The organism is Shewanella carassii (genome assembly GCF_002777975.1).
Classification (GTDB): domain Bacteria; phylum Pseudomonadota; class Gammaproteobacteria; order Enterobacterales; family Shewanellaceae; genus Shewanella; species Shewanella carassii.
On sequence record NZ_NGVS01000025.1, the window covers coordinates 57,672 to 114,305 of the forward strand.

Genomic DNA, 56,634 nt, shown 5'->3' on the forward strand with positions numbered 1-56,634 from the left:
TTCTGTAACTGCCAAGCTAATCGCTTGTAAATAGGCAGTTTCATCTGCATTCCCATGGCTCTTGACAACTATTCCGCGCAATCCTATCAGACTTGCACCATTATAGTGGTCGGGGTTCATTTGTTTGAGCACGCTTTGAATACTGGGAGCCAAAAATTTGGCCAGCAAGCGTACAAAAAAGCCTCGGGTCAGCCCTTCCTTAAGCTGATGTATCAAGAGTCTGGCAATGCCTTCTGAAGTTTTCAGGGTAATATTACCGACAAAACCATCGCAAACGATCACGTCCACAGTTCCGCGGTAAATGTCATTGCCCTCAATAAAACCTTGATAATTGATTTGGGGGGTATGTTGCAGCAACTGGGCAGCCTGCTGCACCTGATCGTTGCCTTTGATCTCTTCACTGCCGACATTGAGCAGCGCAACCTTGGGTCTGGGTTGTTTGGTCACCGCCTCACAGAGGACTGAACCCATGACAGAAAACTGAAACAAGGTATCGGAATCACAGGACACATTGGCCCCGAGGTCCAGCAGATAGACTGGCTTATGGTTGATCGTCGGCAGACAACTGACCAAAGCGGGTCTGTCTATGCCCGGCAGTGTCTTAAGCACTACCTTGGCCATGGCCATCAAGGCGCCGGTGTTACCTGCGCTGACACACGCCTGAGCCTCACCTTTATGCACAGCATCCAGCGCCCGACGCATGGAGCTGTCACGCCGACAACGCAAAGCATGCACCGGTCTGTCGGACATACTAACCACTTCTGTGGTATGCCTGAGTTCAATTCTATCGGTAATGTCTTGCCCGGATTGGGCTAAGTACGGCTGTATCTGGTCTTGATCACCAACCAGAATAAACCTGAGATCTGGATATAATTTAAGTGCCTGCAGGGCTGCAGGCACCGTCACGTGGGGGCCATGGTCGCCACCCATCGCATCTAACGCAAGCGTCAGACTCGTCATAAGACAATCAACAACTTACTTGTTGATTACCTTTTTGCCACGGTAGAAACCGTCAGCAGTCACGTTGTGACGACGATGCAGTTCACCGCTGGTAGCGTCTACAGACAGCTGAGCAGTGCTCAGTGCATCGTGTGAACGGCGCATACCGCGCTTTGAACGAGATTTTTTATTCTGTTGTACAGCCATTGATCTGTCTCCTGGATTACTTGCTCTTCAGTTTTTCTAACACTGCAAACGGATTTGGACGCTCCTCTTGAGCGGCTTCAATCTCGCCTATGGCCACATCCTTGGAACCTGTATGACATTCATCTATGTCATGGGTAGGTATCAAGGGCATAGCCAGTATCAATTCATCTTCAATCAATTGATGCAGACGAACTTCGCCAATTTCATTGCACTCAATAGGGTCATACGCATCCGGGAGCTCATCGATTTCAGCTTCATTCCGACAAGGACTGAAACTAAACTCGACCGTAACCTCTGTGGTAAATAGTGTCATGCAGCGTTGACATAGCAGAGTGAGCTCCGTCACAGCCTTCCCTTTCAGGTAGACTATCCCCTGTAAATCCACACCACACTCAATTGACACTGTCACATCGGAACAGTCGCCGGCACATAATTCATTCAATCGCTTCAGTTGCGTACCAGGAACAACACCTCGATAGTTAAGGCGGCTGGTCGCAGCACGAATAGGATCAATTGAAACCGGTATCTTTACTGTTTGCATAAGGCGCGCATATTATAGTTTGAAACCGCCGGAGTCAAAGGAAAAATGATGATGCGGCTCGCAAAGGAAATAAAACCTTTGCTCTCCCCGTCATCATAGATCTGTTCCAACGGGTTCGAAATTGACGGACGCAGAATTCTACCCAAGCACAGGACTCTTCACAAGCCGTTGCCGCGCAAAATAAAGCCATTCATCTCATCCCCAAGCCACTCTTGCCAGGCATTAGCAAATTTGGCGACAATATCCCCCTCTCACATCGCTTTGGAACCCAAGACATGACGCAACCAGATGGCCAAATACAGGCTGCCGTCTCACCTAATCAACTTCAACTGATTTTAGCCTCAACCTCCAGCTATCGAAAGGCACTATTGGCAAAATTAGGTTTGGCGTTTGAGTGTGTGGCTCCCGATGTGGATGAAACGCCCCGGCCAGAAGAAACCGCCTTTGATTTGGTCAAGCGTCTGGCGACAGCCAAAGCGCAGGCCGGGGCAAAGCAGTTAAGCAACGCACTGGTGATAGGTTCAGATCAGGTCGCTGTGGTTGACGGTCAAATCGTCGGCAAGCCTCTGACTGAAGAGAAAGCCTGCCAGCAGTTGCTGGCCGCCTCGGGGAAAAGCATTACCTTTTATACCGGGCTAGCGCTCTATAACAGCTGCAGCGGCCAAACTCAGGTGGAAGTCGAACCTTTCATTGTGCATTTCAGAAACCTGAGCCAAGATGAAATCATCGACTATGTTCGCCGCGAGCAACCACTCTGGTGTGCTGGCAGCTTTAAGTGTGAAGGCTTGGGCATCGCCCTGTTTCGGGCCCTCGAAGGACGCGATCCCAATACATTAATAGGTTTACCCTTAATCCTGCTCATCGAAATGCTCTCCCGTCAGGGTATCAAAGTATTGGGAAATTCCGCTTCGCCCGTAAGCTAACGCGTTAAGTCGTTGAGCCATAAGAACTCCTTTTTTAATCGGTTAGCCCGCGGCATGTTAATAAAACATGCCGGTTAATCAAGCGCGCCTAAACCTTACCCCAATTAAGAAAATCGACTGTGCGTTACGACCGCTTTCGCCCTACACTAATAACAATTAATCAACATACCTCTTTTGATGATAACGAGTAGAGTGAAAGATGACAGATATCGAAGAAGCCTTGGCTCTACTGGCAGCCCCCTGCACTGATAAACGTTTTTTTCAGCGGGCACTACGCGCTCTCGCCTTAGTGACCCAATGTCGCTGGGCCGGTTTTGGCCGAATCAAAAACGATTCCCGAGGCGAGGTCATCGCCTTTTGTGACAACAAACAGTCTCTGCCTACTTTTGAATTTGAATGGTTTGGCTCTCCCTGTGAATCCCTCTATCAACAGCAGGCCTCCAGCACTCATATTCTTCACGCCCGTGATCTGCAGAAACGCTTTCCCCATTTTGCCCTGATCCGTGAGATAGGCGCCCAGAGTTATCAGGCCGAGTTGATCCTCGGCAGAGATGGCAAACCGATCGGGCATATTTTTGTACTCGATACCCTCCCCCAAGCTGAGAATGCCAAATCAAAGGAGTTTTTCAGGATCTTGGCTCAGCGTATCGGCCTCGAATATCACAGAATGTTGGTCAATCGCGAGCTCGCCATGCACAAGCAGATGGTAGCCACTACTGATCATCTACTGGCATTTATCGGTACCGACTATTGCTACCGTATGGTTTCAAAAGGGTATGAACAGCTTTTCAATCGCCCTAAAGAGGAGATAATAGGTAAGCATATTACCAAGCTGCATGGTGTGGAGGCATTCGAGAAGAAGATCCGGCCGCTGCTTGAGCGAGCCTTGAACGGTGAAACGCTAGAAGCCAATCGCTGGTTGCACCCACCACATCTGACCATACCGTTGCTGATGAGTGTACGCCATTCCCCCTGTATCAACGATGCCGGTGAAATTTGTGGTGTCATAGTCTCATCGCACGACATCACACGTCTGTCGGCACTGGCATTGTCCAGCCTGGGCACTGAAGCTTTTAACTTGGGTACAGAGCCCCCAAACACAAAAAAACTGAGCACAGAACTGGGCCAAGAGTTAAAAACCGCTAACACTTGAAATGACGCTCTACCTTTTCCATAGAATAGAGCAAGCAAAAGGCCCGCAGATGCAGGCCTTTTAAGAATGTGCTTAGATAAAGATGCCAATGAAGATCACAAATGGTGCAATAGCCCCAATGGACTATCGATAATGGCCTTTGGCGCCGCCTCATGTAAGCGTTCTCGACTATGAGCACCATAACTGACCCCAATGGCATCCATACCGGCATTGGCCGCCATATTGAGATCGTGTACCGAGTCCCCCACCATCAAAGCTTTTTCTGGCGCTATTTTTAATTCAGCCAATAGCTGTTGCAGCATATCTGGGTGGGGTTTACTTCTCGCCTCATCGGCACTGCGACTGGCATGAAAAAACTCTCCAAGTCCAGTTTCCAGCAGTACGCGTTCAAGGCCGGCTCTAGCCTTACCTGTCGCCACCGCCAGTAGATACTTCTCACTGCGAAGCTGTGATAGCAAAGTCGGCGTTTCACTGAATAGTGGACTCGGCGTAGTATCTAGTTGCAAGAACTGCTGCTTGTACTGATCTTTGAGCGCCTGATATTCGCCGACACTTCCCGCTGGATAGAGGCATTGTAGGGCCTCTGTCATCGACAGACCAATAATGTCGCGCACAGCCTGCTCCGAAGGGATAGGCAAGGACATTGCCCTTGCCGTATTTTCCATACAGCGGACAATCTTGCCAATCGAGTCCATCAGGGTGCCGTCCCAATCGAATATCAGCAGCTCATATGCCTTCATGGCCTGTTTCCCTATTTCTTTCTATACCCGAGTGAGTTTGTCCAACAACTCAAGCAGTACAGGATCCAGGGGAGCCTGCACTGTCATTTCAGTCTCTGTGTCAGGGTGAGTGAACTTAAGTTGCGCCGCATGCAGAAAAAGGCGATTTAACCCGAGTGCCCGCATGCTATCATCAAACTTCTGCTCACTGTACTTTTCGTCACAGGCAATGGGATGACCGGCATACTGGCAGTGTACCCGGATCTGATGAGTGCGACCGGTTACCGGACTCGCCTGCACCAGTGTCGCACCGTCATAACGCTGCAAAATTTTGAAGCGGGTTTCAGAGGCTTTGCCTTCGGTATTTACCCGCACAATACGTTCACCCGATTTGAGCGTCAGCTTCAGCAGTGGCGCCTTAACCACCTTGTCGTGCTTTTGCCACTCACCGCGGACCAGCGCCTGATAGTCTTTTTGCATCTGCTTATGTCTGAGCTGGTCATGCAGGTGCTTTAACGCGCTACGCTTCTTGGCGACCAAAAGCACCCCGGAGGTGTCTTTATCAAGACGGTGTACCAACTCAAGAAACTTTTGTTGCGGCCGCAGCGACCTCAGCGCTTCTATCACGCCGTAATCCACACCACTGCCACCGTGCACAGCGATGCCGGCCGGTTTATTCAGTACCAGAATATGCTTGTCTTCAAAAAGAATTCTGTCTTCTAGGCGTGATACCCGCTCAAGATTGGCGGATGGCGCAGTGCGATAGTTCTCTTCACTGACCCTAACCGGCGGAATTCGCACCTGGTCCCCTTCGGCCAACTTATATTCGGGCTTTATCCGCTTCTTGTTGACCCTGACTTCGCCCTTGCGCACTATGCGATAGATCATGCTCTTGGGTACGCCTTTGAGCTTGCTGAGCAGAAAATTGTCAATACGCTGGCCAACATTGTCTTCATCAATGGTCACCAGGCGAACTTGCAGATTGGGTGATGAGGTCTCGGTATTCATAACACTTATGTTGCGGTTCGGGGCGCGCTATTGTACAACATGTCGAGGCTTTTGATTGCCGATTTTTTTGAATTCAGCTATATTTCAGCGGCGAACCCTGAGTGTTGTTGGGCCATAGCTCAATCTATGAACGGTTCGAACAGTGGAAAACGCTTGAGTAATATCTGACCTCCGAGGTCGCAAATAATTGATTTGCAAACCGTATATAAAAGAACACTACTGAAAAAATTGTTTTTACGGTTAAACCTGGATGGAATTACGAAATTCAGACTACTTTCAAGCCGCCACTATGCTGTTTTCGAAAGTTAATGTTAACTCGTCATCAAACGACAAGGCTCGACTTCGGCATTACCGGATTATTATTGAAGAATTTATGGGGTTGGTTGATGTTTTACAACGAATTCCTTGTTTTTGTAATCATTGAAAAATAAGCCATAAATAGGATGCGACACGCAGCGAATGCGTCTAACAGCAATGCGCACCTCCCAGCCTGGAGGAACGCCGAGAGGCGTCACCCGAATGAGACCAGGCCCGTAATGCAGCGACCTGTACGTTTGATGACCTCTTATTAAGAAGAATGACGTCATCATGAAACGGATGTTAATCAATGCGACTCAATCCGAGGAGTTGCGTGTTGCCCTGGTTGATGGGCAACAGCTCTATGATCTGGATATCGAAAGCCCAGGCCATGAGCAGAAAAAAGCCAATATTTATAAAGGTAAAATCACCCGCGTAGAACCCTCTCTGGAAGCGGCTTTTGTTGACTATGGCGCCGAGCGCCATGGCTTCCTGCCACTGAAAGAGATCGCTCGCGAATACTTCCCCAAAGGTTACTCCTTCCAGGGTCGTCCCAGCATTAAAGAAGTGGTCAGTGAAGGCCAGGAAGTCATAGTTCAGATAGATAAAGAAGAACGTGGTAACAAAGGCGCCGCCCTGACCACCTTTATCAGTCTGGCCGGCTCTTACCTGGTACTCATGCCCAACAACCCTCGCGCAGGTGGTATCTCCCGCCGGATTGAAGGTGATGAGCGCACTGAGCTGAAAGCAGCCATGGAAAACCTGGAAGTGCCCAACGGCATGGGGCTGATTGTCCGCACCGCTGGTGTTGGCAAGGCTGCCGCCGATCTGCAGTGGGACTTGAAGGTATTGCTGCACCATTGGACAGCGATTCAGGAAGCGGCCGAGAGTCGCCCTGCTCCTTTCCTGATTCATCAGGAAAGCAATGTTATCGTTCGCGCCATCCGTGACTACCTGCGCCGTGATGTAGGCGAAATTCTAATCGATCACCCACAAATTTATGCCGATGCCAAACAGCATATCGCCTTGGTACGTCCTGATTTTGTCGACAGAGTCAAGCCCTACTCATCTGAAGTGCCGCTCTTTACCCACTATCAGATTGAGTCACAGATAGAATCCGCATTCCAGCGCGAAGTCAGACTGCCTTCCGGCGGCTCCATCGTTATCGATCCCACCGAAGCGCTGACCTCAATCGATATCAACTCCGCCAGAGCCACCAAGGGCGGCGATATCGAAGAAACCGCACTAAACACCAACCTAGAAGCCGCCGACGAGATTGCCCGTCAGTTACGTCTGCGCGACTTGGGCGGCTTGGTGGTTATCGACTTCATCGATATGACTCCGGTTAGACACCAACGCGAAGTGGAAAACCGTCTGCGTGATGCCGTTCACCATGACCGTGCCCGAGTGCAATTGGGCCGTATTTCCCGCTTCGGTTTGATGGAAATGTCCCGTCAGCGTCTGCGTCCGTCTCTGGAAGAGTCTGCCGCTCACATCTGCCCTCGTTGTAACGGTCAGGGTACCATTCGTGGTACCGAGTCACTGGCGCTGTCGATTCTGCGCCTGATGGAAGAAGAAGCCATCAAGGAAAACACCTCTCAGATTGAAGCCATAGTGCCCGTGGATGTCGCGGCTTACCTGCTGAACGAAAAGCGCAAGGCCATACGCATCACAGAGCAGCGCCATGAAGTTGAAGTTTATGTGATCCCGGATCCACATATGATGACCCCGAACTACCGTGTGGTACGTCATCGCAAGGACGATGAGATCTCTGAAGTCAGCTACCAGCGTGTAGACGAGCCGGAAAACAAACTGTATGAACCACGTAAACTGGAACGTGCAGCCGCACCTAAGCCAGCACTGAGTGGTTTTGCTACACCTCTCAAGCAGGAAACTGCCGAAGCACCGCAGACAGCCAAACCGGCGGCAAAAACCGCATTGGTTGAAGCAGCCAAGCCCGGAATAATTTCCCGTTTCTTCGCCGCCCTGGGTGCCATCTTCTCCTCTTCCGAGCCACAAGCCGGCAAGAAGCAGGAAAAGAGCACTAAAGACAATCAGGAAGGCAGCGGCCAGAACAACCGCCGTAACCGTCGCAATGACCGCAACGACAGACGTCGCAAGAGTGGTGATGACAAAGACGGTAACCGCGATTCACGCAGTCGCAACCGTAAATCGGCCACTAACGAGCGCCCTACCCGTGATAAAGACGAGCAAGGCAACAAGCGCCAGGCAAACGACACCGGCAAGCCAACCCGTGGTGACCGCAGCGACAAGGCTCCCAAGTCTGAAGCTTTGGATGAACGCAAGAGTCGCAGCAAGGCCCGTGACGAAAGCGAGCAGGAACCAAAACAGGAAGCCGCCCGTGAGCGTCGCCAACGTCGCAACCTGCGTCGTAAGGTGCGCATTGAGGCCAGCGATGCACAGGAAGCCGTTGACAATACAGCAGAAGCAACCAGCGCCGAAGTGAAAGCCAGCGCCCAGGCCAAATCTGAAGTAAAGGTCGAGGCAAAAACCGAGGCCAAGCCAGTTCGCACCAAAGAGAGCGATGCCAAGGATAACGCCGAGCAAGCTGACAAGCCGCGTCGCAACCGTCGTAAGCCTGCCGCGGCTCAGGCTGAGTCCAAGGAAATGGAAGTTCAGGCCGAAGTTGAAGCCAAGTCAGAAGCCAAGAGCGAAACTGCTACCGAGCTGAAGGCTCAAGAGTCAACTCAGGTAGCTACCGAAGTTCAAATCGCTGAAACCCAAGTTGCTCCTAAGGCGGAAGACACTGTGGTTAGCGGTGAAACTCACCAAGCAGCCATTGCTGAGCAAACAGTTGCAAACAGTGTTCAAAATGACGTTGAAGCCATCGAAGGCACTGAAGAAGGTGATAAACCCAAGCGTGAAGGTCAACGTCGTAGCCGCCGCAGCCCTCGTCATCTGCGGGCAGCCGGTCAGCGTCGCCGCCGCACTGAGCAGGAAGGCGAAGAGTCTGAAAGTTCTGAAAAGGCAAGCACTGAAAAAGCAGCCTCTGAAGTAGCAAATAACGCTAAAGAAGAGGTTGTCGCCGAGGCATCAGCGCCCGCCGCTGCCGTTGAAGTCGCCGCTGAGCAAGCAAAGCCTGCCGACAAAGCTCAAGAGCAAGCACAAGCTGAACCTCAAGTTGTTGCCAAGCCGACTCCCCAGGTTGAAACCAAAGCTGATGTAACTACCGAAGCTCAGGTTGAGACAAAGCCTCAAGCCGAGGTCGCTGCCAAGGTAGAAATCGTTGCCGCTGCAAAAGCCGCCGAGGTAGAGGTAAAGGCTGAGCCCAAAACAGCGGAAGCCGAGCTAGTGACAGCGTCTGAAGCCAAAGCTGAGAAAGCTGAAGTTGCAAAAGCTCAACCAGTCGAAGCTGCGCCATCAAAAGCGGCAGAGAAAGCGAGCGAAGCACCCAAGGCAAAAGCTGCTGAAGAGATTGCATCCAAGCCCAAGGCAGAAACTGCATCGGCAAGCGTCGCCGCCTCTGCCCCTATGGCCAAGCCGGCTGCAATCAGCCGCCCTGCGCGTCAGGCAAGCAATGAAGCCAAGGAAAGCCCAGCAGCAACACCTGCAACAACCCAGGCAAGCGCCGCACCAAGAGTCAGTCGCTTCAGCACCATGGTTGGCTCAGATACAACCAAGCCACAGGTGGATCAACGTGCTCACGTTGAAGTGCCCAAAGGCCGTGAGTATCAGGCCAATGGCGAAACCGCGCCACGCAAGAGCCATGGTAACAGCGCCGAGTCAGATATGGCCCGTCCCTGAACCTAAGTGTTGCTGAGAAAAACCATGCCCTCGGGCATGGTTTTTTTATTTTGATCTGCTTCACACTTCTGTCACAACAGAAATTTTGCTAGTATGCGCAACTTTGTTTTTAACCCTCAAGATGGGATCCCAAGCTGAATGTTTGAACTGATACGCCATAAAACCAGCAGTCACAAGGCGGATATACTCTCCGGCCTAACGGTTGCTATGGCGCTGGTGCCCGAAGCGGTAGCCTTTGCCTTCGTTGCTAAAGTAGAACCTATGGTGGGCCTTTATGCCGCCTTTATCATGGGACTGATCACGGCCCTCATCGGCGGCCGTCCCGGCATGATCTCAGGCGCCACCGGCGCGATGGCCGTGGTCATGACCAGTCTGGTGGTGTCCCACGGAGTCAGCTATCTGTTTGCCGCCGTGGTGCTGGCCGGGATAATTCAAATTACCGCCGGAGCACTGCGTCTTGGCAAGTTCATTCGCATAGTGCCTTATCCTGTAATGATAGGCTTCGTCAACGGCCTGGCCATAGTCATATTCCTGGCGCAACTGGGGCAATTTCAGGTCAAAGTCGGCGAAGAGGAGATGGCCTGGCTACCCGGTGCCGATATCTGGTTGATGCTGGCGCTGATAGCCATGACCATGGCTATCATACATTTTCTGCCTAAGCTGACCACAGCCGTGCCGTCATCCCTGGTAGCCATACTGGCAGTAACCGCTCTGGTGGTGGGCCTGGATTTGGATACCCGCAACGTGCTTGATTATTTGCGCAATATGAGCGGTAATCCTGAGGCAACTATCGCCGGCACACTGCCAAGCTTTGCCATTCCAGCCGTGCCCTTCAATCTGGAAACCCTTTATATCATAGCGCCCTATGCCGTTATCCTGGCAGCGGTTGGCCTGATTGAATCTCTGCTGACTCTGACAGTGGTCGATGAGATGACCCAAACCCGCGGCCGTGGCAACAAGGAATGTGTCGGCCAAGGCGTGGGTAACGTCACCAGTGGCTTTTTCGGTGCCATGGGTGGCTGCGCCATGATTGGTCAGTCGATGATTAACATCAACTCAGGGGGCCGCGGTCGTCTTTCCGGGATCACCGCCGCTCTCACCTTGCTGTGCTTTATTCTGTTTGCCGCCGCCTTTATCGAGATGATCCCGCTGGCCGCCTTGGTCGGGGTCATGTTTATGGTGGTACTGGGAACCTTTGAGTGGGCCAGCTTTAAAGTAATGCGCAAGGTGCCCAAGCACGATGCCTTTGTTATTGTGCTGGTGACTGTGGTGACGGTATTTACCGATCTGGCGATTGCGGTATTTGTCGGGGTGATAGTCTCTGCGCTGGTATTTGCCTGGGAGCATGCCAAACAGATCAGTGCTCATAAAAGTATAGATGCCAACGGTTGGGCGGTTTACCGTCTCAATGGCCCACTGTTTTTCGGCTCAGCGGCTTCGTTTCTAGAGTTGTTCGATGCCAACAATGACCCCAAGGATGTCGTGGTCGACTTCCAGTCATCCCGGGTCTGTGACCACTCGGCTCTCGATGCCATAGACACCTTGGCCGAGCGCTATGTGAATCAGGGCAAACGCCTGCATCTTCGTCACCTTTCCAACGACTGCAAGCAGTTGCTGCACAAGGCCGGCGATCTGGTGGAAGTCAATCTGATTGAAGATCCCAGATACAAGATTGCCGACGACAAGTTGGACTCGTAAATTGACACTGTCCAGACCATAAAAAAACGGCAAGCTGAGGCTTGCCGTTTTTTCTATTCTACTTCAGCTTGGCACTGAAACGCCGTCGCACCTTATCCAGCTTGGGTTTGATCACCAAGGCACAATAAGGCTGCTCACCATGAAGCGCAAAATAGTCGTTATGATAGTTCTCCGCCGGATAGAAACCATCAAAGGCGGTCAACTCTGTCACTATCGGCGCGCTAAAGACACCTTCCTCATCCAGCGCCTTAATCATGGAGGACGCCGTCTCAATCTGCTTATCCGAGTGCGCGAAAATCACCGAACGATACTGAGGCCCCACATCGTTGCCTTGGCGATTCAAGGTGGTGGGGTCATGACTGGCAAAGAATACCTCCAACAGCCCGGCATAGCTGATGACAGTGGGGTCAAAAACTATCTGCACCACTTCGGCATGGCCGGTTGCGCCGCTGCATACCGCCTTGTAGTTGGCATCTTTTGCCGCGCCGCCGGCATAGCCGGAAGTCACTTGCATAACCCCGGCCAAGCTTAAAAAAACCGCCTCTGAACACCAAAAACAGCCGCCGCCCAGGGTGGCCGTCTCCAAACGCTTTTCAGTTGCCGGCTGCAAAGCCTCAGCATCATCTATGGCCTCAAAGACCATGGAGACAGAATTGACGCAATGTCGCAAGTTCTTGGCCGTTAACCCCTCTCCTTCAAACACATGTCCCAGATGACCACCACATTGACTGCAGACGATTTCGGTTCTGCGGCCATCGGCGTCGGGTATCCGGGTGACAGCACCAAAAATTTCATCGTCAAAGGCGGGCCAGCCACAATGGGCATTGAATTTATGCTCGGACAAATACAAGGGGGCGCCGCATTTGCGGCACAGATATCGCCCCTTGGCATTGTGTTGATACAGCTCTCCACTGAAAGGGCGCTCAGTGCCTTTTTCCTCGATGACATAACGCTCAAACTCGTTCAGGGGTTTCATTTAACGCTCCTCGATTACTCTGCGTAACCCATAAGACCCGAATAGCTGCAATTACCCTTCACTCAAGTTACTCAGAGCCATAAAGGTGACCTGGATCACTTTACGTTGCCCCTATAAAGACATCAAGGTAGACTTGCGCCCGGGTCACCCGACTGCCAACAAAATGTCCATAGAGACACGAGTATCGGGTCAATAAAAAATAACCAAGATAAGATGATGATGAAACTGGAAACCATAGACTATCGCGCCGCAGATGCTGCCGAGCGCTTTGTAGAATCCTTGCGCAGCACCGGCTTTGGCGTGTTGCGCAACCACCCTATTTCACAACACTTGGTGCAGGATATCTACCGCGACTGGCAGGACTTCTTCAACAGTGAAGAAAAGCAGGCCTTCATGTTCAAGCCGGAAACCCAGGATGGTTTCTTTCCGGCGAGCATTTCAGAAACCGCCAAAGGCCATACGGTCAAAGACATCAAAGAGTACTTTCACGTCTACCCCTGGGGCCGCATTCCAGAGCAATTGCAGGACAATATCCTCACCTACTACCAAGAAGCCAATGCGCTGGCCGCCGAGCTTCTGGACTGGGTCGAGGCGCACTCGCCTGCCGAGGTGGCAGCCAACTACCGCACTGCGCTGTCGCAAATGATAGCCAATAGCCACAAGACGCTGCTGCGGGTGCTGCATTATCCGCCAATGACGGGTGATGAGACCCCGGGCGCCATTCGCGCCGCCGCCCATGAGGATATCAACTTGCTTACCGTATTGCCCGCCGCCAACGAGCCCGGGCTGCAAGTGCAGAGCCTCGACGGGGAATGGCTGGATGTTCCCAGCGATTTTGGCAACCTTATCATTAACATAGGCGATATGCTCCAGGAGGCTTCCGCCGGTTACTTCCCATCGACCACTCATAGGGTGATCAACCCGGAAGGCGCCGATATGAGCAAGTCGCGGATCTCACTGCCGCTGTTCCTGCACCCTCGCCCCGACGTTGTGCTGTCAGAGCGCTATACCGCCGACAGCTACCTGATGGAGCGCCTGCGCGAACTTGGGGTTATCTAGCGCCTGCGGGCGCTTTTTTCAGTTCGGAATGCTACAATAGCGCTCTTTTTTCAGTTTTCAGCAGGATAAGCAATAGATGGCGATTCAATGGTATCCGGGACACATGCACAAGGCCCGCAAAGAGATAGAAGAGGTGATGCCTCAGATAGATCTGGTGATCGAAGTGTTGGATGCCCGAATACCCTACAGCAGTGAAAACCCCATGGTGGCCAAGCTGCGCCAGGACAAGCCTTGTATCAAGTTGCTGAATAAGTCTGATCTGGCCGATCCCGAGATAACCAATCGCTGGATTGAGTACCTGGAGCAGGAACAAGGAGTGCGGGCACAAGCCATCACTACCCTGCAACCTGCAATGGTCAGAAAGATCCCCGAGCTGTGCCGCAAACTGGTCCCCGTAAGCGAAGGTGCGCTCAAGGATATTCGCACCATGATCATGGGCATCCCCAATGTGGGCAAGTCCACCATCATCAATACCCTGGCCGGCCGGGTGATTGCCAAAACAGGTAATGAACCTGCGGTGACCAAGGCGCAGCAAAGGATCAACCTTAAAAACGGCATAGTGCTGTCCGACACGCCGGGGATCCTTTGGCCCAAGGTGGACAATGAAGCCTCGGGTTATCGCCTGGCGGTCACAGGTGCCATCAAGGATACCGCCATGGAATATGAGGATGTGGCCCTGTTTGCCGCAGCTTACTTCCTGCATGCCTACCCGGAGGCGATGATGGAGCGTTATAAGCTGACCTCCCTGCCCGCCACCGATATCGAATTGCTCGAAGAGATAGGCCGCAGGCGTGGCGCTCTCAGAAGCGGCGGTCATATCGATTTGCACAAGGCCTCGGAACTGCTGTTACATGAGTTCCGCTCAGGGAAAATCGGTCAGCTGTCCTTGGAAACGCCGGAAATGGCCCAGGCAGAAGAGGCGGAAGTGGCCAAGCTGCTGGCGGAGAAAGAAGCCCTGAAGCAGGCAAAGAAAGAAGCCGACAGGCTGAAGCGCTCCGGCAAACGCCATCAGGGTTAAGTTTCCCTCAAGAAGCAAACTTAGCGAAAACGGGCCACCATTTGTGGCCTGTTTTTGTTTGTCACTTATCCGACCAATTATCCAACTAAATTCCGCATAAGCTTTATGACTTTAGTCCTTTGCAGAACCGCTCACCTCGCTGGCGGGATACTCTTGGGCCTGGCGGCCTGGATCCGGGCAAACAGTCCGGCAATGCTCAACTCCAACAGATCCAAAACCTGCTCAAATCCGCTGTCGCCACCATAGTAAGGATCCGGGACTTCCCTGATGGGAGTATCGGCAAAGTCCAGCATCAAGGCCAGCTTGTGTTTGTAAATCTGCGGACAAGCCTCATATAGGGCCTGAAGATTCTCACGATCGGCCGCCAGAATAAGATCGAAATGAGCAAAGTCCCGCGCACACACCTGCCTGGCTTTGATCCCTGAAAAGTCCAGCCCGCGCCGCTCACCGGCAGCGCGGGCGCGCCTGTCCGGCAACTCCCCAGCGTGATAGCCTATGGTACCGGCAGAATCCAACTCCAGTGTCAGTCCCATGGCCTGAGCCTTGGCCCGGGCCACAGCTTCAGCGCTTGGTGAGCGGCAGATATTGCCCATACAAACCATTAAGATACGGTTGATTTCACCCTCATTAACACTTGGCACGCTTTGAAATTCCACCTTAAGGTTCCTTATTGGCTGACTCGGCAGGATTGAGTTCCGCAGCCGGGTCGGCGACAGAGACTTTTGCCTCGATACCCCCTGCCGGGAAACTGAGTCGATAGTCGGATCTTACCCTAAGGAAGCGGGCAAACCTAGGCTTGCCGCCCGAGGTCAGCCCGGAGAAAGCAAAGGTCACCCAGGTTCCGGGAAGCGGCGGTGAAGCTCTCTCGGCATCGGTGAAACCTGTTCCCAAGCGAAAGCTTACCCCAGCCTCGGTCTCCACCAGCAAGGCGCCCATCATACCTTGATACTTGCCCTTTCCCGGAAGTATCGCCAGCACTCGCGCCTCGGCATCTTCCACAGGTTTGAGTTTTAACAAGGCGTCACTGCGCCCCGCCAGATACATGGCATCGATGCGGTGCGCCATCAGGCCTTCGCCCCCTTTGGCCACAACCTGTTGTAACCACAGATGTAACTCTTGCGTGCTGCTCAGACGCCGCTGCTCAATGACATAGAGATAAGGGGTCAGTTGGTGATACTGCTTGAACGCCTGATAACGTTCGGCAAAAGCCATTTTAAGCCCGGGGGCATCGAACAGATAAAAACCCAGCTGGCGCCAGGAGTCTGCCTCGCCCAAACCTCTGGCCAGCAATGATGCAGTATCAAAGCTGTGATAGCCGCCCCAAAGTTCTCCTTCTAGTGCCACTGCAGGAAAGTCTTTCACAAACCAAACTGGTGCAGGAATCACTCTGCCCGAGCGGCTCAGCAAACGCCTGCCGTCCCATCTGGCGCGGACACCATCGAGTTTTTCACTGACAAGGAAATCCTTGATTTCGGCCTTTTGTTGTTGCCAACGACCGGCCAACTCCGGGGCCGGTAATTCTCTATCGCTGGCCGCCGGAAACGAGAGCAGAAAAGTTTGCAGCAGTAACAGCATGGCCGGAAAACACTTAAGGTATGCTGTTGTCGGTAAAGATTGCGGATATTGCATAAGCCCTCCCTGGCTATCGACCAATTGCCTGCTACATCCTATAGCAGAGACCAAAACTACAAAGATCAAAACTACCAAGAGTATAGAAAGTCGTGGTGGTTATGGTGACAACGGGTGTAACGATTATCGAAACGGCCCTCCCCCTTTGCCAAACCTTCCGCCATGGCATAATAACGGCCAAACACCCGTGGTAGGTGCAGTAACTGTTATATCAGCGGCAAGATGAGCTGCTATAATGCCGCCGCACCTTGGAAACCTCAGCGCCACTGCACTACTAGCCAAACTAGTCACTGGTGACCAATGCGAGGTCAATAAAGGAAGCGACAAGTTGCAACCCCATTAACCCAGGAACCTTTCACGGTTCAGCGGGTCTTTATACAGCAACCGGCTATGCCACAGATCAAGAATTGAGAGAATATGAAACCCGCCAACAATCACGGACTGAAACGCATTTTCCGCGCCACCGGCTTTTCCATCAAGGGCTTATGCTCCGCCTGGAAACATGAAGCCGCCTTTCGTCAGGAAGCCGTACTGGCATTGTTAATGATCCCGCTGGCGTTATATCTGGATGTAGTCAAGACAGAAAAATTACTGCTGATAGCAACAGTATTTATCGTCATTATTACCGAACTGTTGAATTCGGCCATTGAAGCCGTGGTCGACAGAGTGGGCGATGAAATTCATCCCTTGAGCGGCCAGGCCAAAGATATTGCCTCGGCGGCGGTCTTTATCAGTCTGTGTTTATGCGGCCTGACCTGGGCCGTGGTTATCTGGCCTTTGGTGTTCTAAAGCGCTTTGGTATGTTGATGCACGCTTTGGTATTTTGAGTGCTTCAGTAAGGTAACCGGGCATCAAGGCAAAACGCTGAATGCCCGGCCAAATTTAAAACTGACTTCTGAGGTAGTTGACCGCTTGCAGTATCTGCTCCAAGCGGTCGTTGCCCGGCAAGTAGGCTACATAGACATTACGCCTGAGCGGCGTTTTATCATCAATCACAAACAGCTCCCCTTTCGCCAGATAAGGTTCAATCATGTTTTGCGGCAAAAATGCACTGCCGCCATTATTGAGCAGAAAGTCCAGCGCAATACGGGCCGAGCCTGTATGCAGTACAGGAATGGGTAACTCGGCATAGTCTCTGGCATGTTGAATATTAAACGCCGTGCCCCAATCGACCTTGATATAATGCCTGTCCGTCAGTTCATCGACGGAGGAAGCCACCTCTGTGCTTACCAGATGCAGCGACACCTCTCCTATCTGCAACAGCTCAAACTCTTCCAACTTAGGGGGATCAAAGGCTATAGCCAGATCCAGCGTTCGGTCCATCAACTGTTTGGTCATTGCCGCCGGCGCCAAAATTTCGGTGCGCAGCGCCACTCCAGCAAGCCCCTGATGTAAACCTTGCATATATCCCTGCAGATAAGCGTCCCAGATATTGGGCGCCGCACCGATAACCAATTGTACCGACTGGTGCTCACTCAAGGAGATATCCTGTTTGGCCCGCTCCCAGGCGGTCAATACCGCTTCGGCATGCGCCAGCATCCGCACTCCGGCCGGGGTCGGTTGTATGTTGTTGCGCTGCCGTTCAAACAGCTCGACGCCGAGAATACTCTCCAGCTGCTTAACCCTGAAAGATACTGCGCTACGGGTCAGATAGAGGTTCTCGGCGGCTTTCCCAAAATGGCGGGTATGGGAAACTTCCAGAAATGTCTTGAGTAAATCCGTGTCCATAAAAAATTCTTTATCGTCATAGACAAATTTTTTTGATTTATAAATCAATCATACTAGCCAATACTCTGCTTGCAAATCTCCTCAAGAACCATTTTTGTAAGGAATATCGCCATGTTGACCACGACTCCTTCACCATCGGCACTGCAAAGTGCATCTATGCAACAAGCCGCCAATGAGAGTTTCGTCAGCGAACGCCGTTTCTATGACGACAAGAACTTCCCCAAAGGCTTTCGCCGCAGCGGGGATTTTACTTACAACGAAGCAGAATTACTCGAAAAACATGGCGTTGCCATGAAAGCTCTGGCAGAGGGACGCCAAGCCCCCCGGAACCCGGAGGAGAGTCATTTTGTTGAAGTTGTCCGCGGAAATTCCGCTCCCGGTAGCTTGTTGGAAAAGATCTGGGTAAAGTATGTCAAGTTGGCTTCAGGGAAGCCTTTCTACGCAGTTGTCGGCACCACTTTGGTGAAAAAGGCCGATGCTGAGTATCTTGACGATATGATAGATGACGATGTTCAGGATGAGCCTGAACTTGAGGATAACCAATGAAAATTAGGGTTTGCGACTAAATGCGTGGTTGGATTTTATATAAAGAGACCGCGACTCAGCTAAAACCTGAATTGTATGAGATTAACCGATTGTTGGAGGCCGCCAAGGCCGACAATATCGAACTTGAGGTCTATGCTCCCGATGAGTTTGACCTTACCGTGACCCGAGAGGACAACAAGAGTATTTTACTGAACGGGCAACCAGTAGAGTTGCCCGATTTTATTATTCCTCGTATGGGCTCGGGTACCACCTATTTTGCCTTGGCGATTATCCGCCATCTGGAGCGTCTTGGCGTTTATTGCCTTAACTCTTCCAAGGCGATAGAAACCGTTAAGGACAAGCTGTTTTCCCAACAACTGTTGGCCGAAAAGAATCTGCCAACGCCCAAGACCATGTTGGTAAAATTCCCGGTCGATGTTGACTTGGTTGAACGCCACTTGGGTTTCCCTGTGGTGATCAAGACACTGTCCGGCTCGCAAGGCAGCGGCGTATTTCTGTCACACAAGGCACGCGAGTTCGATGATCTGATGCAGCTTATCGAGGCAACTAACAAGAATGCCAATATTATCCTGCAAGAGTTTATCTCCAACAGTCACGGTCGGGACTTGCGAGTCTTTACCATAGGTGGCCGGGTAGCGGGATGTTATGAGAGACGTGGCCAAGAGGACAGTTTCAAAGCCAATGTCAGCGCCGGTGGCTCAGCCAGCCCCTTTGCTGTCACGCCTGAAATCGAATGGCTGGCGACCCAGACCGCCAATATTTTGGATCTGGATGTCGCCGGAATCGATCTGCTGTTCGATAATGGTCACTACAAGATTTGCGAGGCCAACTCCTCGCCGGGCTTTGAAGGACTGGAATCTTGCCTTCATCTGGATATCGCGGCACAAATACTGCACTTTATTCGCATCCGTTTGGGGATGTTCAATAAAGACGCAATGAAAAGCGATAATAAAGAGTCCGAATCCTGATCCGAGTATCGGTTTCGAGATAAATCCCAAGCGCTCCTTTTAAAGGGGCGCTTTTTTGTTATGGATCATAAAAAACCACATTTCAATAAACATTGTGTTCACATATGGAACATTTCTGGTTTAGACTCTCTGCAGTCGCGCGAATTTTCAGCATCCGAAAAGACAAGAAGTGTCATCCTGCAAACAGCAGCCAACAAGCACTCAAACCGCGCACGTGCCGCTTTATCCCGGAAAAGGAATCTCTGAGAAGGCACTTGGATTATCTGAGTAACGAAAAGAGATTGCCCATTGCTGACAACACATGCCATTAACAAATCAGGTTTAAGACTATCGCTGACACTCACTCTGCTGTGCTGTGCGGCGCCACAAACCCAAGCTGGCGAGTGGAGCTTGAATATTGGTGGTTTCTACTCTCAATCAGACACCAATATGCAGGTTACCGATCCCCTGATTGGCAACGACTTCAATCTGGATTTTGAGTCTGATCTGCAGTTGGCGGAAAATGAGTTTCTGCCCCTGTTTGAATTGGGATACCGTTTCAACGATAGACACCACATCTATATTGACTGGAAACAACTGCACCGCAGCGCCGAAACTCAGGCGGTCAGTCGGCCATTTCAAATCCAGATTGACGATACTGTCTATGACGTCAAGGCGGGTGGAAAGTTAGGCACCACGCTCAATATCGATATCGCCCGCATCGGCTATGGCTATGACCTGTTTCAAGGCAACGGTTATAACATAGGGGTCAGTGTAGGGCTGCACACTATGTTTATTGACAGTAGCTTTGAAGGTTCCATTGGCGCCTGTGCCACTTCAGAACTCAGTGGCAATATCTGCAGCGCCCAGCCCATTCCCAGAGTCGTAGATGAGAGTGTTACTGCACCTTTACCGAATATTGGCCTCTTTGGTGACTATGAGCTGGCACCCGGTTGGCAATTTAATCTACATGCCCAATATTTTTCCGTGCGCCTCGATGATCTCAAGGGCTCACTGGTCGATATCAGAGCCGGCATGAAAACCACCCTGAGTGATCGTTGGGACATCACCTTGGCCTATAACTACTACAAAGTGGATGTGGATGTGCGTCAGAGCGCATCGAACGCCGCGGTAAAAGTGGCCGACTACAACCTCTACTATAGTTTTATCGGCCCCATGTTATCGATCAGCTACCGTTTCTGAACTTGTCCTCTGCTTGACGGTATAATCACGCTTTTTCCTGAAGCTTTTTCCTGAAGCTTTTTGCTGACGCCTTTCCCTGAGCATAGTCGCTTATTGGCAGCTCTAGTCAAAGCTGTCGTCCACTATCTTTTGCCGACAATCACCAAGTATTCCAGCCCTCTCGCCAGCCAAGCCTCTCAAAAAGTGAGTTTGATAAAAATCCACTCTTGCTCACAGTTACGCATCTGATAATGGTTATCATTTAATAAAAGGATGAGGGAGGAGGCAAAGATGAGTAACAAGCTGGCAGTCACAGGGCTAAATGATCCTATCGCCCAAACACTTTTTATCCCACTCTATATGAAATCGTGCCAATCCAAACTGAAAGATGCCTTCTTCTCAGATCCTTGGGCCTGCGCGCTTATCGAACAATTTGATTATGACTTCTCAAGTTTTGACCAATCTGTATTGAGCTCTGTAGGGGTCGCCATCCGCGCGGGTTACTTTGACAGACTCACGGCGGATATTATCGCTGCGGCGCAGTCCTGTGTTGTAGTCAACCTCGGAGCCGGACTCGATGCCCGCTTTCAGAGGGTTCAAATGCTGATGGGAAACACGATGGAAGACAAGGCCTGGTTTTACATCCTGGATCTGCCTGAAGTGATTGCCCTCAGAGAGCAGCTCCTTCCTTCGGACAGTTGTGAGACATGCATCGGTGGTTCTGTATTTGATAGCGATTGGATGGATGAACTCAATGCCCGTCATCAGGGCGCAACCTTTGTTTTTATTGCTGAAGGCCTGCTGATGTACTTCGACAATTGTCAGGTACAACAGTTGCTTCAAGAACTGGCCAGCCGCTTTCCTGGTTGCCATATTCTATTCGACGGTATCAGTCGCTGGATGAGAGACAATTCAGATAACCACGACAGCGTAAAATATGCCGGTGCCGGTTTTAAGTTGGCGCTCGACTCGCCACGGGAGATTGAGCAATGGCATGGAAAGCTAAAGGTGATTTCAGTCGCGCATTACGCCGATTTCAAAGAGTGGAAACGAGTGGGTTTCTTCAATTATCTGCTGTCCAAATACATTCCCAAATACTTCCACTCCAGTTTTCTGGTGCATGCCTGTGTCGAGCAGCCATGAAAAACAAAGGCATTCAATTAATTACGCTTTCAAGTGACAAGAAGCATGGACAGGTGTAACCCTTTTTGAGTCACACCTGCCACCAAACTCAGCGCTGATCCTGAGCCCGGCGCTTCTTGAAGTCCGAGTCTTCAAGCCATTGGGGCCAATCATTGTTATTGGCCAACCGTGCCAGAATGTCGCTTATCAAGGCCAAGTCCTGCCGAACCCCATCCAGACTCCAGCTTGGGTCATAATCATCGGCTGCCTTATGATATTTATGGGCGATATAATCTGGATCTGTATCCCCCAAACTCATAAACAGCAAGCCGGGTACCCCTTCCTTGGCCAGAGCGAAATGGTCCGAGCGGAACATCAAGCCATTTTGCGGCCGGGGATCGGCCTTGACGCTGCGTCCCTGCCCTTTGGCAGCATCATTCAGATACTGCTCCAACTCTGACACGCCCTCACCATAACGCAGGATATAATCCACGCCTTTGCCCATATTCATGCCGTCTATATTGAGAAATGCCACCAGCTGCTTGGTGGGAACCGGAGGGTTTTCGGCAAAGTACTGGGCGCCAATGAGTCCGGTTTCCTCGGCAGTGAAGGCGCTGAACAGAATCGAGCGTTTCGGGGCATCAATGCCCTTTTGCTGTTTGAAATGCTTTGCCAGTGCCAGAACACCGGCCACACCGGAGGCGTTATCCACAGCGCCGTTGAGCACCACTTCTTTGCCATCTTCAATGGTCTTTCCCAGATGATCCCAGTGAGCGTGCATCACCAAGTATTCATTTTTGTGCTCGGTTCCAGGCAACAAGGCCGCCACATTGTGGGATTGCGCCAGTTCTATCTTGTTGTTCAAGGTCAGGTTGGCCTTGAGTTTCAACGGCACCGCCTTGAAGCCTTTATTGACCGCCTGTTGCTTCAAGGTGTCAAAGTCCAGACCCGCCTGGCTGAACAGCTTCTTGGCGCTATCGTGCTGGATCCACCCCATCACGCCAACCGATGATGCGTTGTTGTCTTTATCCACCAGGGTGTACTTGGTATTGGTATTGGTGTTGCTGTTACGCACCACCCCCCAACCGTAAGCGGCGGGCGCAGTTTCATGCACAATAAACACAGCCTCGGCGCCCTGGCGGGCCGCTTCTTCATATTTATAGGTCCAGCGACCGTAATAGGTCATGGCATTGCCCTTAAATACCTGGGGATCCTGAGTGGCAAAGCCGGGATCATTGACCAGCACAATCAGAGTCTTACCACGAACATCCAGGCCTTCAAAGTCATTCCAGCCATATTCCGGGGCATTGATACCGTAGCCGACAAAGACCACCTCGCTGTCTTGCAGCTCCACCTTGGGTGTCACTCTTTGAGAGCGGGCGGTAAACTCCTCGCCATTGCTGAAACTCATTGAGCCCAGCTTAAGCTGCATATTCTGATCTGCGCTGATCCTGGCCATGGGAACGGCTTGCAGATAACTGTTGCCAAACCCGGGCTCAAGCCCCATCTCCTTGAAGGCTTTGGTAAGGTAATCCAAGGTCAGCTGTTCACCGGCCGACAGAGGCGCACGGCCTCCAAAAGCATCGCTGGCAAGGGTTTTCACATCCTGGCGATAGCGGGATTCATCCAGTTCAAAGGGAACAGCCAACGCCAGAGCAGGCATTAACAGTGTGGCCAACAGGCCACAGACAGAGGTAAATCTCACGACTTCATTCCTTGTTATTATCTATTTTGTTCAGCCATTGTAACAGCAGGGCAGCACTCTGTAGAACCAGACGATATTCTATGATCCTTTGGATCCACAAATGATGTAATTTGTGTCAAGCTGAATAGGTAATTGCATCAACAATGAGCTTCTCCATCGTCATGACTCTGCTTCAACAAGCCGCCAAATACTTGAAAAAAGCCTTACCGCTGATGTTGAAATATCGGATACCGACAACGCCGGTCAACTATGCGCTCTGGTATGCCTATGTCAGTGAACGCAATCCTATGCTCAATGCCAGCTTGGATGAAGCCGTCAGCCAGTACAACACTTGCCCACCCTCCACGGCGGAACTCCTCTATCGCCACCATCTGGCTCCGGAGGAAGAGTTGGATGTCAGAGGTATGCGTCAGAGTATGGAGGCAATAACGACCGAGCTGTCGCAGTCGCTCAAGGATACCAGCTGCGATGCCGACAGCTTTCGCGCCAAAATCGAGCGTAATTTCGGCCGTCTGAGCCGCTTGGATCAAGAAACCATGGATCTTGAGCAGGTGATGGGCATGGTCCGAGCCCTGGTGCAAGACTCGGATGATATTCGTAGCAGCACGGATTATTTGAGCTCGCAACTGAGCAAGGCCCAGCAGGAGATAGACAGCCTGCGACTACAGCTGCAAAACACCGAAAAAGATATACTGCTAGATGCCCTCACCGGTTGCCTCAACCGCCGCGCCTTCGATGCCGACTTCGATAGCTTGTTGAGTCAGTCGCCGAAGGGCTGCTGCCTTATTCTGGTGGATGTGGATCACTTCAAACGTTTCAACGATGAATACGGGCATCTTTTGGGGGACCAGGTGCTCAAGGCGGTGGCCAAACGTCTGCAAGATGGCTGTCATGACGGTGCCAAACTGTATCGTTTCGGTGGTGAAGAGTTCGCTATTCTGGTGCCGACCAGTCAGCTGAGAGTGGCACGGCAACTGGCCGAAGCCATGAGACGGGCACTGGAGAAAGTTTGCGTCAGAGACAGGCGCAAGGGCCTGCTCATCAGCAATATCAGCGCCTCCTTCGGGGTTGCCGAGTGGCAGCAAATGGATACCCGCCAATCCCTTACCGAACGCGCCGACACCTTGCTCTATGAAGCCAAGCGTTTGGGCCGCAATCGGGTGATGCCGATATCAGGCTGAAACCGCCAGCGTCGGCAAGGCTTCTGCCTGCACCACAAATCTAAGCTCGGCGCCGCCGCTCAGGCTATCGAAGGGATAACAGGTGATCAGCGTCAATAGCCGCTCATCACTGCCCATCAACCAAGGTGTCTCAGATTCATGCACGACTGCGGTAGCCCGTATTCGATAAAAATGGATCTGGCCATCCATGCCCTGCAAGCGGATCTCCTGCCCCACCCTGGCCCCGGCCAGAATCGCGAAATGGGTATCCCTGTGACCGGCAATCACGGTATTGCCTGTCTCTCCGGCACCGGCTCCCGAGAGCATCTGCGCCGGTCCAAAGGCCAGATTACGGCCACTGGCCCCGGCCAGCACATAGAGTGGCTCATGCTTGCCTATCCACAATTTGGCCGTGGGGTGGGTATCGGCCCAGGACCAGGGTTTGTGTGCCTGGCCATCAGTCAGACTCTTGGCCCAGGCCTTTTCAATCAAAAACTGGGCGAACATGGCTTTGGCTTGCATATATCCTCCTTTAAACAGCATGGCCGAACCCGCCACGACCAGAACCACTATCACTATTGAGCAGATATCGCCAAAGCGCCCCCTATTGACCGAGGGCATAGCGCCTGCTCTCAGGGCCTGATGCGTCTGGCTCATCGCCCAGCCCCCTCACAAGCACGACGGCCAAAGGCCCTGGGGAAAGCCGCCAGCATCAGCGCCGCCAGCAAACTGGCCAACCCCAGCAGCAACATCAGCCGGCTGTCGGTGGCGGTCTGCGGCAACTTACCCTGCCAGCCCTTGGGCGCATGACTGGCTACTTGCCCTTCCCGGGTCGCCGCGGCGTCCGGATTGACCGGGGTGACATCCACTGCCACCAGGCTGGTGTACGGACTGACCAAGTGGTACTTCAGCGACAGCGCTGTGACCTGGCGTTCAATGCGTTCACTGTTGGCAGCATCTTTGGCCAGCTCCAGCGCGGCTATCTGTTTTCTGGCCCAGATGAGATCCAGCCCTTTGGGCTCAGCCTTGGCATTGAGCGCCAGCTCCTGCTGCCAGAATTGGCCATCGATAAGACCGGATACGATAACGGCCTTGTGGGCATTGCTACGCTGTTTGATGCTCACCAATACCGGCTCACCCTGATAGAGATCCGGAATTTGTGCCGGCCAGTAATCCGGCACGGTGCCGTCAGGGTAGCGCAGCGACACATCTGTGATCCTGGGAGCAGAGATTTTTTCCAGCAAGGCAACCACCTTTTGCTCCACCTCCTGCATCTTGCTAATATAGGTAAAGCTGCCCCGCCCAAGCTCGGCGGCACGCTGCATAAAGTGAGAGTTGGGCGCACTGCCTATGCCTACGGTAAACAGGCGGTTGTCGCCGAGCCTGTCTTTAATCAGTTCAAATAGCGCCTGTTCATTGCCTACGGCGCCATCTGTCATGAAAATCACCTGCCTGAGCGCCTTACTCTCACCTTGCGTGCCGACTTTATTTTGAGCGGCAAAATCATTGTTCAATGCCAGCTCCAGCGCCTTGGCCATCTCGGTACCACCGTTGGCTTCCAGGGCACGAATAAACTGCTGCGCCCGACCTATATTGTGGGCCGTTGCCGGCAAAGAGTTGGCCGCCATGGTTTGCACTGCAGAGTTGAATTCAACGACATTGAAACTGTCCTCCGGTTTGAGACTGCTCAAGGCATACAGCAATGCCTGTTTGGCCTGAACAATTGCATCTCCCCCCATTGAGCCCGAAGTATCTATCACCAGAATGAGCTCCCTGGGCAAGGGCTTGGCCACCTCTTTGCTCTGTGGAGGCATCAACATCAATAGACTGTATTCATCCCTGGCAGCTTGGCCTTCGGCCTGCGCTAAAGAAGGTGCTGGGGTATGGGTCTGCCCTTGCTGGCTGAACAGCGCCGCTGCGGGCTTGGCGCCCGGATCCGCTTGCCATTGCAACACAAAGTCGCTGTCGGCCTTGGTATTGTCTTGTTGCAGCTGCACCCGAATACGGCCATCACTCAGGGTTTGTTGGGAAATAGCATGATAAGGGGATTCCAGCGACAGCAAGGGAAAACCGGCATCCAGGATAATATCCAAACTGAGGCGATTCTCCTGGCCACCGCTGTGCGCATGGGGGCTTTGCGCTTGGGAGCTTTTAAGATCAGAGCTTTCGCTATCTGTACCGGCAAACATCTTTTCAAGGCCCGCGGCTTCAATCACAGGACTCAGCAACCGCGCCGCCTCCTCCACACCCTTGAAGCTTTGCAGCATGCTTTGGGGCAGATAACGGGGCGTGTGGGTCATGGGAAAGCGCAGGCTGAACTGACCATCACGGTAATCCAATGCCTGCTGGTAGCTGAAGCTGACTTTAAGGGTTTCCCCTGGGGCCAAATTAGCCACCTGAGTGGTGAACAGGTTGGGCCGCTCCTGACTCAGTAAACTGGCGCGCTTGCCCTGAGCCTTGGCCTGCTCAAAAGCGCGCTTGGCCTCTTCCTTTGGTTGAATAACCCCCTCGATGATCCGCTCACCTATTCTCAGCTGCATGCTGTCCACCGCCGCCTCATTGGGCAGCGGGAACAGGTAACGGCCGTGGATCCACTCCTGGGTATCATTGGTGAATGACTGGGTGACGCTGACTCTGTTACTCCAGCCACTGATGCTCATGCTGACTTCGGTTGCCAGTGCCGGGGCCTGAGTGTCGCCAAAAGCGAGCACCCCGGCACCTGGCCACTGCGGATTATCAATCAGTTGAAGGGTACCTTCCTGAGCCTGGACACTTGCAGGCTCTTCGGCAAGTTGGGGGCCATTCTCGGCCCAGGCTTCAACCGAGCTCACCAGGTTGAACACCAGCAGTGCCAGCAGGGCAAAGCCTGAAAATTGCAGGGCGTTGACGGCCCTGCATAAATAAGTATCAGAATCGCTGTGACTGGCGGCGGGCATTCTCTGAAACTGCTCGTTATCCTGCCGAGGGATATCCATATTCATTTTGCCGCACCCTCTCAATTACCGCTTTGTTGATTGGCAGCCAGAGCAGCTCCCTGAGTCTGCAATTTCAGCGTAACCCGACGGTCAAAGAAGTCGCTCTCGCGGCTCTGTTTGGCACTGAGGGGTGAACTGGCGCCAAAAGCCTGGGTTTGCAAACGCTCTTCGGCAACGCCTTGGCTAACCAAATAACTTTTCACAGCCTCAACTCGCTGCTCGGACAGCGTCTGGTTGTAATCAGAATTACCACGGCGATCGGCGTAACCGGTCAGATCCAACATCAGCTCAGGCGACAGGCTCATGGCATAGGCCAAATCGTCCAGCTGGCGGGCAAAGTGGGGTTCGATTTCGGCGGTGCCGGTACGAAACTGCACATTCATACCCACTATCAACTCTTCGAGCTGGGCAGCCCGGTCGCGGGAAAGCGCATTAAGACGGCTCTGGGCATCGGCGTATTGCAACGATAACTCCTTCAGCGCTCGCTGCTTCTCACTGAGACTCGCCAGTTGTTCGGTTTGCTCGGCCAGCTGTTGCTGCTGACTCTTGAGCTGCTCGTCATCGCCCACAGACTTACCCACTATGCCACCGGTGAAGGCACCGATAACCGCCCCCACAGGTCCCCCAACCACGGCGCCCAGCAGTGCGCCTGTGCCAAAACCAACCAACTCTTCGTTGTGGTCTCTCTCCTGAGTCGGTAAGTTTGGCTGGCTGTCGGCGTGCGCCAGAGAAGAAGTCAGCAACAGTGATGCCATGATCAGGGAGGCTATGGGGGTCTTTTTCATCATCTCGATTCCTTTTGTCTTGTAGAGCTTGCTGCCCAGTTGGCAGCGTTCCTCGTCGTTGAGATGATTAAACCCCATTGAAATGGCAAGTCTGGGGAGCAAAAATGGCACTTTGGCTATCAATTGTGGCAACAAAATGGCAATTGGAAGCGATCGCTTTTTTCACGGCTAAAATCCTGTATAGTCACGGCTATTCACGGCTCGGCAGGAACAAGAGGCAGATGAAACGCATTGCCATAGTGGAAGATGAAGCTGCAATAAGAGAAAACTACAAAGATGTGCTGCAATCACAGGGTTACTCTGTGCAGACTTACGCCAACCGCCCCGAGGCGATGCAGGCCTTCAACACCCGCTTACCGGATCTGGCCATTATTGACATAGGTCTGGAGCATGAAATCGATGGTGGCTTTACCTTGTGCCAGTCGCTGCGGGCGATGTCGGGCACCCTGCCGATTATTTTTCTCACCGCCAGAGACAGCGACTTCGATACGGTTTGTGGCCTGCGTCTGGGTGCCGATGACTACCTGAGCAAAGATGTCAGTTTTCCCCATTTACTGGCGCGGTTGGCGGCGCTGTTTCGCCGCTGCGAACTCGCCGGCAGCAGCGCTCCGGCCGACACCCTGATGGAGCGCGGCGCCCTCACCATAGATGCCAACCGAATTCAGGTATATTGGCAACAGCAGCCGATTGAATTGACAGTGACCGAATTCTGGATGGTGTACGCCCTGGCCAAACATCCCGGCCATGTGCGCAGCCGCACCGAATTGATGCAAGAAGCCAAGATTTATGTCGATGACAGCACCATTACCTCCCATGTAAAGCGGATCAGGCGCAAGTTTATCGCCGCCGATCCGGCCTTTGACTGTATAGATACCGTCTATGGCATGGGTTATCGCTGGGATCCCGAATCTTGAAGTTTCCCTCCTATCACCCGCCAATAGGCCTCAGAACCAAGACTCTGGTACTGTCGCTGTTTTTGCTGTGCCTGCCCTGGCTTGGCTATCAGTATGTGTGGGAGATGGAGAAATATCTGCGTCACGGCCAGGAGAAAACCCTGGAAGGGACCACTCAGGCCCTGGCTACGGCGCTGCATGAAAGACCCAGGCTGTTCGACAGCCAGGCCAGTTTCCTCAATCAAGTGGAAAAGGGCCGCGATCTCTACGCCTATCCGCTCAACGGCCCCATTCAGCTGGATGGCCGCCTCAATGATTGGGAGGCCTACCGCCATCGCGCCATGACCTATGGCGAAGAGCATACCCTGATGCGCTTGAGTGACAGCCAGTCAACGCTGAGCTTTACCCATATGGTAGGTAAATATGGCGGCTACCTTTACGGCTTTTTCGAGGTAACGGATCCAAAGGTGATTTACCGCGGCCGCAACAGCCTAAGTGTGGATCGCAACGACTATCTGGCTATCGCCACCCTGGCCCCAGATGGCCGTTTTCGCCGCTACACCATAGCCAACAAGCACGATGGCTGGCTCAGCGCCTTCGAGTTGCCTGAAAATCCAGCGCTCAGCGCCCCGGTGACACCAGAGGTCCGCATTCAGGGCCAATGGTTGAAAACCGATAAGGGTTACAATATTGAACTCAGAATGCCGCTGGAGATGGTGGGCAGTAAACTCAGTTTTGCCATTCATGATGTCAACGACAAAAAGAGCCGCAGGCTGGAAGCCATAGTCGGTACCTCGGCCACAGACCGCGCCGACAAGCTGGGGACGGTTCTGGTACCATCACCGGAAATTGAAAGTATTATCAAAGGCATGGGGCATAACAGCTCGCGGATCTGGGTGGTGGATGTCCATGGCCGGGTGCTGGCCAAGTCGGGCGATATTCGCGCCGATTCCAGTGTCTGGACCCGCTCGGTCGAGGAGGAGCGGCAACCGGAAAGCTTCTTTGGCAAACTGGAACACGACTATCTACACCCCATCTACTACACAGTGCTGACCAAGCCACCTATGGATTTTATCGACTCACTGCAGGACTCGACCGAACTCGGCGGCAGCCATATTCGCCGGGCGCTGAATGGCCAGATGGCCTCCACCTGGCGCCTGACACCGGATAACAAGGCGGTGGTGTTGGCGGCGGCCAGCCCCATCTGGATTGACGATAAGGTGATGGGCGCCGTGGTTGCCGAGGAAACCACCCATGGTATCCGTACCCTGCGTAACCGGGCACTGGAGAAGCTGTTCAATGTGATCCTGACCGTGATGGCCATGGGAACCCTGGCACTGTTTGTGTTTGCCTCGGGGATCTCCAGCCGCATTCGCAAACTCAGGGATCAGGCCGAGCGCGCCATCGACAGCCAGGGGCGGGTTCGCGACACCATTCCACCTTCAAAAGTGCGCGATGAAATCGGCGATCTGTCGCGCAGTTTTGCCAATATCGTCAACCGGTTGGGGCAATATACCCACTATCTGGAAAACATGTCCTCACGGCTATCCCACGAATTGAGAACCCCGGTGGCCGTGGTGCGCAGCTCATTGGAACACTTGAGTCTGCAGCAACTGGACAAGGACACGGCCAAGTATGTCGACCGTGCCCAGGAAGGGGTCAACCGCTTATGGCTGATCCTCGCCAACATGAGCGAAGCCACCCGGCTCGAGGAGTCCCTGTCCCAGGCCGAGATAGATGAATTCCCGCTGACCAAGGTAGTGGCAGGCTGCGTCGCCGGGTATCAGATGACTTACAAGGAACAAGGTTTCGTGCTGGTGTTACCGGATGAACCTTTGACCATGCGCGGCGTACCTGAATATATCGCCCAGCTGATGGATAAGCTGGTCAGCAACGCCATTGAGTTCAGCAAAGCCGATACCGATATCCGCATCAGCCTCAAGGTGCAGGGCAAACAGGCCCTGCTCAGGGTGGAAAACCAAGGGCCACTGTTGCCGGAAAACATGGCCGAGCAGATCTTCGAGTCCATGGTCTCAGTGCGGCCGCAAACGATGCAGTCCAAACCTCATCTGGGACTGGGACTTTATATCGCCAGGCTTATCACCGCCTTCCATGGCGGCCATATCAGTGCCAGCAACCTGAGCGATGGCTCGGGTGTCGAAATTCGGGTCAGCCTGCCGCTACTTTAAGCCGCGGCCAACTTGAACAAGTCTCAAGCCCACCGCACTGGCAATGACAAGATTCAATGTTAAGATGCCTCAAAGGGGCGCCCGCCCCGCCATCACAAACAAGAGTTGCATCCATGAAGAAAGCCACCAAGCTGGTCTCACTCGGCCGGGACAAAAAGTGGAGCAAGGGAGTAATCAATCCTCCCGTGTTTCGAGCATCAACCGTTGTATTTGACAGCATGGAACAGATGCGCCACGCCACGGCCAATCGCGCCAAAGGGGAGATGTTCTATGGCCGCCGCGGCACTCCGACTCACTTTGCCTTTCAGGCGGCCATTGCCGAACTCGAAGGCGGTGTTGGCACTGCGCTCTACCCTTCAGGCTCTGCGGCCATCAGTGGTGCCCTGCTGTCTTTTCTGAAGGCCGGCGATCACTTGCTGATGGTAGACAGTGTCTACGAGCCCACCCGGGATCTGTGCGACAAGCTGCTCAAGGGGCTGGGGATTGAAACCAGTTACTATGACCCCTTGATTGGCGCCGGTATCCGCGAGCTTATCCGCCCCAATACCAAAGTGCTGTTTCTGGAGTCTCCCGGCTCCATCACCATGGAAGTCCAGGATGTGCCGACCCTGTGCCGTATCGCCCATGAACATCAATTGGTCACCATGCTGGACAACACCTGGGCCTCCCCCATCAATTGTCGCCCGTTTGAGATGGGCGTCGATATCTCGATTCAGGCCGCCACCAAGTACATAGTGGGTCACTCGGATGTGATGCTGGGTACGGCGACCGCCAATGAAGCACACTGGGATACCCTGAGGGAGAACAGCTATCTCATGGGCCAGTGCACCTCTGCGGACGATATCTTTCTGGCGGCCAGGGGGCTGAGAACCCTGGGGGTAAGAATGGCGCAACATGAAAAAAATGCCCTCAAAGTGGCCAATTTCCTGGCGCAGCGCCCGGAAGTGGATCACCTGCGCCACCCGGCGTTTGCCAGTTGCCCGGGTCACGAGTTTTTCCAGCGTGACTTCAGCGCCGCCAACGGCTTGTTTTCCTTCGTGCTCAAAGAGGGTAACCGCCAAGCGATGACCGCCTTCGTCGAAGGGATGGAACACTTCAAGATGGGATTTTCATGGGGTGGCTTCGAGAGCCTTATTCTGGCGATATCCGGCATAGAGAAATTGCGCACGGCAACCCAGTGGGACAGCAGCAAGCCCCTGGTGAGACTGCATATAGGTTTGGAAGATCCGGACGATTTGATTGCCGACCTCGAACGGGCCTTCGAGCGTTATCACGCCGCAATGCAGGCTTGATCAGCAAAAGCCCGCTTGAATGCGGGCTTTCCAAGGACAGTAATAGCTTGGCTGTCAGTCAAAGTCCAGCTCATCTGCCGACACTCCCACCCCCAACTCACGGGACAAGGCCATCTGCTCTCGAATATCCTCTATTCGCCTGCGAGCCGCGCTTATCCGCATATCTTTTTTACTGACCCGGTTATTGGATGTCAGAGTTCCCTCTTGGGCCGCTTCGCTCTTGCCTTTACTCAAAGATTGATTAAATGACATGGTCTTCCCTTAACCTCACGCCGGTTCTTTACGGCCTCCTCAAGAGCACTTCCCGCACACTTGGGTAAGGCCGGTAAGCCGGAGTTAACATCGACACAACCGGCATAAACTTCACCGGCAACCCCGACATAATGCCTCATTCAGGAGTCCAATCCTATCGGAAACTCGCTCTATTTTGCTTACGTTCAGCAAATACTCAGGCGTTAAAAAGCAAACGGCACTATATGCCGACTCCCCGATGGCAAATTTGGCATGTTCTGCGCCTAGAAGGGAACATTTCGCCACCCCAAACTTATTTGCGCCCAATAGCTTATGCAGTTCTTCTCTTGCGCTGCCGCTCCGTGGTTTAATAACTGCCGTCATCTCGAGTCCGGGTCCAAGCATGTGGCCCCCGCCACACAGATGGCAAACTCAACATACTTTTTGAATTAACAAGGAATTCCCGTGTCCGTACGTTTTCGGGTCGAACCCCGCCATTGGTTAATCCTCGCCGCTTTGGCCATTGCGGCTTATGCCTGTTATCTATTAGTCGCTCCCTATCTGGGCGCGATTCTGCTGGGATTTATCGTTTCTTTACTGTTTTTACCCGTGCACAAGCGCATCGAGGCGAAACTCCCCAATCACCCCAATCTGAGCGCGCTGCTTTCCTGTGTTTTGCTGACGGTAATCATACTTATTCCGCTGCTGTTTATGCTGATTTCCGTGATTGAGCAAGGGGTCAGCTCCGCCGCTCAAGCTTATCAATGGCTGACTCATGGTGGCGCCAAAGAGTTGCTTGAGCATCCCTGGGTACAATCGTCGCTGACGCTGACCAATAAATGGTTGCCGTTCGATAGCATAGATCCGCAGGAAATATTGCAAAAAGCTACCGCAGCGCTTACGGAGCTCAGTACTCGACTGGTCGGCCTGAGCACGGCACTGCTTGGCAATATCACCGGCTTCTTTGTCAATTTCTCCCTGATGCTGTTCGTGCTGTTTTTCTTCCTCAGGGATAACGAACAGATAATTACCAGCCTCAGACATGTGATCCCCCTGTCCCGCAGCCAGGAGGATAAAATTCTCGATGAAGTGGAAAAAGTGGCTAAATCGGCAGTACTCGGCTCCTTCCTCACCGCCCTGGCACAAGGCCTTGCCGGTGGTATCGCCATGGCCATAGTCGGCCTGCCCGGATTATTCCTCGGCTGCATGATGGCGTTCGCCTCTTTTATCCCTGTGGTGGGTACCGCACTTATCTGGGTACCGGCCGCGCTTTATCTGGCCTTGACCGGCGATTGGGGCTGGGGCCTGTTCCTCTGTGCCTGGGGGATATTGGTGGTTGGTTCTATCGATAACTTCCTGAGGCCGATTCTGATGCAAGGCTCTGCCGGCATGAGTACCTTACTAATCTTCTTCTCTTTGCTGGGAGGACTGCAGCTCTTCGGGCTTATCGGCCTGATCTACGGCCCTATCATCTTTGCCGTTACCCTAGTGCTGTTTCATCTCTATGAAGAAGAGTTTCACGACTTTCTGCAGCAGCAGGACAAGGCCTGAGCTCTTCACATAAGTTTTGGCCTCCCCCCTCGGCGTCAATTTGCTATCGCGCCATTGAGAACGCCCCGCATTGCGGGGCGTTCTTCACTCGATTCTTTAACATCCAAACTTCAAGTCAATCAACTGAATGCCAGGAAGGGCGAGATACACAGTAGGATCCCTGTAGCGATAATCACGTACAGGCCAACGCCCTTGTATTTGTGCAGCGCCGGCACCCGATAAACCAGATAGGCCGGGATCAAACAGCCAACCAAGCCGAATATTGGGCTACAGATAGAGGTGAAGCTCAGCACTGGGGCGTTCAACACAATGGCACTCCAGGATAGCAATATGGTAAATACCATGATGCCGTAGCCCACCAGCTTGGTGTTGATCTTCTCCTTGGGCATAACGCGCTGCAATAGGTTCATGGTGATCCCCTGACACGCTTCCCGAAAACCCAAATAGACCCCGAAATAGGCCGTCATCACCGCAAAGATGTTCAGTGTCAGGCTCAAGAGCTTCAGCGTTTGACCGGGCATCCCCTGCGCCACTATCGCCAGGGCGGAAATATTTTCCTGTTCGGCTTTCACCGCCTGCTCATGCCCCAGCGCCAGCGTAAAGGACACAGCATAAAAGAACACAGTAACAAACAGGATCCCGAAAGCAATGTTCATCGCCCGCATCGCTTTGAAGCGCGCCACCTCGATGGATTTCTCCCTGGCCCGGTATGAGATCACCATGGGACTGAGGCTTTGAATAAACAGGATCGAAGTCAAGGTAAAGGGCAACATCACCACCGCATCGCGGAGCCAATCGGTGCTAGTGGGCACTGCGCCAATATTATTGATATCCCACTTGTCGACCATCATCAGCCCAAGCAGTGCGACCACCCCAAGCTTGGTGAGCACCATAAGGGTCGAAATCTTGAACAGCAGGCTTTCGCCGCGGGAAGCCAGTGCAACCAGAAGACAAATAAGCCCCAGACCATAGAAGGGGTTTTCAGACAACAGATTCTTGGTGGCTCCAAAACTTTGCAGGAAAGAGGCACTGTCATTGGTGATCGCCGTCGAGTAGACAAACACCCAGATCACCAACATGACAAAATAGAGGGCACCGAGAAATATGCCCCAGTTTTTCCCCAGATAATCACCAATCACGCTNGTCGAGTAGACAAACACCCAGATCACCAACATGACAAAATAGAGGGCACCGAGAAATATGCCCCAGTTTTTCCCCAGATAATCACCAATCACGCTGGGGTAATCCCGACACTCACGGGACTCGGCTAAGGTATTGATAAACAACCTTTGAAACATATACATGGCCGGATAACCGACAAGGGCAGACAAGAGAAACACCCACAGTCCCATTAAACCCACCTGCACAGGTAAAAAGACGATACCTGCACCTATGGCCATGCCGATCGACATGATGATCCAACCCCAATCAGTACTGTCAAACCGGGTCGCCTCCTTCCATGCCTGCGTATCATTCCGAGTAATGACCGCGCCCCACTCTGGTGCCAAAGTGTCAGTTTTCATATAACGACCCTAAATGTTATTGGATACTGCTTGTTATTTTTTGCAAAAAAAGTTGCACCACTTTAACTGGGCAGCCATTCTTTTTTGCAATTTTGTTGATATCAAAGGATTAAATGAAAAACGCCATCAATTACAAGATGTGAGTCACACTAGCAACAATTGCCGTCTCATTAATGGCAAAATAAATTTGCACAACAGCCTTGGTATGCAAATAATTGCATCGTTAAGCCGAAACGCATTCAAAAATAGTTGCAAGTTATCTCAAGGGATTATGGGCCATATTGGTACAGTGATCGCAATCCAAGCCCTTGCCTATCCCCAACTCAGACTCGCCGGAACCCAGTCATGAAACCACAGTGGCAACAATATATAGCTATCCTCAATCAAGTTGTGCGCCCTGCGCTGGGCTGCACCGAGCCCATTGCCGCAGCCTATGCCGCTGCTGTCGCCACTGAAACGCTGGGCGCCAAGCCTTTAAACCTGGAGGTTCAGGTTTCGGATAACCTCTACAAAAACGCCATGGGCGTATTTGTCCCCGGTACCGGCAAGATAGGCCTGGCCATTGCCGCCGCAGCAGGAGCCCTTGGCGGCGATGCCAATGCCGATCTTGAAGTGCTGGCAAATATCAACCCGGCGCAAGTGGCCGAGGCCCAGGCGCTTATTGATGCCGGCATGGTCAAGGTATCCCGTATTCAAGCAGACGAGTTTATTTATTGCGCGGTAACCGCTGCCAACGACAAACACCAGGTTAAAATCGTTATCAGTGGCAGCCATACCCGAATTACCGAGAAATGGTTCGATGGCCAGTTGCTGTATCAGGCCGAAGCCTCAGCCCAAGGCAGTACTGCTTCGGTATGCAACGGCGTCGATATCAGCATTGCCGCAATCTATGAGTTTGCCACCGGTGTAGATGTTAACCGAATAAGATTTATTCTGGCGGCGTCCGATCTTAACTCCCGCTTGTCCGACGAAGGCATGAATTCGGCCTATGGTCTGGAAGTGGGCCGAACGCTGAAGAAAAATATCGATATCGGCTTGCTGAGTGACGATCTACTCAATTCGATAGTCATGTACACAGCCGCCGCCTCGGATGCGCGCATGGGTGGCGCTAGCCTACCGGCCATGAGCAATTTTGGCAGTGGCAATCAGGGCATAGCCGCGACTGTGCCGGTAGTGGTCACCGCCAAGAAGTTCAGCTGCAGTGAAGAGCAGCTGGCCCGGGCACTTATCATGAGCCACCTCGGCGCCATTTATATCAAGTCCCACTACCCGCCACTGTCGGCTTTTTGCGGCAACACAGTGACCAGTGCCGCGGCGGCCATGGCCATGGTGTATCTTGCCGGGGGCAGTTTTGAACAAAGCTGTTACGCCATTCAGAATGTCATCAGCGACAGCACTGGCATGGTCTGTGACGGCGCCAAAGCTTCCTGTGCCATGAAGGTCAGCACCTCGTCCAGCGCGGCTGTACGAGCATTTTTGATGGCGCTCAACCAACATGCCGTATCGACGCAGGGCATAGTCGCCGCCGATGTCGAACAAACGATCAAGAATCTGGGACAGATGATCTGTGATGGCATGGTGTCGACCGACAATACCATTATCAGTATCATGTCTGCCTAAGCTCCAGTGCCCGGCAATAACCGGGCTTTCACACAAGGATAGCGGTGAAACTTCACAAGTTAACTCCCAAAGACATGGAGATACTCAACGCCATCAAAAATGTGGTCGACGGTATCGCCACCATGTATGGGTCACACACAGAAGTGGTTTTACACAGCCTGGATAGAGAGAACCCCTCGGTCATCAAAATAGCCAACGGCCATATTACCGGCCGCCGTGTCGGTGCACCTATTACCAATCTGGCATTGGAAAAACTCAAGCGCGGCCAGGATATCTCCGAGACTTATCTGAGCCAAAGCGGTAATGGCAAGACTCTAAAATCCATCACCACGGTTATCCGCAACGAAAAACAGATGGCCATAGGCCTTTTGTGTATCAACACGGATATGGATGCGCCTTTGATGTCTGTGTTGCGCTCCATGCTGCCGCAACAATCCCCGCTTACAGAGCACAGCGGTACGTCAGAAGTATTCGCCGTCAATATTGAGGAAACGCTGCACAGCACCATAGACAAGGTCAATCAAGAAGTACGCCACTGTGAACAGATCCCGCCATCGAAAAAAAACCGTGAAATCGTGACCCGCCTGTTCGATGCCGGCATTTTTGAACTCAAGGATAGCGCCCAGGTGGCCGCCAAGCGCCTAGATATTTCGGTGCACACCATTTACCGCTACTTGAGGGAGCTAAAAGCCCCGCAGGAGTGACATTGACAACTAGCGGGATCATCGGCGTTAGATGATAATGCCATTAGGCGATACCAAGAAACCGCAATGCCCAATCACAGACTCAACCCCTTCGGTGATAACATCTGGATAGTGGCAAGCAAGACAGTGCCTTTCTTTGGTCTGCCATCCACTACCCGGATGACAGTGGTCAGGCTTGATGATGGCGCGCTTTGGCACACTCCCCCATAGCGCTCAGCGACGGACTACTCGAGGAAGTCATGGCCCTCGGTGAAGTCAGAGACTTGCTGGCGCCCAACTCATTGCACCATCTGTTTATCAAAGATTAGCAGCAAGCCTTCCCTAACGCGTTAAGCTATGCGACCGAAGAACTGGCAAAAACGCCGCGTTCTGCATTTCGACCAGCTACTTTTCAGCGAATTGGCAGACTCGCCCAACAGCCCCATAGCGCCATGGCTTACCGAGCTGGACTTTTGCCTGTTTCAGGGCAGTCCCGGGATGCCGCCCGCTTTATCCGCCGTTCATTCTCCTGGCTTGGGAACCTTGACCATTAACAGGCACAGCAGCATAAACCAACAAGACTACTGACTTCGCGGCTGACCAAACATAGATAAAAAGACTGATGCAAAAAAGACAGGCACAAAAAAGCCCAATCTGTTGATTGGGCTTTTTTGTTTTGAATGTGGTCGGTATGAGAGGATTCGAACCTCCGACCCCTGACACCCCATGACAGTGCGCTACCAGGCTGCGCTACATACCGATATTTGTCTTGAGCGGCTGGCGCAGTGTGCCGTCTCAACGAGGCAGAACTTTACCAACAGTCGCGAAGCTGTGCAAGCTCCATCTGTGGTTTTTTAGTTTAACTGCCTAGTTTGTGGCCTGTTTTTCCTCTATCGTTCAGTCTTTAATCCGCGGCGCTTAATGGTTGTACAAACGCCGCCCTTCGCGCATCACTTCGATAAGTTCCGGGGCACTCATCTTCTTGTCTAGGCGATTCTGATAAGCCTTGTCATAGATACGATATTGACCATGACGGTCAATCACAGTGATCTCCGATTGCTGATAGATGGCAAAAATTCTGGCATCACCGACATAGACCCAGGTGAGACTGTCGGGCTGCAGCAAGTGGCGTCCGGCGCTGTAATCTGTCGGTGGATTACTGCAGCCCAGCACCTGGCTCATCAAGGTCGGCACCAAACCATAGTGGCTGGTGCGATATTTGGCCTGTATATGACCACCAACGGGCCAATGGATCACCAGTGGCACACTGACATTAGCCGGTGACAAATCACGTCTGGCTTCATCGGCGTTACTGGTGAACACCTTGCCATTGACTCCCGTGATAATCACCAGGGTGTTTTCCGGCATAGCAGACAAGAGTTGCTCCAGCTGTTTGTCGATAAAGTTCAGCGATTGCCGATATTGATTGAACAACACTTTCTGCGCTGGCTTGAGGGCGTGGTCGGGTTTGACTGTCTGCACCCCGAGGAAGCCCACTGGCGTATCATAGTCTTCCGGCGATTTGAGGTTCAAAAGCGCAAACCAAGGGGCTTGTTGCTGGGCTCGCCACTGCTTGAAACTGTCGATACTTTGAATATCGGCCATGGCACTGCCACTCGCATCTTCGGCAATATGAGTATCAAAATCACGGAATATTGCCTGAGGCCGCGCCTCGGCATAATTGCTTCTGTTGGTAAACAGCCCCAGATTATAACCCTGCTGCTTGAAGCTTTGCCCCAGCAAGGGGCTGGTGTAATTCAGCTCCACCGCATCCATATAACTGCCCTGCAGGCCATAAAGCAGTGAAAACATGCCGCTGCGGTAGGTATTGCCGCCGCTAAGATGATTCATAAACGCGTGGTTTTGTTTACTGTAGCGACTGAAAAACGGCATAGTCTGCTCGTCGGCCATATCGGCCCGGAGGCTGTCGATGGCAATAAGCAGCACATTGGGATGTTCTTCTGCATTGCAGGTCAGCGGCGCCCTTGGGTATTTAAAGCTGGTTTCAGTATCCACCTTCAAGCTGCTGGAGCCATCTATACCGTGATTTTCCATGAAGGTGCGCGCCGTCGCCGGATAGGATAACGGGTAGGCATCATCGAAACGGGTAATTTCAGTGACATCGGCGGCATCGGCCCAGATATGAATAAGATGGCTGCTGACAAAGCAAACCCCGATAAAGGCCACCACCTTGTTGCCATAGTTGCGCCTTTGAATTTTCTCGATCCGCTTCCAGATAAAGTTGGCGGCGGTCAACTCCAGCGCCAGGATCCCAAGGGGAGTGACGATATAAGAGGTGCCATGCAGCAGACTGTTGAGGTCGGCCCAGGCCAGATCAACGGCAAAGGGACTCAAATGCATACCATAGTCGTCATAGACTATGGTGTCATAAAGCATGATACACAGGCCTAGGGTGGCCACCACTGCCGCGTATCCCCGAAGGATACGCGAGTAAGGCAACAGCAGAGTGACGGGGAACAGCAATACCAGATAGACAATAAACGCCAGAAAGCTGAAATGGCCTATGGTACTGACGCCAAGGTAGCCCCAACCAATCCAGGTTTCCGGGTAGCCGACACTGTCCAGATATCGGCTGCCGACTATCATGGCCAAAAAGCCATTGAAGAAGGCAAACCAGTGCCCCCAATTGATAAGGCGTGAAACTTTATCCTTGCCCAACTGCTTTGTTCGCTCGACCATATGGATCCGCTTTTTTGTAAGTGCCTGTGTATCTTACATTGATTGCTATTATGTGCTTTTTGACTTACAACGCCACTATCTTAGCGCATTTCAGTTGTGACAAGTCAACGCAGGGATTGTGTCAATGCTTTGGCAAATTGCTCCGCTACTTGCTGACGAGCTTCCTTGGGCACCTTGGTCGATAGCAGATGCGAAGCCGCATTCCCCAGCGCCATCAGGCCAAGATCGGTCGGAGCCTGGTGTTTTTCCAGCACAGCCAGCAATTCGGCGATCAGAGATTCAACTTGCGCATTGGTATATTTTGATTGGATAGCCATAAATAAAAAATGATTCACTCAGATAAGGATTAGCGGCATATAATAGCGGATTTACAACAGAGTATCACTATCGGGGCTTATGAGTATTCACGTCGAACAAGCGATTATTCACGCAATCACCCAAAATGGCGAAGGCCAGCTCAGCTGCCGTCTGCGCCCTCAACCACTGCTGAACAGCCAGGCCGTTGAGACCATGCTTGATGAGTTGCACCAGAGTTACTCCAGCAAAGCGGGAAAAGGCTTTGGCTATTTTGGTGTCCCCGGTGATGATGGCGAAGCCAATCCCGCCTTCAAGGAAGCGCTCAAGTCCTATCGAGATGGGCAGCAAGGCTTTGTAGAGTTCTCAGCTACCGCGGGCAAACTGCTGCAGGAAGAACTCTCCAAGTATGACTTCAGCCAAGGCGGCTTTTTGCTGCTGGCTTGCTACACCTTTATGGCCAGCGACTATCTGTTTGTGGCACTGCTGAACGCCAAATCGTCAATGACAGTGCTGGATGATATGGAGCTGTCGCAAAACGACCACCTGGATCTGAATAACATCCAACTGGCGGCCCGAATCGACCTCACCGAATGGCAGGCCGACAGTGAGTCACGCAAATATATCTCCTTTATCCGCGGCAGAGCGGGACGCAAGGTGGCCGACTTCTTCCTCGACTTTATGGGCTGCGTCGAAGGGGTGAACCCTAAGCAGCAGAGCAAGACCCTGATGCAGGCGGTGGAAGACTTTGTCGGTGGCGGCGACTTGACCAAAGAAGAGCGTCAAACCTGCCGCGACCGGGTGTTTGAATACTGTACCTCCCAGGTCGACAGCGGCAGTGAAGTCATGCTCAAGGATCTGGCCGATGAACTGGCCGAATCCGGCATGGACTCCTTTTATGACTTCGCCGTTGGCGGTGATTACGGTTTGGAAGAGGAGTTTCCGGCCGATAAATCTACCCTGAGGCAGTTGAAGAAATTCTCCGGCACCGGTGGCGGTCTGACCCTAAGCTTTGACAGCTCACATCTGGGCGAGCGGGTCATCTATGATCCTGTCTCGGATACCATTTTGATCAAAGGCGTACCGGCCAACCTGAAAGATCAACTGGATCGGCGCCTCAAGGGCGAATAAGGCTGTCAAACACATCAAGGCGCTTTGTTGTGATATCAAAGGCGCCTTGATACATTTCCCGTCCGCTATCCTCAGCTATATCGTCTCTATCAGCCTGGCAGCTTTTACTAGCAAATCCGGCCCCTCTCCCACCAAGACGTGCTGCCGTTAACCTTGGCGGTTACCAGCTCGAATTAGCGATTGGATACGATTGAGACAAGTTTTTAAAACTTATTGTTAAATAAACCATTTGGCTCTAGCATTTGTCATTAACTATTCGTTTACTCCAGACTGAAGTTGGAACTAACTTGACCCACTTGCCCTGGTATCGACAACCCCTATTGCTGAGTCTGATGGCCGGCCTGATAGGTTTTGCCTGCAACAGCTTCCCTATCCCCTTGTTTGCCAACGTGCAACTGGTGTTGGGTAATACCCTCTATGTGATTGTCGCCATCTTACTGGGACCTTGGTATGCCCTGCTCACCGCCGCCATCAGCGTATCCTCCTTGATGTTGCAATGGGACAGCCCGCACGTCTATCTACTCTTCTGTCTCGAGGCACTGGTGCTGGGTATCACCCGGATGAAGCGTGTCCCGGTGTTTTACGGAGGCGCCGGTTTCTGGTTGTTGTTGGGGATGCCGCTCATATATGGTTACCTACACCTTTTCAGCGACTTACCATCTGAATACATTCCCTTCGTCGTCATTAAGCAATCGGTCAATGCCATGGTCTATATCACCTTGGGCTGCTTGATTTTACTGGTAACCCCTGCGTTGACGCGCCTAACCAAACCACAGCTACCCGCCAAGCGCAGCGGCTTTGGCAATCAACTCTTCTACAGCTTTTTACTGCTGCTTAACCTGAGCCTGATGCTCTCTACCCTGGTATTCAATTATTACTGGGTCAATAAGCAGCAACAGATCTTGGGTAAACACTTACATGAAACCGCCAAGAATATCGGCCTGGCGGTAGAGCATTATCTGGAGCGACATAAATCGGTTATTGCTACCGCCGCCGAACTTATTAAACATAGTTCTCCCAGCCCGGATGAGTTGCAGCGGATGCTGTCACGGCTGCACAAACTCAACCCCGGCTTTTTAACCATGCTGATTGCCAACGGCGATGGCGGTATAGTGCAGGCCAGCCCCATCAATGGGCTCGAGGAACTTGAAGGCAGTGAGAAGAGGATCAATGACAGAGACTACTTTCAGCAGGCGTTTTTCAATGAACGCCTGTTTATTTCTCCTGTATTTCTCGGCCGGGGCTTTGGCTCTGATGCCATAGTCGCCATCAGCAGCCCACTGTACCTGGCCACAGGCCCACAAGTTATCGGTATAGTAGAAGGTTCGCTAAATCTCAATCGTTTCAGCGAATTGGATAATGACTTTCTGGAACAGACCAATCAGTCGATGTTCATTGTCGATGAAAATATGCGTCTTATTTACGCCTCCAAGGCGTTGGCCTTACCCAAACTCGAGCAACTCAACTACCGCCAAAGTGGCAAGCACTACAGCTCTTTATTGCCCATGCTTAACCTAAAGGCGCTGGATAATGACAGCCCGGAATATATCTACAGCCAGTATCGCCTGCAAAACAACTGGCAAATTTTTGTGCTCGACCCCTACGCCCCATTACTGCACGAAGTAGAGCGCCAGTTTATGTTTACTTTTGCCCTATTGTTGTTGTTCCTGTTGTTGTCGTTACTGGTGGCCAGAGTGCTGGGCCAACGCCTGACCAAACCACTGGAATTGATTTCCGAGCAAATCAATAAGGGCATGCGCCTCACTGAGGATAAGCGGCTAGATGGCCATAATGTGCCTGTGGAAGTCACTCACCTCTACAGTGAGCTCAAGGACAGCCAACGCCAATTGATGGCCCACCAGCTGGATCTAGAAGAAAAAGTCATTATTCGAACTCTGGAGCTGGAGCAAGCCAACCGCAAACTCAAACAGTTGGCTCAAACCGATCCCCTCACTGGGCTTGCCAACAGGCGCCATGCCGAAGCAAGTTTCACCACTTTACAAAGTCTGTGTCAGCGCAATCAGGAGGCCATAGCCGTGGTGCTGATGGATCTGGACTTTTTCAAGCGGGTCAATGATGAATATGGTCATCTGGGCGGCGATGAGACCTTGAAACGGGTTGCCGATTTACTTAAGACAAAATTCAAGCGCGACTCGGATCTTATCAGCCGTTATGGCGGTGAAGAGCTGTTGCTACTGCTCCCCATGTGTAACCCTTTCAAGATAGAACAGTACCTAAATGAAATACGTCAAGCGATCGCCGAGCTTGAAATCATCAACCCCGAAGATCAACGCAGGATCAGCGTCACCGCAAGTATCGGCGCCCTGGTTGCCAACGCCTCCTACAGTCCTTCTCTCGAGGTGTGGTTGAAAGAAGCCGATGCCAACCTGTACCGAGCCAAAAGCGAGGGACGTAACCGGGTCATCTGTACTCTGTCGGCTCAGGATCTTGGTTGAAAAAGGCTTCAATCCGCTGCATCTGATAATCGAAGAAAGGGTTCCAGCGCTGGCGCAGCATATCGGCGGCCGGAATGCTGATGACACCGCGCTCGCCTCGGGACGCTGCAGCGCCAATTTGAATGCGATCCATGCTTGTGGCCATTTGATTACCGTATAGACTGTCGTTGGCGGAAAACGGCAAGGCTACATGAGACAAGGAATAGACAGACACAGGCCATTTGAAGTCGAGTTTTTCTACCCCAGTATGAGTACCAAACTCTCTGGCCTGCACCAGATGGCTAAAGCCCACTTGATTCTCAATCAATGTTCCCCGGAAAGTCAGATTAGTTCGCGCCAGTATGCCGCTGATCTCCGCCAGAGGATCCACAGGTGTCATACTGAGGTTCACCTGATTACGGTTGATATCATAGATCACCAGTTCATTGGCTCCCTTGGGCAGTTGCAGGAACAGGTTCTCCAGCACAGCTCTCGTCGATACCGAATCATCGACCAGCGACTGAAATGCCAAAATCGGCGGCAACTGGCGTTTTTTCTCTTCAGGTAAAGCCAGTAAACGCTGGCTATTGTGCTGCGCCAGGCGATAAACCACATCACCGGCATTAACGGCGAAGGAGCTGTATTTAAAGGGATCATATTCGGGTGAAATAGTATTCCAGCTGAGTTTCTCCAGCCCCAGAATATAACCCAGCTGCGACTGCCACTGCGCGCCGACCGCCATGGGGGCCAAACCTATGGCTGGTGACAGCATGACCACCTTTTCATAGTCAGTAGGCCTGCCTTTGTGAAGGTTTTCCAACTCATGATTGAGCGCCAGACTGGCGCCAGTGGAGTAACCTATCACATAGAGAGGTTTGCCATTGAGCACCTGACTCATATGGCGACTGGCCAGCTTAACGGCCGCGGCCAGATCCTGCCATTCCAAGCGCACTAGGCTGGATGGCAGAGTGCCGTGTCCCGGTAACCTCAGCGCCAACACATAAGCGCGCCCCTTAAACTGCTGGGCAAACTGATGCATGGCGTAGGGTGAATCTGACATACCATGGAGCAGCAAGAGCCCGAACTGCGCATCGGCATTGGCCCACTCGAAACTTTGATTCCAGGGAAAAGCCCAGCGCTTGGGATCTGCTATGCTGCCGCTGTGATAGCGATTTATCGGTGAGCTTATGCCACCGGAAAGTTTACCAAGCTCCTGATCAAGCTCGGCAAACAGTTGCTGCTCCAACTTGAGATAATCGTTAAAGTCTTCGACGCCCTTGTGACGATCAAACTCATGACTCAGAAAGTGAGTATGCCAGGGACTCAAATCGGCACGATCGTTGAGCAACCAGATCCCGGTCACAGTCAGCGCCAGCCCTATACCGAAACAAGCATAAAAGAGCGCAATAGTAAGCTGTTTCCCCGAGCTGATAAGCAGAGTTTTCATTGACCTTTACCTCGAACTGCCCCAAAGTGGCGGCGCTGAAACGGCATTTCACTGAGATCTATTGGCATAAAAGTCTAACAGAGAGCAAACGTGCACGCACACTCAACGCCTTCATTTCCTTTGCGTATTGGTAACGACCTGGCCAAAGCACGGGTTTATCTGCCCAATCCGCCAACACTGCCGCTTGACTGGCACTGGCAGCAGAGCGATGCCACCGCTGCCCTGATAGCCGCCAACTCCAACCACTGGCGCAAAATCCTGGTGATCTGCGCCAAGATATTTGCCCCGGATGAAGACTGGCGTAGTTTTCTGCAGCAGGGGCTCTTTTCCCAGGTCGCACTGGAGATTGGCGCAACCGAGCTAATAACCGATAACGGCATAGCACTTATCGCTGGCAATCAAGCCGCCCACCAACTCAATATCGCCGGCGATGCTGGGCAGAGACTTAACGGTGCGCCTGGGATACAGCGGCTGGATCAGTGGCGCTGGAAAGTCCCCTACCTGGATTACCGCCAATTTCCCAACGCCAGTATTCTGCTGCTGCGTCAGGCGCTACGCTAGCCCTCATAAAAAACGCCGCGATCAACGCGGCGTTTTACGATTCAATTTGAGCAGTTAGTCGTAAATAGTCGGGATAGGCCTGCGCTTATGCTGCGTCGCCTTGTAAATGGCTATGATCTTGCTTTCCACCTCGGCGGAAACCGGCTTACCCTCAAGGAAGTCGTCTATCTGATCGTAACTCAACCCCAGGGCAGCCTCGTCTTCAAGACCCGGGTTGTCACACTCAAGATCCGCCGTTGGCGCTTTGTATACCAAGGTATCCGAGGCACCGAGGAAGGCGGCCAACTGCCGGACCTGACGCTTATTCAGGCCAAAAAGCGGCGCCAAGTCGCAGGCCCCATCGCCCCACTTGGTATAGAAACCGGTAACATTTTCGGCGCTGTGATCTGTCCCAACCACCAGGCCACCCAGCAGCCCTGCCACTTCGTATTGGGCCGCCATCCGCATTCTGGCCTTGACATTACCCTTCACAAAATCAACCTTTTTGGCATCCGGTAGCGCCAGTTCGGCGCGGTCAAAGCCACTGAGTACATGCTGATGAATGCCGCTCACCCCCTCATGAATATTCACTGTCACCAGTTTGCTGGGGCGGATAAATGCCAGCGCCTGCTGCGCCTCGTGTTCATCACGCTGCTCAAGATAAGGTAGACGCATGGCCACAAAACGGTATTCAGCCTCGGCTTTACCTTGATTGAGTGAATCTACCGCCAACTGACATAAACGTCCGGCCAGGGAGGAATCGACCCCGCCACTGATCCCCAGAACCAGAGTCTGGCTGCGAGCCTCCTGCAGTTTGGCCTTAAGAAATGCGACCCGCCTTTCCACCTCATATTCAGGTTCAATAGCACTCAGCACTTTCATTTCTCTTAAGATCTGTCCTTTCACAGTGGGCTCCAATCTGTTATCGGTGTTTATAGGTCTGACTTTGATACCGGCCGTGCAATAATTTACTAGGCGGCCTGGATAACCGACCGCTAAGATAACATAAATTCTTACCCAGGATAGCAAGATGCACGAGGAGAAAATCCATTACTGGCGCGCCCCATCCCATCCCGAACTGGAGATCAGTCGGGCCAGTTTTCAACATTTTCACTTCGAGCCCCATGTTCATCTGGACTTTCATATCGGTGTGGTCAGTCACGGCGGCCAGGACTTTCATTACCGTGGCCAAACCTGGCACCTGAGACCCCATTGGCTGTCGACCCTGGATCCCGACAGCAGCCATGATGGCCAGAGCAGCGAACAACAGGGCTATTGTGCCCTGGTAATGTCCCTGCCCCATGACTGGCTGCAGCAACTGGCGCGGGATCTCGGCCTGGGGCATTTCAGTTTTGCCGCGCCTTTGTTGCATCATCCGGCGCTGTATCGGGAATTTTGCCAGCTGCACCATTTGCTGACACAACCCATAGCCGCCAATGATCTCCTGGTTCCCGAAGCCGCAGTTATCACCTTTTTGGAAAAGCTGCTGCGCCAGCATGGCCGCCAGCTCAATACCGAGCGACAGCCCCACGCCTTGAGTCAGAGTCAGCTCGATAGGTTAAGAGAAGCCTTTCATGCCGATCCCGCTGCGCCATTTCGGTTGCCGCAGCTTGCCAAGGAGCTGGATCTCAGCCAATACCAACTGCTTAGGCAGTTTCGCCAGAGAACCGGCATGACGCCACATGCCTATTTAAAGCGGATCCGCCTGGAATATGCCAAGAAAGCCCTACTCAGGGGAGACAGTGTGATTTCAGTGGCACAACAAGTCGGCTTCTTCGATCAGAGCCATTTGAACAAAGCCTTCAAACGTGCCTTCCTGCTTTCTCCACAGGCGTTTCAGCGGCGCATGCTGTGAACGCCACACGCCCCCTCTGGCGGCTGAGCATTTTTTACTCCTATACCCAAACACTTTCAGCCTCGGTTAAATGAGGCATTAAAGGATAACCTTGACTATGACAGATCTGCATCTTTTGCTGACCCTGGGCACCATTCACCTGCTGGCATTGGCGAGCCCAGGGCCGGATTTTGCATTGATCCTGAAAATCGCCAGCCGCGAGCCGCGCAGCACCGCACTGGCGGCCGCCGTTGGCATTTCTCTGGCGATATTGGTGCACACAGTCCTGAGCCTCACAGGTGTCAGCCTGGCCATTCAAAGCTCGCATACCCTGTTTGTGCTGGTGCAACTCTTTGGCGCCCTTTATCTGGGTTGGATGGGAATGGGAGCTTTTGGTGTTCAGGCCCGGCTTAAACGCGCCTTGGCGGCAAGGCCACTCGCTGAAGCGCAAACCAATGAACTGCCAACCAGCCGGGCAGCAATCAATGATGCACAAGTCATGCAGTCCGAGGAGTTAAACAACAGAGTAGACAATAACCTTGGCAACAATGCGAGCGATAACACCATGTCTGCCGCCGCCGGGCTGCTGCTTGGGTTATCGACCAACCTGTTCAATCCCAAGGCGTTGGTGTTCTTTGTAACCCTGTTTTCCACCCTTATCACCCCAGAAGTCAGCAATCAGATCAAGCTGTTGGTCGCTATATTACTGCCGCTGCTCTCGGTTATCTGGTTTGCCATGCTGGCCATGCTGCTGTCTCACGAGCGAGTGCAGCAACGCCTATTAAGATTTGGCCGCTATATAGACTACCTTTGCGGCGCTATCTTCTTAGCCGTCTCGGTTGCCATACTGCTGAGGTTGTTGACGGCTTGACGCAGAACAATTGAGCCACAAACTTGGTATATAGAGCCTGATGGACTTCCCCCTTTAAGCCAGGTGGTAAACTGTGAAGCAGTAAATGGAATGCATTTTAAATACAGACTAGAATAGCCCCAACTCAATCGATTCGAGGTTTCTATGTGGTGGCGTGTTTTTTTACTCTGTCTTGCTTATTGGCTGCTGGGTGCCCATTTTCTCAGATACTCACACACAATCGCCGCCGCTATCTGCCTGTTGGCGCCGACCGTGCTGTTTGTGAAAAGCGCCGTTGGTGTTCGCATCCTGCAAGTCGGCCTATTGGCCGGCGCCTTGCTGGTATGGGCCAAGAGTGGCTTTGAATATGTTGCCATGCGCCAAGCCATGAATGCCCCCTGGCTCAGGCTGGCATTCATTATGGGCGGGGTCACTCTGTTTACTCTGCTGAGCGCCTGGAGTGGTAATGGGCTAGCGAGAAACCGCGGCCGCCTGCCATAATGCCAACTCACCACAACCTTTCCAATTCTTAGACCAATTACTCAACAATCCGCATCAGAGGTCAGCACAGGTTAAGTAAAATGGCTATACACTCGCGCCAGTGTATAGCCCTGTTTAAGCCAGCCGGGTCTTTGGCCTAAGCCCTTGATTTAGCCCCTCGGCTTGAGCTGTTCCAGGGAACTGCGTACACTGTTTGGATTTCAGTTAAAGGCGTAAAGAATATGAGAATTTTGGTTGTTGAAGACGATCCCTTACTCTCCCATCACCTCAAGGTACAGCTGGGAGAATTGGGAAATCAGGTCCAGGTGGCGGGAACCGCCAAAGAGGGATTTTTCCAGGCAACCAACTACCCCATTGACGTCGCCATTGTGGACTTGGGCTTGCCGGATCAAGACGGCATTGCGCTTATCCAACGCCTGCGGGATGAAGACGTCAAAGCCCCTATCCTGATCCTTACTGCCCGGGTCAACTGGCAAGATAAAGTTGAGGGACTCAACGCCGGCGCCGATGACTACCTGGTCAAACCTTTTCAAAAAGAGGAACTGGTGGCCCGCCTCGATGCATTGGTCCGCCGCAGTGCCGGTTTCGTCAAGCCGGTGATCAACAGCGGAGACCTGTCGTTGGATCTCGCCGCCAAGCAAGTCACCATGAACGGTGAGCCGATGGAAATCACCGCCTTCGAATATCAAATTCTCGAGTACCTAATGCGTCACAACCATGAAGTGGTCGCCAAACAACGCCTGCTGGACGTTATTTACGGCGACAAGGAAGGCGATCCCAACACCATTGAGGTGATGGTGAGCCGACTGCGCAAGAAGTTGACCCGTGACGGTATCGAAAATCCAATAGTGACCATCAGAGGCCAGGGGTACAAATTCAACCTGCCATGCAATTGAGAATAAAACCCAAGAAACGCCTGCTGACGCGGATGTTTCTCACTTCGCTGTCGATCATTGCCGTGGTCGGTTTTGGCTTGGCCTGGATGGTCAACATACTGCATGCACAAAACAGCTATAACGAAGAGACGGCGCAGCTGATAGCCGAGATCCCTCAGGTAGCTGCCGAGCTCAGGGAGCACGACCTGATCCCTGATACCAGCTCCTGGCTTGAGGAGAACAACAAACAGGAGCGCTATGTCATCGCCTCCTGTGACGAGAAGTTCAAGCAGGTATGGACCTCGTCGCTGGCGGTGGACAGAGGTCTGTTTGATACCTGTGAACGTTTCAATGAAATCCGCAACGAAGCGCCCCCCTACTACCTCAACATGGCCGATAATCGCGCCTATTTTGCCTATCTGCTGTCGGTCGATATCGCCGGTATTCACTACAACCTGTTGGTGCTTAAGGATGCGGCCAAACTGGAGCAGGAATACAGCCAATTTGCCAAACGCACCTATATTCGCCTGGCGCTGGTGTTGGCACTGGCACTGGTACTGCTGATCAGCGCCGCTTACTGGGGCATGCGGCCACTGGTACAGATGCGAAATGAGTTGAGATCCATCATCAACGGCAAGTCCAAGTCGCTGTCGGGTGGTTATCCGGTGGAGCTGGAAGGCGTCACCCAAGCGCTCAACCAACTGCTGCAGCAATCCAGCGCCCAGCAACAGCGCTATCAAAATGCCATGAATGATCTGGCCCACAGCCTCAAGACCCGTCTCGCTGCTGTACATGCCATTACGGATGATGCCAGCCTGGATAAACAGGCCAGCAGCGAAAAAATCATGGAACAGGTGAGCCAGATGGATCAGCTGGTGAAATATCAGCTCAAGCGAGCCATGCTCGGACGCAAGGGCCTCAAGCAGGAACAGACCCCGATTGCTCCTCTGGTGGAGCAACTGGCACAGATGTTGTTCAAGGTATACCGAGACAAACAGGTGAAGTTCAGCGCCGAAATAGAGGAAGAACTGCAGTTTCCCGGTAATCAAGGCGACTTGATGGAGCTGTTCGGCAACCTGATGGAAAATGCGTTCCGCCTATGTATTTCAACCGTTCACGTCAGTGCCGGTTATCAGGGCAACATACTGCAGATACTGGTAGAAGATGACGGCCCAGGTGTTGATGAGAGCCTTAAACAGAAGATCATCCAGCGCGGCGTGCGCGCCGATACCCAGTCACCGGGACAGGGAATTGGTCTGGCGGTATGTAACGAAATCGTCAGCAGTTACGGCGGCACCCTCAGCATTGAGGATTCCGATCTGGAAGGTGCTTGCTTCCGCATTCAGATTCCCATGCAGTGAGTCTCAGCGCCGGGTTGGCCCATAAAGCTGCTCGGCGCGATTAAACATGATCCAGGACGTGGCAATATACTTGTCACCACTCTTGGGGCGATTGCCCCTATGACTATGGGTAAATCCTGCCGGAGCTATCACCATTGTGCCCTTCTTCGGCGCAATTTTGCGCTGCTGATAAAAGAATTCGGTCTCCCCGCCTTCGACCACATCATTGAGATAAAACATATAAAGCACCACTCTGTGCAGGGCATCGTTGTGACCGGCCTGGGGAAACTGCTCAGAATGCCAATGAGGGTAACCGCCGACATCGCGCTGATATCTTTGCAGATTGATGGTACCACTACGATAAAGGTATTGTACCAGCGCCTCGGCTCTGGGGGCTCCCAGACAAGCATAGTTATCCGGTGTCAGGGTTACTGCATTGCCGGACTCATCTGCCACCTGCACGGCCACGGCTCCCATCAGCGCCATGGCATACTTATCAAAGTATCGCCCGGCATGCTTTAGTGTATGGCCAAGCAGTTCATTACGCAGTGGCTGCAACTCGGGGTACTGATCCAATGTCAAATCGCGACTGATTTTCTTTTCCTTGTCGACACCATGGCCTGTACGGCCCTCTGTAACACCGGGATGAGCGTCAAAGGCGGCAATCAGACGATCGCATAACTCATCAGGAATGGCATTGGGATATACTTCGATAAAGTCCATAAAAATCTCAATTTGCTTATTTTTTTATCCAAACATGCTTACATGTGAGCTAACTAATTGTAAAGCGTACTCTTTGCGATAAAATAGCACGAGTGCTTAAAAAAGATGATTTGAATGAACAAGAGCTGTAGAGTCAGTGTCCAACAACTGCAGGTAGGCAACTTTGTCCGTCTTCCACTGGCGTGGAAAGATCACCCTTTTCTTTTCAGTAGCTTCCGTATCAAACAGCAGGCACAAATCGAGCTTATCCGTAAGCTGGGCATAGACAGCGTGTTTGTGGTACCGGATCGCAGTGATACCCCACCGTTGCCTGCCGATCAGCAAACGGCTCCGGCAGAAGATCAACAAGAAGTGGATTCTCTGCAACAACAGATGGAAAGCGATAAGCAACAACGGATCGAAATTCTCAAGAAAATGCGCCGCGAGCTGCATAAGACAGAGGAACATTTTGATCGCTCTTTGGCAAGGATGCGCAACTTGGTCAACAAACTGCGCAATCGGCCTCTCAATGCCGTTACCGAAGCGCAAGACTTGGTGCGGGACATAGCCGAGCAGCTGTTATCCTCCGACAACCTTATCCTCCATCTGATGGCCGATTCGGATAAAGACGAAAGCATCTATTTTCACTCTCTCAACGTAGCCATTCTCTCCATGTTAGTGGCCAAAGAGTTGCAATGGCCCAGAGAAGATATCGAAGCCGTGGGCTTGGGTTCACTGTTCCATGACGTAGGCAAGCTCAAACTGCCAAGCCAGATACTGCGTAAGCAGGAGCCACTGACCAAACCCGAACTAAACCTGCTGAATCAGCACCCGCTGATGGGCGCAGAGTTCATTAAGCTGGCAGCCGATTTTCCAGAAAATGCCAGGGACGTTATCACCCATCACCATGAGCTGCTCGATGGCAGTGGTTTCCCTAAAGGCCTGAAGGCCGATGAACTGAGTCAGACCGCCCAGTTGGTGGCCGTGGTGAACCAGTATGACTCTCTTTGTCACCCTGGAGTGCAATCCAAGGCCAAGACGCCTTATGCTGCTCTGGGTTATCTGTATAAGTACTCTAAGGGAAAGCTGAATCAGGAGTATGTCGGCAAGATGATCAAGATGCTCGGGGTCTATCCTCCCGGCAGCGTGGTCGAGCTCTCTTCTGGTCAATATGGGCTGGTAATGTCGGTCAACCTGGATAAGCTGCTGCTGCCGCGAATTCTGGTGTATGACGCTCTGGTGCCCAAAGATCAGGCACCGATTATCGACTTGGAAGCCGAAGGCCTTGCTATTGTGCGCTGCCTGCCACCGGCGGCGCTGCCAGAGAAAATCTTCAAGTATCTCAATCCCAGAGAGCGGGTCAGCTATTACTTCGGCAGCGAAAGCAAGGGCTGAGCCCTTCAGCCTATATAACCAAAGTCATTATCACCATCATAGTTAGACTGAACTAATCTTGTTGTTGCAACCTGGATTTGGGTAGCCTGAAACTAGGCTCACCCCTCACAGGCGGAGGCCGGCAATGACAGAACTACCGGATTTTGACACCTTGATGTGGCTGGCTCAAAACCAGCCGGAAGAATTGGACAAGCTACAGGAGCGTTTGAGTGATGAGTTGATCAATGGTTCAGACTCCAACCAGGAGCAGCTCAGAACCATTAAACACCACCTGCAGCAGAGACTGGCCCGCTGCAATAACCCCTATCACAGATGCCTGGTCAGCATCCGTATTATGCGCCACAAGTTCGCCGCGTTGGCGAGCGTATTGGAAGCCCCGGACCAGTACAGAGATCACAAGGCTCAGGTGATACCACTAAGGCGCAAGCCCCTGTGACCAAGGTGCTAAAGCCCTTACAACGTTACAGCCAACCTTTGCGGCGGAAGAACAGGTAAGTGCCTGCCGCACTGGCCAACATCATCACCAGCGCCATAGGGTAACCGAAGTACCACTCAAGCTCAGGCATCTCTCTGAAGTTCATCCCGTAACTACTGGCAATCAGGGTTGGCGGCAGAAAGACCACGGCCGCAACCGAGAAAATCTTAATGATCTTGTTTTGCTGCAAGCCACTGAACCCCATGGCAGCATCCAACAGGAAGTTGAGTTTGTCGAAGATAAACTGACTGTGAGGCATAAGAGATTCGATGTCCGACAACATCTCGCGAATTTCCTTGAGCTCATCTTCGGCCAATTCTTTACGGTAATACTTCTGTATGTAACGCAGAGACCTCTGGGTATCAAGTAGACTCAAACGTATCTTGCCGTTGGAGTCTTCCTGCAAGGTGATCAGTTTAAACACATCATCGAGTTCATTACTCTCGAACACCTGCTCACCGACGTTTTCCAGCACAGTGTAAACATCTTCAATCAAGTCAGAGAGGTACTCTACCTTGAGGTTAAAGAGCTCGATAAACAGCGCTTGAGGCGTGGCCACCATGATGCGTCCGAGGCGCAAATAGTTACGCAGCAAACGAATAAGACCGACATCCTCTTCACGTATGGTGACCAAAAACCGGCTACGCAGGTTGAATGAGACGTTGACGCCACGCACATCTTGGCCAACCCGCTGCGGAAACAGAGAGTTGATATGCAAGCCGTCTTTGTTTTGATAGAAACGTGCCGAGGCCTCAATCTCATTGATATCTTCCTCGTCGGGCACCTCTTCCACCGAATAACGGCTCAACCAATCCCGCTCATCGTCATCCGGCTTGTAAAGATCCAACCACAGGGTTTGCTCCGGAAGACCGTCTTCTATTGTCAGCTCAATAATTTTAAGCTGCTGATCCTGATAGGTGTATGCAGTAATCATGGGTCCTCCTGAAGATAACAATGCCGAAGAAAGATATGCCCGGCAAAAAATGCGCCTAGTTTACCTGATAAGCCATTAATGAAAAGCGCTCAGTCACGTCAAGGAACACTTTTCTCAGCTATCATCAAACGCTCCTCGCTAGAAAGGCGGATCCTCAGCCCATCTACAGTAACCAGCTCATTGGCAGAGATGTCCTTCTTGCGCACTTGATAGACCTCCCGCCGCTCCTCCTTGGGGGACACCAAGGTCACCGAAACCACCTGATAACCATCAAACCACTGCCAGGCAAAAAAGCCGCAGGCCAGTATCAAGGTGACGCCCACGGCTCCCGGGACCAAAAAGCGTTTGAACAAGGGCAACGGCTCGGCCATCTCTTTCTGCCTTACCTCAGGGCTTGACCTTCGTTTGAGCATGGCCCATGCCAGTGCCAACACCAAGGCCGTCAGCAGAATTTTGGTCAGCAAGCTCGACTCCTCATTCTTAACCAAGAATATATGAAAACATCAAATTGTTAATTATAAAGGAAAAGCCCGTCCATGACAGTTAGCTGTATCATAAAGCCACCTGTAACATCTTAAAGCCTTTGGATTGATAGCATATGACAACAGGTTTTGATGAATGCTTGTGATATGAAACTACGCCACGATGAGCTGAAGTATATGACTGCCATGAAAGTCATGCTCGCTGGAAGCGAGATAAACCCTTCGCTACTTAAGCCTCGAGTACCTTTATTGATGATACCGGTAGGGTTAAATCTCTGTGCTCCAGAGACTGGATAAACCTGACCAGACAAGCAGGTCGATCTATTCTCAATATCTCCACAGCACCATCTCACATGGGGGCAAAAGACATCTGCCCATCAAGCACAGCTTGATGGATGGCTGTAGCGCGAAGCAGCTTGGCTGCGAGCTGAGGGGCCCACACTGCGCCAGCAGCTTTGGGCTGCATGTTAAGTCGTGCTCGCTGAAAGCGAGACAAACAAAATAGCCCTAGCTGAATGCTAGGGCTATTTTGTTTGTTTGGCGTCTGGCGATGACCAGCTTCGAGCAAGCTCTCCGCGTTCGTCTGTCGCATCAAACTGAGTTTGATAAACGCGACAACCTCACCCTACTCCACA

The 56,634-nt window shown here is 52.4% G+C and carries 52 protein-coding genes and 1 tRNA gene (1 of these 53 cut by a window edge); 30 read left to right on the forward strand and 23 right to left on the reverse strand.

Annotated features, from left to right (window positions below):
- The 3 genes in view from plsX to yceD are tightly spaced (at most 16 nt apart) and all read right to left on the reverse strand, a layout consistent with a single transcriptional unit that may run on beyond the window.
- Positions 1–960 carry the 5' portion of a phosphate acyltransferase PlsX gene (gene plsX, locus CBE72_RS12965; RefSeq protein WP_100143999.1) on the reverse strand. The gene continues 69 nt to the left of window position 1, outside the view, so only the first 960 of its 1,029 coding nucleotides appear in the window; its start codon is at positions 958–960; its stop codon lies beyond the left edge, outside the window.
- A gap of 15 nt (positions 961–975) precedes the next feature.
- The gene (gene rpmF / locus CBE72_RS12970; protein WP_025009546.1) at positions 976–1,146 is read right to left on the reverse strand and encodes a 50S ribosomal protein L32; all 171 of its coding nucleotides are present in this window, start codon (positions 1,144–1,146) and stop codon (positions 976–978) included.
- Between the two features lie 16 nt (positions 1,147–1,162).
- Entirely contained in the window at positions 1,163–1,687 is a 525-nt protein-coding gene (gene yceD / locus CBE72_RS12975) for a 23S rRNA accumulation protein YceD (protein WP_100144001.1), read from the reverse strand.
- A gap of 275 nt (positions 1,688–1,962) precedes the next feature.
- Between yceD and CBE72_RS12980 the strand changes: the two genes are divergently transcribed.
- On the forward strand, positions 1,963–2,610 hold the full coding sequence (locus tag CBE72_RS12980) for a Maf family protein (protein WP_100144003.1): 648 nt from the start codon (positions 1,963–1,965) through the stop codon (positions 2,608–2,610).
- Between the two features lie 199 nt (positions 2,611–2,809).
- Positions 2,810–3,763, forward strand: a complete 954-nt coding sequence (locus CBE72_RS12985) for a PAS domain-containing protein (protein ID WP_100144005.1) — start codon at positions 2,810–2,812, stop codon at positions 3,761–3,763.
- A 95-nt stretch (positions 3,764–3,858) separates the two neighbouring features.
- On the opposite strand, the gene CBE72_RS12990 is transcribed toward CBE72_RS12985, so the two are convergent.
- A complete protein-coding gene (locus CBE72_RS12990; protein WP_100144007.1) occupies positions 3,859–4,503 on the reverse strand; it encodes an HAD-IA family hydrolase in 645 nt (214 codons plus the stop codon).
- A gap of 21 nt (positions 4,504–4,524) precedes the next feature.
- Entirely contained in the window at positions 4,525–5,490 is a 966-nt protein-coding gene (gene rluC, locus CBE72_RS12995; RefSeq protein ID WP_100144009.1) for a 23S rRNA pseudouridine(955/2504/2580) synthase RluC, read from the reverse strand.
- A 588-nt stretch (positions 5,491–6,078) separates the two neighbouring features.
- Here rluC and rne point away from each other — a divergent pair.
- Together rne and CBE72_RS13005 are read left to right on the forward strand one after the other, a co-directional pair.
- Positions 6,079–9,552 carry a ribonuclease E gene (gene rne / locus CBE72_RS13000; protein ID WP_100144011.1) on the forward strand — a complete coding sequence of 1,158 codons (3,474 nt, stop codon included), beginning with the start codon at positions 6,079–6,081 and terminating at the stop codon, positions 9,550–9,552.
- A 138-nt stretch (positions 9,553–9,690) separates the two neighbouring features.
- Positions 9,691–11,250 carry a SulP family inorganic anion transporter gene (locus tag CBE72_RS13005; protein ID WP_100144013.1) on the forward strand — a complete coding sequence of 520 codons (1,560 nt, stop codon included), beginning with the start codon at positions 9,691–9,693 and terminating at the stop codon, positions 11,248–11,250.
- A gap of 58 nt (positions 11,251–11,308) precedes the next feature.
- On the opposite strand, the gene CBE72_RS13010 is transcribed toward CBE72_RS13005, so the two are convergent.
- The gene (locus CBE72_RS13010) at positions 11,309–12,226 is read right to left on the reverse strand and encodes a bifunctional methionine sulfoxide reductase B/A protein (protein ID WP_100144015.1); all 918 of its coding nucleotides are present in this window, start codon (positions 12,224–12,226) and stop codon (positions 11,309–11,311) included.
- Positions 12,227–12,445: 219 nt separating this feature from the next.
- Here CBE72_RS13010 and CBE72_RS13015 point away from each other — a divergent pair, with 219 nt between their 5' ends.
- Positions 12,446–13,285 (forward strand): isopenicillin N synthase family dioxygenase, encoded by an 840-nt coding sequence (locus tag CBE72_RS13015; RefSeq protein ID WP_100144075.1) that lies wholly within the window; start codon positions 12,446–12,448, stop codon positions 13,283–13,285.
- Positions 13,286–13,361: 76 nt separating this feature from the next.
- A complete protein-coding gene (ylqF, locus tag CBE72_RS13020; protein ID WP_093983046.1) occupies positions 13,362–14,303 on the forward strand; it encodes a ribosome biogenesis GTPase YlqF in 942 nt (313 codons plus the stop codon).
- Between the two features lie 131 nt (positions 14,304–14,434).
- On the opposite strand, the gene CBE72_RS13025 is transcribed toward ylqF, so the two are convergent.
- Both CBE72_RS13025 and CBE72_RS13030 read right to left on the reverse strand, forming a co-directional pair.
- Entirely contained in the window at positions 14,435–14,905 is a 471-nt protein-coding gene (locus tag CBE72_RS13025) for a low molecular weight protein-tyrosine-phosphatase (protein WP_100144077.1), read from the reverse strand.
- Between the two features lie 55 nt (positions 14,906–14,960).
- Complete coding sequence (locus CBE72_RS13030) at positions 14,961–15,932, reverse strand: DNA ligase (protein ID WP_229671751.1); 972 nt, start codon at positions 15,930–15,932, stop codon at positions 14,961–14,963.
- 417 nt (positions 15,933–16,349) lie between these two features.
- Here CBE72_RS13030 and CBE72_RS13035 point away from each other — a divergent pair, with 417 nt between their 5' ends.
- On the forward strand, positions 16,350–16,721 hold the full coding sequence (locus CBE72_RS13035) for a diacylglycerol kinase (protein WP_100144019.1): 372 nt from the start codon (positions 16,350–16,352) through the stop codon (positions 16,719–16,721).
- Between the two features lie 93 nt (positions 16,722–16,814).
- Here CBE72_RS13035 and hdfR read toward each other — a convergent pair whose 3' ends face one another.
- Positions 16,815–17,660, reverse strand: a complete 846-nt coding sequence (gene hdfR / locus CBE72_RS13040; RefSeq protein WP_100144079.1) for an HTH-type transcriptional regulator HdfR — start codon at positions 17,658–17,660, stop codon at positions 16,815–16,817.
- A 111-nt stretch (positions 17,661–17,771) separates the two neighbouring features.
- Between hdfR and CBE72_RS13045 the strand changes: the two genes are divergently transcribed.
- The 4 genes from CBE72_RS13045 to CBE72_RS13060 all read left to right on the forward strand — a co-directional run bounded on the left by CBE72_RS13045 (position 17,772) and on the right by CBE72_RS13060 (position 21,478).
- Positions 17,772–18,206: a MaoP family protein gene (locus tag CBE72_RS13045; protein ID WP_167387669.1), complete on the forward strand. Its 435-nt coding sequence runs from the start codon at positions 17,772–17,774 to the stop codon at positions 18,204–18,206.
- A 20-nt stretch (positions 18,207–18,226) separates the two neighbouring features.
- Positions 18,227–19,174, forward strand: a complete 948-nt coding sequence (locus CBE72_RS13050) for an ATP-grasp domain-containing protein (RefSeq protein WP_100144021.1) — start codon at positions 18,227–18,229, stop codon at positions 19,172–19,174.
- A 288-nt stretch (positions 19,175–19,462) separates the two neighbouring features.
- A complete protein-coding gene (locus CBE72_RS13055; RefSeq protein WP_373289209.1) occupies positions 19,463–20,356 on the forward strand; it encodes a hypothetical protein in 894 nt (297 codons plus the stop codon).
- 270 nt (positions 20,357–20,626) lie between these two features.
- Positions 20,627–21,478 carry a class I SAM-dependent methyltransferase gene (locus CBE72_RS13060; RefSeq protein WP_157929084.1) on the forward strand — a complete coding sequence of 284 codons (852 nt, stop codon included), beginning with the start codon at positions 20,627–20,629 and terminating at the stop codon, positions 21,476–21,478.
- Positions 21,479–21,566: 88 nt separating this feature from the next.
- Here the strand turns inward: CBE72_RS13060 and CBE72_RS13065 are convergent, their stop codons facing one another.
- On the reverse strand, positions 21,567–23,120 hold the full coding sequence (locus CBE72_RS13065) for a M28 family metallopeptidase (protein ID WP_100144085.1): 1,554 nt from the start codon (positions 23,118–23,120) through the stop codon (positions 21,567–21,569).
- A 197-nt stretch (positions 23,121–23,317) separates the two neighbouring features.
- On the opposite strand from CBE72_RS13065, the gene CBE72_RS13070 reads away from it, so the two are divergent.
- Positions 23,318–24,343: a GGDEF domain-containing protein gene (locus tag CBE72_RS13070; protein WP_100144087.1), complete on the forward strand. Its 1,026-nt coding sequence runs from the start codon at positions 23,318–23,320 to the stop codon at positions 24,341–24,343.
- On the opposite strand, the gene CBE72_RS13075 is transcribed toward CBE72_RS13070, so the two are convergent.
- The 3 genes from CBE72_RS13075 to pdsO are packed head-to-tail and all read right to left on the reverse strand — an operon-like array spanning position 24,335 to position 28,085.
- The gene (locus CBE72_RS13075) at positions 24,335–24,943 is read right to left on the reverse strand and encodes a class GN sortase (protein WP_100144089.1); all 609 of its coding nucleotides are present in this window, start codon (positions 24,941–24,943) and stop codon (positions 24,335–24,337) included. The genes CBE72_RS13070 and CBE72_RS13075 overlap by 9 nt on opposite strands.
- A 32-nt stretch (positions 24,944–24,975) precedes the next feature.
- Positions 24,976–27,303, reverse strand: coding sequence for a marine proteobacterial sortase target protein (locus CBE72_RS13080; protein WP_100144025.1), 2,328 nt, complete (start codon positions 27,301–27,303; stop codon positions 24,976–24,978).
- A gap of 14 nt (positions 27,304–27,317) precedes the next feature.
- A complete protein-coding gene (gene pdsO, locus CBE72_RS13085) occupies positions 27,318–28,085 on the reverse strand; it encodes a sortase-associated OmpA-like protein PdsO (RefSeq protein ID WP_100144091.1) in 768 nt (255 codons plus the stop codon).
- A 218-nt stretch (positions 28,086–28,303) separates the two neighbouring features.
- Between pdsO and pdsR the strand changes: the two genes are divergently transcribed.
- The 3 genes from pdsR to CBE72_RS13100 all read left to right on the forward strand — a co-directional run bounded on the left by pdsR (position 28,304) and on the right by CBE72_RS13100 (position 32,456).
- A complete protein-coding gene (pdsR, locus tag CBE72_RS13090) occupies positions 28,304–28,996 on the forward strand; it encodes a proteobacterial dedicated sortase system response regulator (RefSeq protein ID WP_025009526.1) in 693 nt (230 codons plus the stop codon).
- A complete protein-coding gene (pdsS, locus tag CBE72_RS13095) occupies positions 28,993–31,164 on the forward strand; it encodes a proteobacterial dedicated sortase system histidine kinase (protein ID WP_100144027.1) in 2,172 nt (723 codons plus the stop codon). Before pdsR ends, pdsS begins: the two co-directional genes overlap by 4 nt.
- Positions 31,165–31,277: 113 nt before the next feature.
- Entirely contained in the window at positions 31,278–32,456 is a 1,179-nt protein-coding gene (locus CBE72_RS13100) for a cystathionine beta-lyase (RefSeq protein WP_039033343.1), read from the forward strand.
- A 54-nt stretch (positions 32,457–32,510) separates the two neighbouring features.
- Here the strand turns inward: CBE72_RS13100 and CBE72_RS13105 are convergent, their stop codons facing one another.
- Positions 32,511–32,708, reverse strand: coding sequence for a PA3496 family putative envelope integrity protein (locus CBE72_RS13105; RefSeq protein ID WP_100144029.1), 198 nt, complete (start codon positions 32,706–32,708; stop codon positions 32,511–32,513).
- A 444-nt stretch (positions 32,709–33,152) separates the two neighbouring features.
- On the opposite strand from CBE72_RS13105, the gene CBE72_RS13110 reads away from it, so the two are divergent.
- Complete coding sequence (locus CBE72_RS13110; RefSeq protein WP_100144031.1) at positions 33,153–34,238, forward strand: AI-2E family transporter; 1,086 nt, start codon at positions 33,153–33,155, stop codon at positions 34,236–34,238.
- A 119-nt stretch (positions 34,239–34,357) separates the two neighbouring features.
- On the opposite strand, the gene CBE72_RS13115 is transcribed toward CBE72_RS13110, so the two are convergent.
- Entirely contained in the window at positions 34,358–35,761 is a 1,404-nt protein-coding gene (locus tag CBE72_RS13115) for an amino acid permease (protein WP_240613086.1), read from the reverse strand.
- A 13-nt stretch (positions 35,762–35,774) separates the two neighbouring features.
- Between CBE72_RS13115 and CBE72_RS13120 the strand changes: the two genes are divergently transcribed.
- From CBE72_RS13120 to CBE72_RS20135, 4 genes are all read left to right on the forward strand, one after another.
- Positions 35,775–36,110, forward strand: a complete 336-nt coding sequence (locus tag CBE72_RS13120) for a hypothetical protein (RefSeq protein ID WP_100144033.1) — start codon at positions 35,775–35,777, stop codon at positions 36,108–36,110.
- Positions 36,107–37,381 carry an L-cysteine desulfidase family protein gene (locus CBE72_RS13125; RefSeq protein WP_100144035.1) on the forward strand — a complete coding sequence of 425 codons (1,275 nt, stop codon included), beginning with the start codon at positions 36,107–36,109 and terminating at the stop codon, positions 37,379–37,381. Before CBE72_RS13120 ends, CBE72_RS13125 begins: the two co-directional genes overlap by 4 nt.
- Before the next feature lie 44 nt (positions 37,382–37,425).
- Positions 37,426–38,085, forward strand: a complete 660-nt coding sequence (locus tag CBE72_RS13130) for a helix-turn-helix transcriptional regulator (protein WP_100144037.1) — start codon at positions 37,426–37,428, stop codon at positions 38,083–38,085.
- A gap of 66 nt (positions 38,086–38,151) precedes the next feature.
- Complete coding sequence (locus tag CBE72_RS20135; RefSeq protein ID WP_157929085.1) at positions 38,152–38,295, forward strand: hypothetical protein; 144 nt, start codon at positions 38,152–38,154, stop codon at positions 38,293–38,295.
- Between the two features lie 452 nt (positions 38,296–38,747).
- On the opposite strand, the gene CBE72_RS13135 is transcribed toward CBE72_RS20135, so the two are convergent.
- From CBE72_RS13135 to CBE72_RS13145, 3 genes are all read right to left on the reverse strand, one after another.
- Positions 38,748–38,824, reverse strand: a tRNA-Pro gene (locus CBE72_RS13135).
- Positions 38,825–38,982: 158 nt separating this feature from the next.
- The gene (locus tag CBE72_RS13140) at positions 38,983–40,764 is read right to left on the reverse strand and encodes a DUF3413 domain-containing protein (RefSeq protein WP_100144038.1); all 1,782 of its coding nucleotides are present in this window, start codon (positions 40,762–40,764) and stop codon (positions 38,983–38,985) included.
- A gap of 104 nt (positions 40,765–40,868) precedes the next feature.
- Entirely contained in the window at positions 40,869–41,081 is a 213-nt protein-coding gene (locus tag CBE72_RS13145) for a YejL family protein (protein ID WP_025011457.1), read from the reverse strand.
- Between the two features lie 79 nt (positions 41,082–41,160).
- Between CBE72_RS13145 and yejK the strand changes: the two genes are divergently transcribed.
- Entirely contained in the window at positions 41,161–42,189 is a 1,029-nt protein-coding gene (yejK, locus tag CBE72_RS13150; RefSeq protein ID WP_100144040.1) for a nucleoid-associated protein YejK, read from the forward strand.
- Between the two features lie 287 nt (positions 42,190–42,476).
- Positions 42,477–44,645, forward strand: a complete 2,169-nt coding sequence (locus CBE72_RS13155; protein ID WP_157929086.1) for a diguanylate cyclase — start codon at positions 42,477–42,479, stop codon at positions 44,643–44,645.
- Here CBE72_RS13155 and CBE72_RS13160 read toward each other — a convergent pair.
- Complete coding sequence (locus CBE72_RS13160) at positions 44,611–46,071, reverse strand: alpha/beta hydrolase (protein WP_100144044.1); 1,461 nt, start codon at positions 46,069–46,071, stop codon at positions 44,611–44,613. The two genes, CBE72_RS13155 and CBE72_RS13160, sit on opposite strands and share 35 nt — an antisense overlap.
- Positions 46,072–46,161: 90 nt before the next feature.
- On the opposite strand from CBE72_RS13160, the gene CBE72_RS13165 reads away from it, so the two are divergent.
- A complete protein-coding gene (locus CBE72_RS13165; RefSeq protein WP_157929087.1) occupies positions 46,162–46,632 on the forward strand; it encodes a DUF6942 family protein in 471 nt (156 codons plus the stop codon).
- Positions 46,633–46,686: 54 nt separating this feature from the next.
- On the opposite strand, the gene nadE is transcribed toward CBE72_RS13165, so the two are convergent.
- Entirely contained in the window at positions 46,687–47,517 is an 831-nt protein-coding gene (gene nadE / locus CBE72_RS13170; protein WP_100144048.1) for an ammonia-dependent NAD(+) synthetase, read from the reverse strand.
- A gap of 124 nt (positions 47,518–47,641) precedes the next feature.
- On the opposite strand from nadE, the gene CBE72_RS13175 reads away from it, so the two are divergent.
- The 5 genes from CBE72_RS13175 (at position 47,642) to CBE72_RS13195 (ending at position 52,032) form a co-directional block, all read left to right on the forward strand.
- Positions 47,642–48,466, forward strand: coding sequence for an AraC family transcriptional regulator (locus CBE72_RS13175; RefSeq protein WP_100144050.1), 825 nt, complete (start codon positions 47,642–47,644; stop codon positions 48,464–48,466).
- Between the two features lie 97 nt (positions 48,467–48,563).
- Positions 48,564–49,316 (forward strand): LysE family translocator, encoded by a 753-nt coding sequence (locus CBE72_RS13180; protein ID WP_100144052.1) that lies wholly within the window; start codon positions 48,564–48,566, stop codon positions 49,314–49,316.
- Between the two features lie 144 nt (positions 49,317–49,460).
- On the forward strand, positions 49,461–49,796 hold the full coding sequence (locus CBE72_RS13185) for a hypothetical protein (RefSeq protein ID WP_100144054.1): 336 nt from the start codon (positions 49,461–49,463) through the stop codon (positions 49,794–49,796).
- Positions 49,797–50,017: 221 nt separating this feature from the next.
- Entirely contained in the window at positions 50,018–50,692 is a 675-nt protein-coding gene (locus tag CBE72_RS13190) for a response regulator (RefSeq protein ID WP_025011466.1), read from the forward strand.
- Positions 50,683–52,032 (forward strand): ATP-binding protein, encoded by a 1,350-nt coding sequence (locus CBE72_RS13195; protein WP_100144056.1) that lies wholly within the window; start codon positions 50,683–50,685, stop codon positions 52,030–52,032. The genes CBE72_RS13190 and CBE72_RS13195 overlap by 10 nt, the downstream gene beginning before the upstream one ends.
- A 3-nt stretch (positions 52,033–52,035) precedes the next feature.
- Here CBE72_RS13195 and CBE72_RS13200 read toward each other — a convergent pair whose 3' ends face one another.
- Positions 52,036–52,734, reverse strand: coding sequence for a 2OG-Fe(II) oxygenase (locus CBE72_RS13200; protein WP_100144057.1), 699 nt, complete (start codon positions 52,732–52,734; stop codon positions 52,036–52,038).
- Positions 52,735–52,848: 114 nt separating this feature from the next.
- On the opposite strand from CBE72_RS13200, the gene CBE72_RS13205 reads away from it, so the two are divergent.
- Both CBE72_RS13205 and CBE72_RS13210 read left to right on the forward strand, forming a co-directional pair.
- Positions 52,849–54,108 (forward strand): cyclic di-GMP phosphodiesterase, encoded by a 1,260-nt coding sequence (locus tag CBE72_RS13205; protein WP_100144059.1) that lies wholly within the window; start codon positions 52,849–52,851, stop codon positions 54,106–54,108.
- Positions 54,109–54,232: 124 nt separating this feature from the next.
- A complete protein-coding gene (locus CBE72_RS13210) occupies positions 54,233–54,544 on the forward strand; it encodes a DUF3135 domain-containing protein (RefSeq protein ID WP_100144061.1) in 312 nt (103 codons plus the stop codon).
- A gap of 25 nt (positions 54,545–54,569) precedes the next feature.
- Here the strand turns inward: CBE72_RS13210 and corA are convergent, their stop codons facing one another.
- Both corA and CBE72_RS13220 read right to left on the reverse strand, forming a co-directional pair.
- Positions 54,570–55,517 (reverse strand): magnesium/cobalt transporter CorA, encoded by a 948-nt coding sequence (gene corA / locus CBE72_RS13215; RefSeq protein WP_025889695.1) that lies wholly within the window; start codon positions 55,515–55,517, stop codon positions 54,570–54,572.
- A gap of 98 nt (positions 55,518–55,615) precedes the next feature.
- The gene (locus tag CBE72_RS13220) at positions 55,616–55,981 is read right to left on the reverse strand and encodes a hypothetical protein (protein WP_100144063.1); all 366 of its coding nucleotides are present in this window, start codon (positions 55,979–55,981) and stop codon (positions 55,616–55,618) included.
- Positions 55,982–56,634: the final 653 nt, after the last annotated feature.

Excerpts from the sequence above, each read along its gene's own strand:
- rpmF (WP_025009546.1), bottom strand. The coding sequence starts at position 1,146 with ATGGCTGTACAACAGAATAAAAAATCTCGTTCAAAGCGCGGTATGCGC.
- yceD (WP_100144001.1), bottom strand. The coding sequence starts at position 1,687 with ATGCAAACAGTAAAGATACCGGTTTCAATTGATCCTATTCGTGCTGCG.
- CBE72_RS12980 (WP_100144003.1), top strand. The coding sequence starts at position 1,963 with ATGACGCAACCAGATGGCCAAATACAGGCTGCCGTCTCACCTAATCAA.
- CBE72_RS12985 (WP_100144005.1), top strand. The coding sequence starts at position 2,810 with ATGACAGATATCGAAGAAGCCTTGGCTCTACTGGCAGCCCCCTGCACT.
- CBE72_RS12990 (WP_100144007.1), bottom strand. The coding sequence starts at position 4,503 with ATGAAGGCATATGAGCTGCTGATATTCGATTGGGACGGCACCCTGATG.
- rluC (WP_100144009.1), bottom strand. The coding sequence starts at position 5,490 with ATGAATACCGAGACCTCATCACCCAATCTGCAAGTTCGCCTGGTGACC.
- rne (WP_100144011.1), top strand. The coding sequence starts at position 6,079 with ATGAAACGGATGTTAATCAATGCGACTCAATCCGAGGAGTTGCGTGTT.
- CBE72_RS13005 (WP_100144013.1), top strand. The coding sequence starts at position 9,691 with ATGTTTGAACTGATACGCCATAAAACCAGCAGTCACAAGGCGGATATA.
- CBE72_RS13010 (WP_100144015.1), bottom strand. The coding sequence starts at position 12,226 with ATGAAACCCCTGAACGAGTTTGAGCGTTATGTCATCGAGGAAAAAGGC.
- CBE72_RS13015 (WP_100144075.1), top strand. The coding sequence starts at position 12,446 with ATGAAACTGGAAACCATAGACTATCGCGCCGCAGATGCTGCCGAGCGC.
- ylqF (WP_093983046.1), top strand. The coding sequence starts at position 13,362 with ATGGCGATTCAATGGTATCCGGGACACATGCACAAGGCCCGCAAAGAG.
- CBE72_RS13025 (WP_100144077.1), bottom strand. The coding sequence starts at position 14,905 with ATGGTTTGTATGGGCAATATCTGCCGCTCACCAAGCGCTGAAGCTGTG.
- CBE72_RS13030 (WP_229671751.1), bottom strand. The coding sequence starts at position 15,932 with ATGCAATATCCGCAATCTTTACCGACAACAGCATACCTTAAGTGTTTT.
- CBE72_RS13035 (WP_100144019.1), top strand. The coding sequence starts at position 16,350 with ATGAAACCCGCCAACAATCACGGACTGAAACGCATTTTCCGCGCCACC.
- hdfR (WP_100144079.1), bottom strand. The coding sequence starts at position 17,660 with ATGGACACGGATTTACTCAAGACATTTCTGGAAGTTTCCCATACCCGC.
- CBE72_RS13045 (WP_167387669.1), top strand. The coding sequence starts at position 17,772 with ATGTTGACCACGACTCCTTCACCATCGGCACTGCAAAGTGCATCTATG.
- CBE72_RS13050 (WP_100144021.1), top strand. The coding sequence starts at position 18,227 with ATGCGTGGTTGGATTTTATATAAAGAGACCGCGACTCAGCTAAAACCT.
- CBE72_RS13060 (WP_157929084.1), top strand. The coding sequence starts at position 20,627 with ATGAGTAACAAGCTGGCAGTCACAGGGCTAAATGATCCTATCGCCCAA.
- CBE72_RS13065 (WP_100144085.1), bottom strand. The coding sequence starts at position 23,120 with ATGCCTGCTCTGGCGTTGGCTGTTCCCTTTGAACTGGATGAATCCCGC.
- CBE72_RS13075 (WP_100144089.1), bottom strand. The coding sequence starts at position 24,943 with ATGCCCTCGGTCAATAGGGGGCGCTTTGGCGATATCTGCTCAATAGTG.
- CBE72_RS13080 (WP_100144025.1), bottom strand. The coding sequence starts at position 27,303 with ATGAATATGGATATCCCTCGGCAGGATAACGAGCAGTTTCAGAGAATG.
- pdsO (WP_100144091.1), bottom strand. The coding sequence starts at position 28,085 with ATGATGAAAAAGACCCCCATAGCCTCCCTGATCATGGCATCACTGTTG.
- pdsR (WP_025009526.1), top strand. The coding sequence starts at position 28,304 with ATGAAACGCATTGCCATAGTGGAAGATGAAGCTGCAATAAGAGAAAAC.
- CBE72_RS13100 (WP_039033343.1), top strand. The coding sequence starts at position 31,278 with ATGAAGAAAGCCACCAAGCTGGTCTCACTCGGCCGGGACAAAAAGTGG.
- CBE72_RS13105 (WP_100144029.1), bottom strand. The coding sequence starts at position 32,708 with ATGTCATTTAATCAATCTTTGAGTAAAGGCAAGAGCGAAGCGGCCCAA.
- CBE72_RS13120 (WP_100144033.1), top strand. The coding sequence starts at position 35,775 with ATGTTATTGGATACTGCTTGTTATTTTTTGCAAAAAAAGTTGCACCAC.
- CBE72_RS13125 (WP_100144035.1), top strand. The coding sequence starts at position 36,107 with ATGAAACCACAGTGGCAACAATATATAGCTATCCTCAATCAAGTTGTG.
- CBE72_RS20135 (WP_157929085.1), top strand. The coding sequence starts at position 38,152 with ATGCCCAATCACAGACTCAACCCCTTCGGTGATAACATCTGGATAGTG.
- CBE72_RS13140 (WP_100144038.1), bottom strand. The coding sequence starts at position 40,764 with ATGGTCGAGCGAACAAAGCAGTTGGGCAAGGATAAAGTTTCACGCCTT.
- CBE72_RS13145 (WP_025011457.1), bottom strand. The coding sequence starts at position 41,081 with ATGGCTATCCAATCAAAATATACCAATGCGCAAGTTGAATCTCTGATC.
- yejK (WP_100144040.1), top strand. The coding sequence starts at position 41,161 with ATGAGTATTCACGTCGAACAAGCGATTATTCACGCAATCACCCAAAAT.
- CBE72_RS13160 (WP_100144044.1), bottom strand. The coding sequence starts at position 46,071 with ATGAAAACTCTGCTTATCAGCTCGGGGAAACAGCTTACTATTGCGCTC.
- CBE72_RS13175 (WP_100144050.1), top strand. The coding sequence starts at position 47,642 with ATGCACGAGGAGAAAATCCATTACTGGCGCGCCCCATCCCATCCCGAA.
- CBE72_RS13180 (WP_100144052.1), top strand. The coding sequence starts at position 48,564 with ATGACAGATCTGCATCTTTTGCTGACCCTGGGCACCATTCACCTGCTG.
- CBE72_RS13185 (WP_100144054.1), top strand. The coding sequence starts at position 49,461 with ATGTGGTGGCGTGTTTTTTTACTCTGTCTTGCTTATTGGCTGCTGGGT.
- CBE72_RS13190 (WP_025011466.1), top strand. The coding sequence starts at position 50,018 with ATGAGAATTTTGGTTGTTGAAGACGATCCCTTACTCTCCCATCACCTC.
- CBE72_RS13195 (WP_100144056.1), top strand. The coding sequence starts at position 50,683 with ATGCAATTGAGAATAAAACCCAAGAAACGCCTGCTGACGCGGATGTTT.
- CBE72_RS13200 (WP_100144057.1), bottom strand. The coding sequence starts at position 52,734 with ATGGACTTTATCGAAGTATATCCCAATGCCATTCCTGATGAGTTATGC.
- CBE72_RS13205 (WP_100144059.1), top strand. The coding sequence starts at position 52,849 with ATGAACAAGAGCTGTAGAGTCAGTGTCCAACAACTGCAGGTAGGCAAC.
- CBE72_RS13210 (WP_100144061.1), top strand. The coding sequence starts at position 54,233 with ATGACAGAACTACCGGATTTTGACACCTTGATGTGGCTGGCTCAAAAC.
- corA (WP_025889695.1), bottom strand. The coding sequence starts at position 55,517 with ATGATTACTGCATACACCTATCAGGATCAGCAGCTTAAAATTATTGAG.